Raw genomic sequence first — 57,671 nt, 5'->3', positions numbered from 1 at the left:
AAAGGATGAACAATTACCCTCAGTACGAGCTCTTGCTCAACAATTATCAATTAATCCAAATACCATTCAAAAAGCTTACAGAGAACTTGAAATGCTTGGATTTATCTATTCCTTAAAGGGAAAGGGCAGTTTTGTTAATCAGCTTAGTACACAAAATAACTCAGAGGAGTTAAAAATAATAAAAGAAAAGCTGAAAAAAACATTAACGGAAGCTTTATTTTTAGGTATTAGTCTGGAAGAAATTAATGATTTAATGGATGAAGCAAACAGAGGCATAAAAAGAGGTGAAGATAATGATTAAGGTAGAAGAAGTGACAAAAAGGTTTGAAAAAGACTTAGTTTTAAAGGAATTAAATCTCAACATAAATAAAGGATCGATATATGGTTTGCTTGGATCCAATGGGGCAGGGAAAACTACATTATTAAAAATAATTTCAGGAATAATTAAAGCAAACAGTGGAAAGGTCACCATTGAAGATAAACTCATCTTTGAGAATGCGTTACTAAAGGATAAATTGATATTTATACCTGACACACCTTATTTCTTTTCACATTATACTGTAAATCAACTGGCCGATTTCTATAAGAATACATACTCCAGTTGGAACCAGAATCGGTTTCAACAATTAGGGAAGATATTCAAACTAGATCCTAGAAAAAAAGTTCATCGCTTTTCTAAGGGAATGCAAAGACAAGTGGCATTTTGGTTGGCTTTTAGCACGATGCCAGAAGTATTAATATTAGATGAACCTTTTGATGGGTTAGATCCAGTAATTCGAAAAAAGGTAAAAGGTTTGATTATACAAGATGTTGCGGAACGAGAGATGACAGTTCTTATTTCGTCCCATAATTTACGTGAAGTAGAGGACATTTGTGACTATATAGGTATCTTACATAATGGAGGGTTTGTGCTTGAAAAGGATTTAGATGATTTAAAATCAGATGTACACAAAATTCAAATTGCCTTTAATGGAGATCCACCAGAGAAATTGATAGAATCCCTAAATATTGTTCACCAAGAGAAGCGGGGAAGTGTCAATATTTGGATCGTTAAAGGAGATTATGCTGACGTTGATCAAGAAATAAGATCTTACCAGCCAATATTAAAAGATATCTTACCTTTAACGTTAGAAGAAATATTTATTTATGAAATGGAGGGTGTAGGCTATGCGATTGAAAATGTCCTGGTTTAATAAAGAAATAGCAATCCAAAATTTCAGATCTGTGGGTTGGATTTCGATTGCATATTTTCTCCTTCTCTTATTTACATTACCATTGAGCATTTTAATGATGCTAACAGGTGAAGATGATAATTTCGCTAATTATTACGACGACTTGATCTCTTTCAATATAGAATTTCAATTTATGATGTTGATGATTGTTCCATTACTAATTGGATTATTTATTTTTCGTTATATTCAGGTCAAGCCAATGGCAGATTTTATGCATAGTCTCCCAATAAAACGTTTACGATTATTTGACCATCATTTCTGGATGGGGTACTTACTTTTATTTCTACCAGTGATACTGAATGCTTTTTTCTTAGTATTGTTATACTTTTTTTCAAATCACCAGGGTTTAATTGAATTAAAAGATATAGGGGACTGGTTACTTGTATATTTTATGTATGGTTCATTAATCTATACAGTCACTGTTTTTATTGGATTTATTACTGGAATATCAGTTGTGCAAGCTATTTTAACTATTGTAATGCTCTTATTTCCAACAGGAATTATTGTTCTGATCTATTCCAACTTAGATTTACTACTCTACGGATTTTCTCAAGCATATGCTTGGGATATAAGAACGTCAGCCTTATCGCCTATTACAGATATGTTGGATTATTATTACTATGAAGTAAGTTGGTTAAGATTGATCCCATATGTACTATTATGTGTTATTTTTTATCTGCTATCCAAATTTCTCTATCTAAAACGACCAATTGAAGCTGCTTCACAAGCCTTAGCTTTCCCACAGCTTAAACCGATTTTTAAATTCGGAGTGACTTTTTGTTTTATGCTGTTAGGTGGGATGTACTTCGCTGAAGTACAAGGTCAAGTAGGCTGGATAATTTTCGGATACATTATTTTTGCGATACTTGGATACTTTTTATCAGAAATGATTTTACAGAAAAATTGGAGAGTATGGAATGCATGGAGAGGATTCTTTACTTATGCGGGTTTAACAACCATTATTTTGCTCATAATCGTATTTGATATTTTCGGGTATGAGACAAAGATACCTACTGGGGAGGAAATTGAAGGTGTTTATGTTAGTGAAGATGGTTATTCCTATTTTGAAGAGAATCAATTCAGGGAGGATAATAAATTAACATCTAAAAGAAGTATTGAGCAAGTTAGAAAGTTACACGAAGCTTTAATCAATGATAAACAAAATCAAACCATAAATCCTAATTACCATCCTGATAGTAAAAATATTTATCTTATTTATTATCTCGAAGATGGAAGTGAAGTAGTAAGGGAGTATTTTATACAACATTCACAACAATATAATGAACTGCTAAAGCCTTTATTTGAGACACAGGAATATAAAGAAATACAGGAGCCGTGGATGTCTCTTGAAAAAGAGAAAGTGGACTCTATTTCACTCAATTCACCTTTTATTAGTATGGAACTTAGCGATCCTATAAAAATGGAAGCATTTATGCAAAAAATAAAAGAGGACTATCAAAAAAGAAGTTACGAAGAAATGCAATATAGAGAAAATAATATTTATTATGCAGAATTTCAGATAAACGATGAATATTATCACGCTAATTTTTCAGATCAAGATGAAGAAACAATTACTTGGATAAAAGAAAACTTCCCTGATTTTTCTTTGGCAGCCGAAGATTTATTACACCTAGTAATCCTTTCAGAAAATCATTCGGAAGAAATATTATGGGAGCTCGATAACTGGAAGGAAGGAACAGATTATTGGATATTAGAAGAGACGGGGCATATAGAGACTGTGTTGGAAGCCAATCAATCGATTGATTGGGAGGATAATTATACCGTTGGGGTGTATGACAAAGTAAACAATGGTTATTTATATACTTTCCAAGTAAATAAAGAGGATATGCCAGCCTTAATTTTAGAAAAAATGAAATAAGAAGGAGATTAAAATGGAGAAAACATTAATAGATACTGCGTATTTCGATGAAATTTACAACAGTTATCACGACCGATTATATAATACTGCGTTCTTTATATTAAAGGAAACACATTTAGCACATGATGCGCTTCAAGAGGCCTTTATAAAAATATTTCAAAATATTGACCAGCTTAAAAAATTAGCGAAGCCATTTGCATGGATGAAAACTATTACAACCAGAACTGCAATTGACCTTTTAAGAAAAGAAAAAAGATCGAGATTGGTGTTGCTATCTGAATCTTATTCCATGGATCATTTCTCTCTAAGTGATGCTAATGAAATTGATAAACAATTGACTTTATGCTGCCTAAAAAAAGACATGATTGATTGCTTTAAAAATGAAAGTGAAAAAATCAAAGTAGTATTTATTCTGAGATATTGTAAAGACCTTTCAGATGAAGAAATTGCAACACATCTAGATATATCTTTGTCTGCAGTAAAGACACGTTTATTTAGAGCTAGGCAAATAATCCGAAACACTATAGATAAAAAAGATTTTAGAGAAATTACTGCCCCAATAAAAACGACAGCATAGCCTTAAAGTATTTTTTCTTTTCTATTTTCCATAAACCTTCTATAATAAGGTATTATGGTCAAAAAGGATGTCGTTGATGGGGTTTTATGTGTACGTAGTGTTACCTTGGATTTTCTTAATCCTTTGTTTTATTGGTTTTATCATAAGTGTAATAAAAAGAATAAGCTTTAGTTGGGGCTTTTTATGCTGCATGATTGGAATTATTATTTATTTAATTGGAACACAAATGGTTGGTGGATTTGATGGTATGGCAATTAGTTTAATCGGTGCTCTGCCATTCACTATAGGTTTATTTGTTCTATTTATTCTCTGGATTGGAAATAAGATTAAATAAATTCTCTGCATGTTTCGTACCCTATAGGAAAAAGTATAAGTGTAAGCTTACAAAAAGCTTAACTCTTTTCTTTTGAGGTGTGTAACGATGAAAAATAATACTTCTATGATGATGCCTATCCTTGCTTCTGTTGGTATTGGTGCATTAGCGTATTACCGTATGCGAAAAGGTAATAACATGAAGAGTAATGCAAATCAGTTAGCTTCTACTTTATCTAACACGATGGGGTCTTAATAATGGAAAGACTACCTGAGGGGTCGACCGCTCAGGTAGTCTTTTTCATTTGAATGTAAAATGAACGATAAACCAATAATCTTAGAATGTTGAAGGTCATTTTGATATAATAGAGAGAAATGTTGGAAGGGAGATTGTATTATGAAATATATCGGTTACATTGGTTCTTATACTAAAGTGGAAAGCGAAGGGGTACATCGTTTTGAATTAGATACAGTGGAAAAGAAAATTAAAAATGTTTCTTTAGCTGCTAAATTAGATGGCCCTACATATCTTACATTAAGTGATGATAACAAATTTTTATATGCGGTATCGAAAGAAGATGATAAAGGTGGAGTGACGGCTTTTAAAGTTGAAAATGATACGTTGGAAAAATTGAATAGTCAAGCTCAACCTGGCTCTGCACCTTGTCACGTAAGTGTAAATAAAGATAATTCACTTCTTGTTACAGCAAATTATCACACAGAAAAAGCAGAGTCTTATCAAGTTAATGCAGACGGATCTCTCGAAGTGGCCTCAGCTGTCATTCAAACTGGAAAAGGACCACATGAAAGACAGGAAAAACCACATTTACATTATGCAGGATTTACTCCTGATGAAAATTATGTTGTTGTTGTCGATCTTGGAGGAGATACCATAACGACATATGAGGTAGAAGACAGTAAGCTTAATAAGAAGGCGCAGTTAAAGGTTAATCCAGGTACTGGACCTAGGCACCTTGTTTTCCATCCAACTCTGCCTTATGCTTATGTAATGACGGAATTAAGCAATGAAGTAATTGTTTTAGATTTTGATGAAGTTGAAGGAACTTTTGAAGAACTACAATACATTAAAACGATTCCAGAAGATTTTACGGAAAATAACCAAGGTAGTGCAATTCATGTATCATCAGATGGGAAATTTATTTATGCAGGAAATCGAGGACATGACTCCATCGCGGTATTTAAGATTAATGATGATCATAAATTAGAGCTAATTGACCTTACCTATACAGAAGGTAATTGGCCAAGAGATTTTGTGCTTGATCCTTCTGAACAGTTTATTGTTGCAGCAAATCAAGAATCGAATACACTAGCTTTATTTGAAAGAGACAGCAAAACAGGTAAATTAACTGTTCTTCAAACTGGTATATATGCTCCAGAAGCTGTATGTGTGAAATTTTTAAATTAATATCTAAAAGAGGAGGTGGATTTTTCTAGCTCCTCTTTTCTACATTTTCTAAAAACTGTTCGATTATTTATTAAAAAGGAGAACCCATTATGAATCAATATGACGTTTTTAAAAGGTATTTATATTTATTTATTTTACCTGTTATTACTTTTGCGAGCATAATGGGTCTTTTCTTTTCGGATAGTTCGAATCAGCTAAATAACTGGGTTTTAAGTATATATTCCATAGTCTTTTCATTGTCTTGGCTTTTACTATGGTTTGCTAATACATTAAAACTAGTGGAGTATATAAACTTAACCCTAGTCAGTGTTATTCATATAATCAAGTCACATGATATTATTGCCACAGATATGGTCATAAACGGATCAACGCATACGGGAAGTTCAACTTATTGGACTCCGTTAGTATTTGTATTTATTTTTATTTCTTTACCACGTAAATTCGGCTTATATTATGCATTAAGTTTATGGCTAGTTATTGTAGGAATAGGAGCTTATTATTGGAATAAAATACCAGAAGCAGGTCACGAACGTTTGTTGCAATACTTCTTATCAAATTTAATCTATATAATATTCATCTTTTTTGTTCGTCGAATAATGACTTATTATAGTGAAAAAGAAGTAACGGAAAAAATGGCCTATTATGATACATTGACTGGCATTGCCAATCGGCGCAAAATTTACATTTGGTTAGATGAAAGTTTAAAGAAAAAAGAAGATTTTTCAGTTATCCTTTTTGATATTGACTACTTTAAGGCTGTAAATGATAAATATGGCCATCCTATAGGAGACAAAGTATTAAAAAAAATCACCGAGCTCACAACAGCAAATTTAGGCTCAGAGGATTTTTTTGGGCGATGGGGTGGGGAAGAGTTTATTATAGTATCACGAAATAAAACAGAAGAAGAAGTATTTGATTTAGCTAATAAAATTCGAATATCTATCCAAGACTACCCATTTGAAATAATTTCTGGAGTTACAGCTAGTTTTGGATTTGCACAATATCATAATCAGTCGATTGAACTATTACTTGAACAAGCAGATAAATCACTTTATTATGCTAAAGATAAGGGAAGAAATCGTGTTCAAAATTATAACGATATGGAATTATAATCAATTTTGAAGGGTTTTATATGTATTTAAATCGCTATAATTTTAATTCCAGCACTACTATAAATGAAGTGGACTATAAAAAATATAGCCCACTCCACCACTTGTTTACTTATCCGTTGATAATATGGAATTTACTTCATTTTCATCTAAATAATTCTCGTAGGATTCATGTTTTTCATTTACTCCTATAAATTTCCCGTTTTTATCAGCTAATAAAAAACCTTCTATATCTTCAACACTTCCTATCTGTTCGTCTGAATTAAAAAACATATTGTCATAATCTTCATTAGTTTCATTAAAGTCAGAAGGGCTATCTGATGATCCATATTTTTCAACACTTTGCCATGCATCCTCTGCATCAAATAATGTTGCTTTTTCTTCTCCATTTTCCGTTTTCACTTCATTTAAACCAGCATGAATAATGTCTTCTTCAACAGGACGTGTGTGTGGAATATGTTTATCAGCATGTGTAATACACCTATTGGTGGTAGGTAACGCAATAAGTCTCTCAGCCGGTATATCCTTACCACACTGTTCACAAATTCCATATGTGCCGTTTTCAATAGCATTTAAAGCTTCTTCAATTTGTTTCATTTCCTGTTCAGCATGTTCATTTAAAGCAATATCTTTTTCTCGTTCGAATAGTTCCGTGCCTGTGTCACCGGGATGGTTATCGTAATTAGAAAGCTCTGAGCTAGTTTCTTTGTTTTGTTCTATTTCCAAACCGAAATGGTCACTAAGATGCTTTTTGAGTGCGTTTTTTTGAGAAAGTAGTTCTTGTTTACATTGTTCTAATTGTGATCGATGAAGCATTTTTGAATCCTCCTTATTATTTTAACTTTTGTAGTTGTTTTAAATTGAAATATAGATTCAAATTATTTACCTTCTAAAAAATTATAAAGAATCTGATTAGCGTTCAATTATGGAGAAATTGAAGGAGTAATGATGTCTATAAGAGACGCTAAACTCATTTGTAGTATGATACTTAATAATGAATTCTTTAAATCACATCAATAGTATGTCCACAGGAGATGATTTGACTTATGTGTTTTTTCAGAAATATAATACTGGTTTTCCATTGTGTTTTTTCACTAAAAAAGAACATCAAATGATTTAATCATTTGATGTTCTAAAATAGAGCGAAGTCAGTATAAAAACTGCTTGAAATTTAAATATTTCCTCTTTAAACCATTACTTTGCACATATCATTAGAAAACGCTACAGGGTCTTCGATAGGAAGTCCTTCTATTAATAATGCTTGATTGTATAAAATATTTGTATACAATGCAGCTTTGTCTGGATCTGTTTCATAAATTTTCACTAATGATTGAAAGATATCATGCTTATTATTTATTTCTAAAATTTTATTTGCTTCAATATTTTGATTATCTGGCATTGCTTTTAACACTTTTTCCATTTCAATTGATACATCACCTTCAGCAGTAAGACATACTGGATGTGACTTGAGCCGTGTAGATAATCTAACATCTTTCACTTTATTCCCTAAAAGTGTTTTCATGTGATCTAGAAGCTCTTTGTGCTCTTCTTTTTGCTTTTCCGCTTCTTTTTTAGTTTCTTCATCATCTAAATCAAGGTCGCCGCTTGCTACAGACTTAAATTCTTTTTCTTTGTAATTCATCAGCATTTTAATTGCAAACTCATCTACTTCTTCTGTGAAATATAAAATTTCATATCCTTTGTCTTTTAACATTTCTGTTTGTGGTAATTTTTCAATACGATCATGGGACTCGCCACTAGCATAATAAATATATTTTTGATCTTCAGGCATTCTGTCTACATATTCAGCTAGACTCACTAATTTCTTTTCTTGGGATGAATAGAAAAGAAGTAGATCCTGGAGTTTTTCTTTATTTGCACCAAAGTCACTATACACACCAAATTTTAGTTGACGACCAAAAGCTTCAAAGAATTTTTCGTATTTTTCACGAGCATTTTTCAGCATGCTTTGTAAGTGATTTTTCACTTTTTTCTCTATATTCTTTGCAATCAATTTAACTTGTTTATCTTGCTGTAAAATTTCTCTTGAGATGTTTAAAGAGAGATCTTCAGAATCTACAATTCCTTTCAGAAAGCTAAAATGATCTGGGACAAGGTCTGCTGATTTTTCCATAATTAAAACTCCATTGGAATACAATTCTAGTCCTTTTTCAAACTCCTTGGAATAGTAATCATACGGTAATTGTTCAGGAATATAAAGTATGGACTGAAATCTTACCATACCATCTACACTTATGTGTAGGTGTGTTAATGGATTATCAAAACCAAAGTGCTTTTCTTGATAAAAAGCATTATAATCTTCATCGGTTAGTTCTTGTTTATTTTTTCTCCAAATTGGTACCATACTATTAACAGTTTTTTCTTCTGTTACCTCGACAAGCTCATCATCGTCATCACTTTTTGGTTTTTGCTCTGTGACATCCATTTTAATTGGATAACGAATAAAATCAGAGTATTTTTTTACGATTGTTTTTAATTGATGTTCATCAAGGAAATCATCATAGTTTACATCCTCATCATTTTCCTTGATATAAATGATAATTTCTGTTCCTACATCTTCTTTATCATAAGGCTCAATTGTATAACCCTCGACACCAGTTGATTCCCATTTATACCCCTGTTCATCATTTAATGATTTCGTATAAACAACAACTTTATCGGCAACCATAAAGGAAGAATAAAATCCTACACCGAATTGTCCGATTATTTCTTGACCATCTTTCATTTCATTTTCATTCTTGAATGCTAATGAGCCACTTTTAGCAATTGTACCCAAATTAGATTCTAATTCTTCTTTTGTCATTCCGATCCCAGTATCAACAACATGAAGTGTTCTATCAGCTTTATTTGCTGAAATTTTAACGAAATAATCCTCCTGATTGAAGGAAATTTGATCATCCGTAAGTGCCTTGTAATAGATCTTGTCTATGGCATCACTTGCATTGGAAATTAATTCACGCAAGAAAATTTCTTTCTGCGAATAGATGGAATTAATCATCATTTCAAGTAATCGTTTGGATTCGGCTTGAAATTGTTTTGTTTCCATAAAAATACCCCCCAATAAAATATGTATAATGTGTGTTAGCACTCTGATGATAAGAGTGCTAACACACTATTTAATACCATATTTTTAAGGGGAGTGTCAAGTGTTAACATCTTTAGTGCTTTGGACAAGAAGTTCCTCACATTGGCCAGCCATATTAATTTAATTCATACCAAACAGCTACTTTCTAAGCGAAAACTAAAAGTATAGTAAGAGAATAGATGAATTAATAAAAATGTTTCGTTATGATGGAAATAGCAGATCTTTTGGAGGTGCGCCATGAAAAATAATGAGAATGAAAGAAATGCTCTATTTTATGAAAAATCACCATATCTTTTACAACATGCCTATAATCCAGTTGATTGGCATCCTTGGAACGAGAAGGCTCTTGAAAAAGCAAAACTCGAGGATAAGCCTATTTTTTTAAGCATTGGCTATGCAAGCTGTCATTGGTGTCATGTAATGGAGAAAGAGAGTTTTAAAGATCCTGAAATTGCAGAATTTTTAAATGAACATTTTGTATCGATTAAAGTTGATAGGGAAGAAAGACCGGATATTGATGCTATATACATGAAGGCTTGCCAAATGATGACAGGGGAAGGAGGATGGCCACTATCTATCTTTCTCAGTCCAGATCAAATTCCTTTCTTTGCTGGTACGTATTTTCCACCAAAGACATTAGGTAATCGTCCTAGCTTTAGAATGGTACTTAAACAATTAATTGAACAATATCATAATAATCGTGAAAAAATTGATCGGGTAACTAAAAATGTTAGAAACGCTTTAGAAGAATCAACTAAATTAGAAAGTTCAACCGGAATCTCTCTTGGTATGCTTATGGAGGCATATAATGGATTGAGACAGGATTTTGACGAGGCTTATGGGGGATTTGGGAAAGCTCCTAAGTTTCCGCAAGTGCACCATCATTTATTTTTGTTGCGATACTCAGTTTTTCACCAAAATAAAGATGCATTAGATATGGTGGAGCGTAGTGCTCATGCGATGTATGAAGGAGGTATTTTTGACCATATAGGATTTGGATTTAGTCGATATGCTACGGACAATTTATGGTTGATTCCTCATTTCGAAAAAATGCTATACGATAATGCACTATTAACAATTCTTTATTCAGAGCTATATAGCGCAACAGATAAGATCAGGTATAAATCGATTACAGAAAAAGTTGTGTCGTTTCTTCAAACTGACTTAATGGAAAATGACCTTTTTATGGCATCAATTGATGCTGATACGGCAGAAGGGGAAGGGGATTACTATACGTGGTCCATAGATGAAGTAGAAAAGGTTCTAACGAATAAAGAAGCAGAACTTTTTTTACATGCATACGGTTTTTCTGTAAATGGAAATTTTAAAGGTGAAAATTTGCCTAACTTGATTGAAAGAAAACAAAACGAGTATATACAGAAGTTCAAACTAACGGACCAAGAATTAGAAAATGGTTTAGCAGAGGCCCGTGAAAAATTGAAAAATGTGCGAAAAACACGAAATCAGCCTGCTATTGATGATAAATTTCTGTTAGGTTGGAATGCTTTAGCAATTGTCGGATTGGCTAAAGCAGGTAGTAAGCTTCAAAATAAAATGTTCGTGGATCAAGCGAAGAAAAGCATGAATAAGCTTGAAAGTACTTTTTACAAAAACGAAACATGGATGGCTCGTTATTGTAAAGGAGAGCTTAAATACCATGCTTATTTAGATGATTATGCTTATTTATTATGGGCTTACGTAACATTATATGAAGCCACGTTAGAAGTGAATTATATTATAAAAGCAGAGAATTTAGTAACGAAATTAATGGAACAGTTTTGGGATCAGGAAAGAGGAGGATTTTTTTATACAGCTATTGAAGGGGAAGAGCTTTTAATTCGGGAAAAGGAATTTTATGATGGCGCCCTTCCGGGTGGAAATAATGTTATAGGTGAAGTCCTTACAAGGTTAACCTATTACACAAATAATATGGAATATCTAAAAACTGCGGATAAAATTAGAGTAATAAGTAAAGCTTACATCAAAGATTATCCCTTAGCTGCGACATTCTTGTTACAAAGCTTATTTTATGTAGAGCATCCACCAAAACAAATTATTGTCGTTGGAGAGAGGGGGGAGGAAGAAGTAGAAAAGTTGGTTCAGTTATCTAAGAGAAAGTTTATGCCACATATACAGATGATCTTAATTACAGAAGGAGATGACCGTGAGGCGTTTTCTTCCTATAAAAGAATAAATAATCTCGTAACCTTCTATGTATGTGAAAATTTTACTTGTCAATCTCCAACCACTGATTTTGAACAGGTTCTGCGTCACATAAAATAAATGGAAAGACTTCCACTAATGGTTTAGTGGAAGTCTTTTGCATGTGTATGAAAAAGTATAGAAAAGCTTCGATAAAAAAATATAAACTCAAAACTCCATAACTAATCTTAAAAATGGTAATGTATAGCTGTTATGAAAGCTCTCTTTGTTGTTCAAATTGTTTAATTTTATCGTCATGGGTTAAAGTGACTGAAATATCATCCCAACCGTTTAATAACATTTCACGCTTATAGCCATCTAATTCAAAATCCGCATGAAATCCTTGATTATCATAAATTGCCTTACTTTCAAGATCTAGAGTTAATTTATAATCTGAAGCTTCAGCATTATCTATTAATTGTTGAACCTCAGATGGGCTAAGTTGTACTGGGACAATACCATTTTTCGTACAATTATTATAAAAAATATCAGCGTAGCTTGGTGCGATAATTACACGAAAACCATAGTCTTGAAGTGCCCATGGAGCGTGCTCTCGTGAGGAACCACACCCGAAGTTTTCACCTGCTACTAATATAGAGGCATGTTGATATTTTTCCTTGTTTAATGAAAAATCTTCACGCAATTCACCTTTGGAATCATATCTCCAGTTGTAAAATAAAAACTGACCAAAACCTTTTCTTGATATGCGTTTTAAAAATTGTTTAGGAATGATCTGGTCCGTGTCGACGTTGGCACGATTTAATGGATAGACAATTCCCTCATGTTTTCTAATTGGTTCCATATAAGTTACCCCCTTATATCTTTTATTTAAGCAGTAGGTACTTTCATGTGACGTACATCTACAAAGTGACCTTCTATAGCGGCGGCAGCTGCCATTTCAGGACTTACTAAGTGAGTACGAGCACCTGCACCTTGACGACCCTCAAAGTTACGATTTGAAGTAGATGCACAACGTTCACCCTCTGGTACAACGTCATCATTCATAGCAAGACACATACTACAACCAGCTTCTCTCCACTCGAAACCAGCTTCTTTAAAGATGATATCAATTCCTTCTGCTTCTGCCGCTTTCTTCACACTATGAGATCCTGGAACAACAATAGCAGTAACATTAGGATGAACCTTTTGTCCTTTTATAATAGAGGATGCTTTCTTTAAATCAGCCAAACGGGAATTCGTACAAGAACCAATAAATACATGCTCAATCTTCACTGAGGAAATAGGTTCTCCACCCTCAAGCCCCATGTATTCTAATGCTCGTTCTATTTCTTCAATTTCATTATCTGTTTTAGCAGATTCAGGTACAGGAACATTTGCACTAACAGGGATACACATACCTGGATTTGTTCCCCAAGTAACTTGAGGTTCGATTTCATCTGCATTTATTTCAACCATTTCATCGTAAATAGCACCTTCATCAGTAGCAAGTGATTTCCATTCTTTTGCAGCTTCGTCAAAAGCGTCCCCTTGTGGGACATGACGCTTACCTCTTAGAAATTCTACCGTAGTATCATCAGGACTAATTAAACCAGCTCTAGCTCCAGCTTCAATTGACATATTACAGATTGTCATTCTTCCTTCCATAGGAAGATTGCGAATAGCTTCACCTGTATATTCTAAGACATAACCTGTGCCAAAGCGAACCCCAAACTTACCTATAATCGCTAAGATTAAATCTTTTGCAGTAACACCAGTGCCGAGTTTTCCGTTAACTTTAACATTTAATGTTTTTGGTTTAGCTTGCCAGATCGATTGTGTTGCTAAAACATGTTCAACTTCACTCGTACCAATTCCAAAAGCTAACGCTCCAAATGCGCCGTGGGTAGAGGTATGACTATCTCCACAAACGATGGTCTTACCAGGTTGCGTTAAACCTAACTCTGGACCAATTACATGAACAATACCTTGGTCAGGATGATTAATATCAGCAAGGGGAATATTGAATTCAGTACAATTTTGTTTAAGTGTATCCATTTGTGTTTTCGACACTTCATCTTTTATAACATTTCGATGGATAGTAGGTACGTTGTGGTCCATTGTTGCAAACGTGCGATCCGGACGACGAACTGTACGGTTATTTATTCTTAATCCTTCAAATGCTTGAGGAGATGTCACTTCGTGAACCAAGTGAAGGTCAATATATAATAAATCTGGCTTTCCCTCTTCTTCATGAACGATATGCTTCTCCCAAATTTTCTCAACAATTGTCTTAGGCTTTCCCATGCTTTCACTCCTCACTGTTTAGAAAAACATCGCCGCAGAGCTATTATTTTAAATAGGATACGCCGAAGTTTTTTTACTATTATTTTAAAGCTTCAGATTTATTTTAACTCGTTAACAATTAATTCTGTCATCTCGTTTGTATTGACTAACTTTCCATCTTCACTTTTTAAATCAGCAGTATGATAATTTTGATTTAATACACGTTCTACTGCTGCTTCAATTGCAACTGCTTCTTCTTCAAGTTGGAAGGAGTAACGAAGCATTAATGCTGCTGATAAGATCATTGCTATTGGATTTGCTATTCCCTTACCTGCGATATCAGGAGCAGAACCATGTGCTGGCTCATATAAACCTACACCATCTTCTGCTAAACTAGCTGATGGCAGCATTCCAAGTGACCCTGTTAGTACGGAAGCTTCATCACTCAGTATGTCACCAAACATGTTTTCCGTAACAATTACATCAAAGGATGTTGGCTCAGTTATTAATTTCATAGCTGCAGCATCAACTAGAACATGATTAACTGTTACGTCTGGATAATCGCTCTTTTTTTCTTCGACAATTTCTCGCCATAATTTACTAGATTCTAGCACATTTGCCTTATCAACGGAAGTAAGTTGCTTCTTCCTTAATCTAGCACTTTGAAAGGCTTTATCTACTATACGTTCTATTTCTTTTCTAGAGTAGGTCAGTGTATCCACTACACTATTACCGTTATCTCTTCTTTCACTTGGTTGCCCAAAATACAAACCACCTGTTAATTCTCTAACAATTAATAAATCACTTCCTTGGATAATATCCTGACGGAGTGGGGAAGCGTGTAATAATTTTTCAAATCCTTTAACAGGTCTTAAATTTGCATACAAATCAAGCGCTTTACGAATGCCAAGTAAGCCACGCTCAGGACGGAGATGAGAGGGGTTATTATCCCATTTTGGTCCACCCACAGCACCTAACAATACAGCGTCAGAACTTTTACAAGCTTCAATAGTTTCATCAGGTAGTGGATTTTGGTGGTTATCTATAGCAATTCCACCAATATCACAATATTGAAAATCGAACTCATGGTTGAACTTTTTGCTGATTGCGGTTAGGACATCTTTTGCTGCATGAATTACTTCTGCTCCAATTCCGTCTCCGGGCAATAATACAATCTTTTTATTCACATCTATTCCTCCTACTTACGAGCAAGCCTTCAATTGTTTTTTGCGTCTAATGCAGCTTTGTTTATAGCGCGATTGACAGCATTTAAAAATGCTTGAACTGCTGCTTCTAATACGTCTTGAGCAGAACCTCTTCCACTTACCGTTTGGTCGTTTACAGTCATACTTACGTGAACTTCTGCTAATGCATCTCTACCTTGACCAATTGAATTAAGCTGGAAGTCAGTTAAGTGTGTTTTTTCATCTATAATATTATCTAGTGTGTTATACAGCGCTTCCACACTTCCTTGCCCAGTATTGGTATCTTCCACGTTTTCTCCATGTGGATTGATAAGCGTAACGGTTGCACTTGGAATGTGTTGGGAGCCGTATTGAATTTGGAAGTCTTTTAATTTATAACGTTTCACGTTGGAAACATCTGTTTGAATATCCGTTAAAATAGCAAAAAGATCATCATCTGTTACTTCTTTTTTACGATCTGTTAGTAACTTAAATGCAACAAAAGCTTCTTTTAACTTTTCTTCAGGTAATTGATATCCTAATTGATTGATCTTATCCTTGAAAGCATGGCGTCCAGAATGCTTACCAAGTACTAGATTATTGGAGTGTATTCCAACTAGTTCAGGAGTGATAATTTCATAAGTGGAGGCATTTTTTAATACACCATCTTGGTGGATGCCAGATTCATGCGCAAATGCATTTCTTCCAACTACTGCTTTATTACCAGGGACGACCATTCCAGTGAATTTACTAACCATGTCACTCGAGCGTTTAATTTCCTTTAGCACCATATTAGAGTAGTAAGGATAATAATCACTTCGAATATTTAATGCAACAGCGAATTCTTCTAACGAAGCATTTCCTGCGCGTTCACCAATTCCATTTATCGTTCCTTCAACTTGTGTGGCACCATTTTCAATGGCTGCAAAGGAATTTGCTAGAGCCATTCCTAAATCGTCATGGCAATGACAAGATAAATCTACTTTATCTATATTTGGTACGTTTTCTTTAATATATTTAAACATAGCCCCATATTCACGAGGCATTGTGTAACCTACAGTATCAGGCAAGTTTATAACAGTAGCGCCAGCATCGATCACTTTTTCAATTATTTTTGCTAAAAATTCTAAATCAGTTCGAGAAGCATCCTCAGCAGACCATTCTATTTGATCAAATTTTGTTTTACCATACTCGACCATTTTAACAGCTGTTTCGATTACTTCATCTGGAGTTTTCTTCAATTTATATTCCATATGAATAGGGGAGGTAGCAATAAAAACATGTAACCTCGGACTTTCGGCATTTTTTAATGCTTCATAACACGCATCAATATCTGATTTCACTGCTCTTGCTAAACCTGTTACAGAAACATTTTTTACAGTTTCTGCGATATTTTTCACAGCGTCAAAATCACCCTTGGAGGAAGCAGGAAATCCCGCTTCCATTACATCTACTCCAAGGCGTTCTAGTTGTTTAGCTAATTCAAGTTTTTCTAATTGATTAAGATTAACTCCTGGTGATTGTTCGCCATCACGCAAGGTAGTATCAAAAATCTTAATTCTCGTCATTCGAGACCACTTCCTTCTTAGCAATAGCCTTTTGCTTAACAAATGGCATTAACTCACGAAGATCTCTTCCTACAGTTTCAATTAGGTGTTCATTTTCTGCTTTTTTAATTGCTGTGTAACGTGGACGGTTCGTTTGATTTTCTAGAATCCATCCTTGAGCAAATGTACCAGTTTGGATATCTGTTAATACATCTTTCATACGAGCTTTTGTATCTTCTGTTACAATGCGAGGGCCAGAAACGAAATCTCCCCACTCAGCAGTATCAGAGATTGAATGACGCATGTTTTCTAATCCACCCTCATACATTAAATCAACGATTAATTTTAATTCATGTAAACATTCGAAGTAGGCAACTTCTGGCTGATATCCAGCTTCTACTAGTGTTTCAAAACCAGCTTTAACTAGTGCAGATGTTCCACCACAAAGTACAGCTTGCTCTCCGAAAAGATCTGTTTCAGTTTCTTCTTGGAAAGTTGTTTCAAGGATTCCGGCACGGCCTGCACCAATTCCTTTTGCATATGCAAGAGCAACATCTGCCGCCTTACCAGTATAGTCTTGGAAAATACCATAAAGAGCAGGTACTCCAGCACCTTCTTCATATGTTCTACGTACTAGGTGACCAGGACCTTTTGGTGCTACTAAGAATACATCTACATCACTTGGAGGCACGATTTGGTTAAAGTGAATGTTAAAACCATGTGCAAATACTAGTGCATTACCAGCCTCTAGGTTTGGTTTAATGCTTTCTTGATAAATAGATGGTTGATACTCATCCGGAAGTAGAATCATTACAACGTCTGCTTCTTTTGTTGCATCTGCTACAGATTTAACATCTACACCGTCTTCTACAGCTTTATCCCATGATTTCCCTTGTCTTAAACCAACTACTACATCAAATCCACTTTCTTTTAAGTTTAATGCGTGTGCATGGCCTTGAGAACCGTAGCCTATAATAGCGATTTTTTTACCTTGCAAAACCTCTTCGTTAATATTTTTGTTATAAAGTACTTTAGTCATATCTAGTTACATCCTCTCAAAATTTTAATTTTATATATATGTTTTACATAAATACCGTAATTAATTTAGTAGCGAATAAGAGCTACCGTCTTGTATAACTGGTTGTTGCCCTCTAGTAAAGGCAGTTAATCCAGTTCTAGCTAATTCTTTAATGCCATAAGGTCTTAATAACTCAATTAAAGCCTCGATTTTATCAGGTTTACCTGTTACCTGAACCGACAAGCTATCTTTACTTACATCAATAATACTAGCTCTAAAAGGCTCGATAATACCCTGAATTTCATTTCTTAACTGGCTGTTACTAACAATTTTAATTAGTGCCAGTTCTCTTGCAACAATAGCTTTATCTGTTATATCAGATACTTTAATTACATCTATTTGTTTATTTAGTTGTTTGGTAACCTGTTCAAGCTTTTGGAAATCTTCCACATCAACGACGAATGTCATTTTAGACATCCCATCCGTTTCGGTTTTTCCAACAGAGATACTTTCAATATTAAATTGCCTTTTTTGAAGTAAACCAGTTACTCGATTTAATACACCACTACGATTTCTAACAGTTGCAGTAATTATTCGTCTCATGGTTTCACCCCGATCATTTCATTTAAACCTTTACCAGGTGCAATCATTGGATATACATTTTCTTGTTGAAGCACTCTACAGTCAACTAGCACTGGACCATTATAATCAAAGATTCCTGGAAGGGCATTTAAAAATTCTTCTTGTGTAGTGAATTTCATACCTTTGATATTATAAGACTCTGCTAATTTCACAAAGTCTGGTTGAATGCTAAAAATCGATTCTGAGTATCTTTCCGAATAAAAAGCTTCTTGCCATTGACGTACCATACCTAATGCTTGGTTATTAACAATGAATATTTTTACAGGCAATCCACGTTCTTGCAAAATAGATAGCTCCTGTAGAGTCATTTGAAATCCGCCATCTCCGACAATAGCTACTACCGTATCATCAGGTTTTGCTAGCTGTGCTCCGATTGCAGCAGGGAAGCCAAAGCCCATAGTGCCAAGCCCACCAGATGAAACCCAGCGATTAGGGTGTTTAAATTTATAAAACTGTGCGGTCCACATTTGATGCTGTCCAACATCTGTTGTAACAATAGCTTCACCTTTTGTTTGGTCATGAATCTGTTTAATTACCCACTGGCCAATCATTTCACTTTCTGGATTATTAAACCAAAGTGGATAATTTTCTTTATTTTCATGAATCTTTATTAACCAATCATCATGCTGTGGTGACTGCTTTACTTGCGTTAATAAGTGAGTTAAAGCTAATTTGGCATCTCCTACTATTGGAATATGGGTGCGAACATTTTTTCCGATTTCCGCAGGATCAATATCCACATGAGCAACAGTGGCATTTGGTGCAAATGATGCTAAGTTACCTGTTAAACGATCATCAAAACGAGCACCAATATTTATTAATAAGTCACATTCGTATAACGCAGTATTTGCAGCGTATGTGCCGTGCATCCCAGCCATCCCTAAAAATAACGGGTGGTCTCCAGGAAATGCCCCTAGCCCTAAAAGAGTGGATGCTACTGGTAAGGAATGCTTTTCAGCAAAAGTTAGGACTTCCTCAGAAGCATCTGCCATCAATATCCCTGCACCAGATAGAATAATTGGCTTTTTAGAATTTCCGATAGCTTCTGCCAATTTTTTAAGTTGCAACGGATTTGGTTTTACAGTTGGTTGATATCCTGGAAGGTCTATATCCGTATTCGATTTGAAATCCGCATCAATGATCTGAGCCGAAATATCTTTTGGAATATCAACTAAAACCGGACCAGGTCGACCTGTTGTAGCAATGTGGAACGCTTCTTTTACAATTCTCGGTAGATCTTTGATATCTCTAACTTGGTAATTATGCTTTGTAATCGGTGTTGTAATTCCCATAACATCCGCTTCTTGAAAGGCATCAGTTCCAATGACACCTTGAGCTACTTGACCGGTAAAGACAACTAAAGGAAGAGAGTCAATCATTGCATCAGCGATTCCTGTAACTAAATTAGTAGCACCTGGACCTGAAGTAGCGATAACAACACCTGGTTTTTCAGATACCCTTGCATAGCCTTCTGCGGCATGAATAGAGCCTTGCTCATGGCGAGCTAATACCTGATTAAAAGAGCTGCGTGCTTTATATAATGCATCAAAAATCGGTAAAACTGCACCACCCGGGTAGCCAAATAGTGTATCAACCCCTTCATTTATTAGGGCTTCCACTAGAAGATCTGATCCCGTTTTTGGATCTTGTGTTTGTTGTTGATCCATTGATTTATTTGTTCGTTCCATTCTAATCCCTCCTAATTTGAAAAACTATAAGCTTATTTTAGTTAGTATTTTGTAACTTCAACTAATTATGAATGTGGATATAAAAAAGACCTTTTCTATCTTGATTGAGATGTAAAAAAACATCATCATTCAAGGGAGAAAAGGTCTTATCTTTTCACGGTACCACCCTGATTTACAATATTTTCGCAAATATTGCCTCTAAAAGCGTAAAGACGCTTCCTTTTGATAACGGGTGCTAAGTAACACCCGGTTAAACCTACTTTTAAAAAAGTTTTTCAGTTTAACACTCAGGGATGAGTATCAGAATAAGTAGCATTATCGAGTTTCCACCATCCTCGACTCTCTAAAAATACAGTTGCTTATTCTTTTATTCCCTTCATCGCTTTACTCGACTTTAATTCATATACTATTTACTATCATACCAAACTTTTTCGTGGTATGTCTATATAAATGAAACAAATAATGTTGGTATTGATGAAATAATAATTTATCTGATTGACGACAATAATACAACCATTTTAGGTGTAGGTCAACCGCTTTTTATAAATTTTCTGACTTTTGCAAAAAAGCGCAAAATCAGTAAGCGATTACATTGTTGTTTTTATAAGATTTTATTCAGAGATTTTAATAAGAACTATTTTTTGAATATTTTATGTCTTCATATATTTTGCTTCTTTTTTTTGCTCCAGTATAATTAGGCTATACATATTAAAAGTAGAAAGAAGGAAATACTGTGTCTGCAATTTGTATCATTCCATGTGGCAAGAAAAAAATATGGGACAAGTATCCATCAGAGGGAGCTGTTTCTGCTGAAGAAGCTTACATTGGAACCTTTCATCGTTTAGCAGAACAGTACGCAAAGAAATTTTTTAATGACTGGATAATAATATCAGCGAAACACGGCTTTTTGTTACCGCACGACATTGTTCCTGAAAACTATGACTTAACTTTTGGACAAAAAGGAAAAAAAACAATTTCTATCGAAAGGTTAAAAGAACAAATTGAAGAAAAAAATTTGACGGGATTTGATAATATCGTTGTACTTACAGGGAAAAAGTATCAACCAATTATTTCGTCTATTTTTCATCAAGCAAAAAGTATCCAATTTCCGCTTGATGGGTCAAAAGGTATTGGAGATATGCAAGCACGATTAAAAAGTGCAGTGCTTGAAAATAAGAAAATTCATGATGGAAGATGATTAGAGAAGGAGGATTATTGTGCAAGCATTTGTATTAGAAGGTAAAGAACTGAAAAATCGTATAATGGAAGAACCAGAGCTTGAAGCCCATGATGTTAAAATCAGGGTTAAAAGTTCGGGTCTAAATCATCGAGATTTAAATATCCCTACTAGGCGTAAGTTTTCAAAAGAACCACTTATACTAGGTTCAGATGGTGCTGGAGTTATTATAGAAGTGGGGGAGAAGGTAAGTGAATATAGTGTTGGGGATGAAGTTATCATAGACCCATTTACTGGGTGGAAAGAAAATACTCCTAGCCCACCAGATGAGTTTGAAATTCTCGGTATGCCATCACATGGTACATTTTCTGAAATTTTTGTTGCTAATGAAGAGAATGTAAGTAAAAAGCCATTACATTTAGACTGGAATGAAGCGGGTGTGATCGCTTTAGCTGGATTGACCGCTTATCGTGCAGTCGTTACAAAAGCTAATATTAGGAAAAATGATACCATTTTTATACCGGGAGCTGGAGGCGGTGTTAATATGCTGGCTATTAAATTCGCGTCTGCTCTTGGTGCAAAAGTTATTACTAGTTCAAGGTCTAATGAGAAAAGAGAATTGGCGAAGAAAATAGGTGCTTCACAAGCTATTTCAACACACGGAGATTGGAAGGAAGAGTTGAAGCATGAAAGAATTGACGTTGTCATAGAAGGGATAGGAGGGGACACCTTTCTTCGTTCTTTAGATGTATTAAAAAAAGGTGGAACGATTGTTACTTATGGTTCATCTACTGCAGATACGTTTCAATTTGATCTTAGAGCTTTTTTCTATGGTCAATACAAAATGTTTGGTTCAACAATGGGAAGTAAAGAAGAACTCACACAAATGCTAGCATTTATTAAAGAATACAATATTAAGCCGGAAATTGGAGCGGTTTTTCCTCTGAAAGAGGCTAGACATGCTTTTGAATATTTAAAAGAGAGTAAACAGTTTGGTAAAGTAGTATTGACAAATTCTTAAAAACGTTAAAAAAAGAAGTTCGCCTTTCTAAAGCGATCTTCTTTTTTTTGTGAGTTGGGGGGTTTCTTTAAATAATAAGTAAGGATTAAAATCCTTTAGTAAATGACTACAAAATATACTGAAGTACAATAAATCATCCTTTTGCTTTAAAGATAAGCGCGCCGATCATGCCAAATATGATAGCAGCAGAGATACCTGAGCTTGTTACCTCAAACATTCCAGTTACTACGCCAATAAGGCCATGCTGATCGGCTTCATTTAGTGCTCCATTCACTAATGCATTACCGAAGCTCGTAATAGGAACAGTTGCACCTGCACCTGCAAAGTCAATAAGTGCATCATACCAACCGATTGATCCTAGAACTGCACCTGCTACCACTAAGATACTTAATGTATGCCCTGGTGTGAATTTATAGATATCCATTAATAACTGGCCAATTACACATATGAGGCCACCAATTATAAATGCTGAAAGAAATACCATGTTAAACCTCTCCATTCTCGATAGATACAGCATGTGCAATGCAGGGAATAGATTGTTTCTGTTGAACGGTTAAAGGAGAGAGCAAAGCACCAGTAGCTACCACCAGTATTTTGTTTAATTCCTTATTTTTAATTTTATTTATAAAATGCCCGTAAGTAACTAAAGCAGAGCAAGCTGAGCCACTTCCTCCTGCCATCGTTGGCTGAGAGGAGGAATAAAGTTCAAGCCCACAATCGAGAAATTTTTCTTGTGGAATAGATATATTCATTTCTTCTAACAATGATAAACACAACTCTCTCCCGTAATACGCTAAATCTCCTGTAATGATTAAATCGTAATCAGAAGGTTTTATATTTCGTTCTTTTAAGTGTGTAGAGATGGTATCAGCTGCTGCAGGAGCCATCGCTGCTCCCATATGAAATGGATCGTGTAAGTCATAATCTATAACTTTTCCTATTGTGGCAGATGTAATTTTAGGTCCTTTTCCGTTTTTGGAAAGGATGGCTAGACCTGCTCCAGTAGCCGTCCACTGGGAAGTATTCGGTTTTTGACTACCATACTCTGTAGGATAGCGGAATTGCTTTTCCACTGCAGAATTATGACTAGCGGCACCAGTCATTACGTAGTTAGCACTTTCACTATTAATAAGCATAGCTCCAATAGCTAACCCTTCCATTGAAGTAGCACATGCGCTAAATAATCCCAAGTAAGGTATATTTAACTTCTTAGCAGCGAAACTAGAAGGCGTAATTTGATTAATAAGATCGCCATGAAGGAAAAAATTAATGTCTGAATGTGCTATAGAGGCCTTTGAAACAGCAAAGTCAGAAGCTTTTTCAATAAGTGCCGTATGTGCTTTTTCAAAGGAAGTTTCATTACACCATTGATCATCGAAGAAATAATCAAAGTCTGCCTTTATTTTTCCTGCTTTTTCAAAGGGTCCTCCAACAACACCGGTGGATATTATCGTTGGTTTGTTAGAGAAGATCCATGTTTGATTTCCATTTAACACGTTAATTCCCCCATAGATTTAAAATTGTTTTAATAAGCGCAAGTACAAAAGCAGAAAAAACACCAAATAGGATTACTGAACCTGCAAGCTTAAACATGTTTCCCCCAACACCTTGGACATAGCCTTCCGTTCTATGCTCAATAGCTGCAGAAATCACGGCATTGCCAAATCCTGTAACAGGTACTGCTGTTCCAGCACCAGCAAATTGAGCAATCCTGTCGTAAAAGCCAAAACCTGTAAGTAACATGGTGAAAAAAATTAAGGTAGCCACGGTAGGGTTTCCAACTGTTTTCTCTGTGAAATCAAAAAAATACATATAGAAGTAGGATAGTGCTTGACCAATAACACAAATAAATCCACCAACCACAAATGCCTTCATACAGTTTAATAAAATTGGAGGATTATCTGTTTTTTTTGTAACAAGGTTTTTATAGGAATTTTGGGTTTGAACCATTGTGATCTCCTTTTTTGGTTGAAGATGTAGGATAATTTAGATAGTCAAAGCTCCCTAATTTTGTGAGAGTTATGAATAATTATTAATAAACTTGATATTATGCGTTATCCTTCATCAGTTTTTTTAATTTCGTGAATTTCTTCTTTTTCTCAGTATTCGTAAATTCATTATTCTCTAATTTGGATATTTCTATATAGATTTTTTCATCAGAGCTTACCTTTATTTTTTTTGTGTGAAGCTTTTCCTTTAGCTCTTTTTCTAACTTTTTTTCAATCTTTTGTTCTGTGAATTGTTGGAAAAAATCAACTTTAATAGCGATGATTAATTCGTTTTCTGATTCCAGTATTTTGTAGGAAGAAAGAAAGTCATTTTTTTTATTTAAAATTGCTGTTGCCTGTTTCGATAGTGTCCCGTTAATATCGTCTGTACCTTTTTCAATATTTATTGGAGTCACTGTATTAGTTTGGGTTTCATTATTTTCTCCTGCATTACATGCAAAGAGAAGACTTAGAACACTTACGATTAAAATAACCATTCCTTTATTCATGTATCAACCATCCTTCTGTTATTTATTGAAACGTTTACGTAAGGCATAAAGAGGGAAACAGTTTAAGGTGCAAACGACAAATATTTACTCTTATCCTAAGTATTTGTGAAATTTTTATACCCCAAAATTTCAAAGAATAAAAAATGGATAAAATTTGAAACCTTTTAGCGTTTCTAAACGTCTATATAGTATGGAAGGATGAAGGGGTGAGAGCAGCATGAGGAAGCTTTATATTTCTGCAATATTAATTATTTTGTTAATTCTTGGTGGATTTTGGTGGATAAGCCTAAATTCAAAAGCTGAATTAGAAAACACGGTGAAAATAAGTGAAAGTTATGAGGATTTTATTATACATATTCGAGTTGAAAAACATGAAGGGGGCATGCAGGTTCTTCGATCCATTGAATATACTGGAAAAGAAGAAGTCATTATTGAGCATCGAACACCTTTAACACAGGTAACCATTGATCAGCCAAATGGCTCCTTTACGGGAAGCTTTGTCTCAAAAACGTTACGTCCGGGATTCAGTTACCATCCTCAAGAACCTATTCATTTTGATTCGTTAGATAAAGGGGAGCATAAGATATATGTTCACACTCAATTTTTCATAGAAGAGGAAAGAGTGGATATTGAAACAGAAGGTCGTTTAGTCTTTAAATAAAACCCATTGCCACGCATAAATGCGAAGCAATGGGTTTTGAATTACAGTCCTTATTTTTTTCTAAAGCCCTTACTCATTACAAATTGTGTAACATCCATTCTAGTGGGCGACATAAGCTTTCGTGTCATTTGGTTTGACCAATTGTCCTGGCGATTATTACTTGCTCTATTGGAATAATAGTCATTCAACTGCTTATCAAAAGCAATGATAGAGGGATAAATATCTTTATTATCCAAGTATGTATCAAAAAAATGAAGTGCCTTAATTGGTAATTTTGGTTTTATCTCAGGATGATGATCGGGGTAACCTAGAACTAAACCGAAAAGTGGGATAACATTTTTTGGTAATTTTAATAATCGGTCTACTTTAGAGATATTATTCCGAATACTACCGATATAACAAATGCCAATTCCTAATGATTCTGCTGCGATTACAGCGTTTTGCGCAGATATGGTTGCATCAATTGTAGCTACCAAAAGATGTTCTGTGTTTTCGAGATTATCCTTCATTTGATTAAGTTCTTCTGGTGTTGCCATAATAGAATTTCTGTTTAAATCCGCACAAAATACAAATAAGTGGCCATTTTTTTCAACATAGGGTTGAGTGGTTATTGCTGCAAGTTCTTTCTTGATACTAGGGTCAGTTACACTTATGATAGAATACGCCATCATATAACTCGAGGTCGATCCTTTAGTAGCAGCTTCTAAAATAAGGTTAAGGTCACCTTGTTTAATTGGTTCATTTTTAAACTTTCGAATGGAACGGTGATTTAAAATAGTATCTATCGTGGAATTCATATAAATTACTCCTCGTTCGTAAGATTAATTAATAATTCCTTTTCCATCTCTAATGCCTGAAGTTCTTCATCATTTGTATATTGAACGTTTAACTGAGCAGTCTCATTGTCCAACCATTTACTTGATGAGATTATAGTTGAAGGTTGTAAAAAGAAACTTTGAGTAAATGGGACGGTTGACCATGTTTGATTATTAAAAATTTTAAAGTAGGTTTCTTTTGAATTCTGGAGTGTAAATAGCGTATACACACCATCTGGAGAGACAATAAATGAATTTAATTTGGTAAGGTCATCCAACAAATAAGATTCATGATTGACTTCTTGATTTAATAATAAATAAGAGCATTTATTCTCAAAACAGGAAAATTCTAAAACGTAAATTTCATTTTGATCGTTAAGACTTATTTGATTTAACTCCATATTTTCGATAGCTATAGATGTGTTTTTTACCGTATTTAAATAGGCATTCAAGATACCTATTTTATTTGCATCAATTGAAATAACAGAATCATTAATTAGGAACTCAAGTATTTTATCTTCCTCAGTAAACGTTACTTCTGGCACTTCTTCAATAGTAGATTCTTCTGCAGGTGGTTCTTCTATTTTAGTTATTGCTGGTTCATTCTCTTCACATCCTACAAGAATAATGAACAATAAGATTAACATACTCCATTTCAAATTGGCTCACCTTACTCTCAAAATAGTATAAATGTTTAATCATCATAGTTTAATATTTTCAACTGATCATTTTCACTCGCTACTATTAATTGATAATTCCAATTCTCATTAATTTCATTGGTCGCATCATTTCTTAAAGTAACATCAACGATCACTTTAATTTCAACCTCACCATTACTGTACTCAGAACTGATATTGGATATTTCCATATCGCTAACATGAATAAAATCATCTCTAAAGTCTTGATAACGAAGGTCCTCTTGCTCACTGCTTCCAAGCAATGTATAAGCATTAATGTATTCTCTAGCAGCAATATTCTGAAAAAAAACTTCAACCAAATTAGTGGCGTCTTCTATAATTTGATCTTCATTTAACTGTTGGTCAATAGGTGTAAGGTATACTAATTCAGATTCATCTACTTCTTCGATCCACGTATCAATCTGTTTTTTTACAGAGGGCATAGGAATACTAAATCCGACATCACTGTCACTAATACCCGCAGCATTTATTGCAATTACTTTACCCGACTCTCTATCAATTAATGGGCCACCGCTATTTCCGTGTGTTATGTTTGCAGAGATTTGATAGACATCTGTGTAGCTGTAATCATTTATGGAGAAATTTCGATCGGTTCCCACAACTAGCCCGATAGATACTGCATTTTGGATTCCAGTAGGGCTTCCAATAGCAATTACCTCGTCTCCAATATCAGCAAAAATTTCATTTTCAATAGATATTGGCTGCTCTTCAGCTAATTGCGGCACTCTGATAACAGCTACATCGTGATCTTTTCCTATTCCTACAATTGCTGCAGGAAAACTACGCGAGTTATGTAACGTGACAAAAATCTGCTCCGCGTCCTCTAAAACATGAGCATTTGTTACAATATCGCCTTTATTATTATATAAGAAACCTGCGCCAGTTTTTTCTGTCATACTATTAGATGTTTCTATTTGAACGACACTATTTTGAGAGCGGTCAATAATTGATTTTAAATCTAACGGACTATTTTCATCAGATGCGACCGATGCTAATGAATTCGTTTGATGTAAGGCTTCTGATGTCCAGTTGTTATATAATAGAACCGTCAATATTATGCCGGATATGAAAAGCAATATAGATAGACCAATGGGTATATGTGTATGTTTTTTTAGCATCAGTTGTTCCCCCAAATTAATCAATAAACCAAGTGATCTTAGTCACTTCAGCTGTTAAATCATTATTCTTTATCTCTTTATTAAAATGTGTAAACTCAAATTTTCCTTTTTCATCTGGATACAAGGTCTCAGGGAATACATACACGTCATTTTCTAATATTTGTGTATCGTTATTCTTTAATTGATAGCTTACTAAAATGGAATTAATAGGTACTGTTGCCACACTTTTTATTTCCCCTGTGACTGTTATTTCATTGGTCGATACAGAAGCATTTACGTTTAATACTTCTACTGCTTGATTTCGATTAATTTCATCTTCTTGCTCGTATATTGTCAATGCTTGTTCTATTCGTTCTTCTTGAGCTGTTTCAAAAGCTATCTTTTCTTTTTCCACTGTTGTTTTTAAGCTTTGTAGTTGTTCCGACTCTTCCGCATAAATAAGTCCATCTTCCACAACTAACATAGCTTGATTAAATTGATTTTCTTTTAATAGTTCTGTTGCATGATTAGAAGTATGCGCAACAATTTTTTCTTGAATTGCTTCTTTTATTACTTCGGCTTTTTCATCTGTTATTTCTTCAACTTCCCACAACAATTCTTTCAGCTCATCCTTGGAAAGGTCATTGGTTAATTTATGTTCTGCTTGTTGATAAAGAATATTATTTCTATAATCAGACACCGTAGTATTTAGTTTATTAATTAGATCACCTTTAAAACCAGAAATATTATTTTCTATCGCAGTTAGTTTATCTAATGCTTCTTCATAATTTTGATTTTTAGCTAATGCGTCAATATCATTAATCGTATTTTTACTTTCAATGGCAATTTTTAAAAAATCCAATACTGCTTTTGCTGTAGGAAAATTATTTTTATGATCGAGTGCTTGTTCTATATATTCTTTTGATGTTTGATAATCTCCAATTAGGGCCATTTCTTCAGCTTGTTGATATAGTTCTTGGGCATCATTTTCTTGCTGCTGTGTTCTGACAAATAAGACGGTTATAAATAAGGCAATAACTAGCGAAATAATAATAGGATACTTCCACCATTTCCATTTTGATTTGCTTGATGTAACTCTCTCATCAAAATCACTAGGTAACTCCTTGCCACATTTCATACAATATTTTTCTTCTTCTATTACTAAACTTCCACAATAAGGGCAGTAGTGCAAAGGAAACACTCACTTTCATCATCTTTATGATATTAGTATATCATGATTTGCAATCCTATGAGAGTGTTGTTAAATTGAAATAATAAGGTATAATAATAATTAACATTAAGATGAAGAGGTGCTTATGCATGTTTGATGTAATTTTTGGTTTAATTAGTTTTCTTGTTTTAATAACTTTCATTGGTTTTAGCATTTTTGATCGTGCTAAATAGAAAAAACGCCTTCTTTTTGATGAGAAGGCGTTTTTTAGTGTTTATATAAGAAGTGAATCGCAGTACCAATACATTCGTTATCTTGTGCAATTTGATAAGCATACTAAAAAAGTAGATACAACCACTAAGGGTATCTAGTTTAAGTTAGTTTCTAATTCAATAGGGTTTGGTTATGGTGTTAAATTTTCATGGGAACTTCAAAGATTTGGCTATTATTTCATCTCGACTAATAAACCCCAAACCATTACGACTATCTTTACTGTATATTCGATTATCTCCCATAACAAAGTAACTGTCTTTTGGAATAACGATAGGACCAAAATCAGTGGTTGAATTTTGCACGTCAATTGGTAGAAAATGCTGTGCATATGGCTCACCATTTATATAAAGCGTATGATTTCTAACTTCTACTGTTTCGTTAGGTAAAGCTATTATTCGTTTAATATATTGTTTAGTTGGTTTCTCAATTATAACAACGTCTCCACGTTTGGGATCATCAAACATATATACCCATTTGTTAGCTAAAATTAATTCTCCCTGTTCGTAGGTAGGGTCCATGCTTTTTCCTTCAATTACAGAAGTTTGAAAAAGAGCTTGGTATAAAAAGTAAAATAAAAGGAAGGTAACTAGAAAAAATTTGATAAGGGTTAGTAAGTTTAACTTTTTTTGTTTTACCAACTGAAACACTCCCTATCTTTCCTTTTGTTTTTTTGCCATTTCTTTTAATGTATCAACTAATTGCTGTTGATAATCTCCATCTTCTTCAAATTGTACACCACATTGAACGTAACTCCCATAGTCATTCATCCAAACAATTTTACCTTCACGAGAAAATGAATTATTTAAAATTGAATAGGAAAGTGTGACCGAGGCAAATCTATTAACTTTTTCTGTCATTTCAATTTTCATTCCATTTAAGCTAATGTCATGAATAGATATTTGCTTCTTTTCATTCTGGAAGATTAATTCTCCGGATAAAGGTTGATTAAAAACAAAACGAAAAGGTTCATTTCTTTTATAGTACATAGACCTTGCCTCACTTTATTAATATAAATGGTAAATAAAATTATTACTATAATTATAGCATGAATTCTGCTTCTTTTGTCGAAATTTCACGTAAATTATAGGTAAATATAATTAAATTCAAATACATTTTGTCTAATATTGCGTTTCACTTTACAATATATAGTATTTTTTGAGATAATCAATATCGCTTATAACGGTTAGAATCTTAAGAGCTATAGCCGTTGTTTAAGGGGGTACTATCATAATGGGTTTATATAATAAACAGCTAGTTGATCGAATAGAAGAGCTTCGTGAGAAAATGACATATGTTGCAAAACATAATGGTTTAACTAGCTATGAATCTGTTATGTTAAGTCAAGAATTAGATCAACTGCTAAATAAATATGAATCATGTAAAAAAAATGAAGATATAGATGTTTAAAATACGAGAACAGTTTAATTAGTAACTATCATCAATAATGGAGTGAGCCTTCTTTTTATTTAAAAAAGAGTTGGCTCATTTTTTATTAAGTATTTTTCTAAACGATCCATTCCTTCTTGTAGTGTTGTCATACTGTACGCATAAGAGAGTCTTAAATAACCTTCACCATATTGGGAAAACGCATCCCCTGGAACAAGGGCTAACTTTTGAGTCTTAACTAACTCTAGCGCAATCTCAAAGGAATTGAGTCCTTCTTTTTTTATAGGGATGAAAAAGTAAAAGGCACCATCAGGTAAAATGGTTTTTATCCCCATTTTTTGCAGGCGGTCATATACATAATCTCTTCTTCGTACATATTCTTCCTTCATCGATAAACTATCATTTTCTCCAATAGTAAGGGCTTCAAGTGCAGCGTATTGGCTTACAGAACTTGCACAGGAAACATTATATTGATGTACTTTTAATATATGTGAACATAGCCAATTTGTAGTAAGTAAGTATCCTATTCTAAAACCAGTCATGGAATGCGATTTTGATAACCCATTGATGATAATCGTTTGTTCACGTATTTCTGTGAAAATTCCAATAGAGACATGTTTTTTATGATAAGTTAACTCACTGTAGATCTCATCAGCAATTAAAAATAAATTATTTTCTTTTATTAAAGCAGCTATCTCTTTAAGTTCATCCTTTGTTAATGACACTCCAGTTGGATTAGAAGGATAAGGCATAATAATACATTTGGTTTTATTTGTTATTGCTTTTTCGATTAAACTTTTGGTTAATTTGAAATTATTATCTCGGGTATCCACATGAACAGGGATGCCTCCAGCTAACTTAATTAATGGCTCGTAACCAGGATAAACAGGTCCTGGTAGTATAACCTCATCAGCCTCATTTAATATACTTCTTAAACTAATATCAATTGCTTGAGAGGCCCCTACTGTAACGATGATTTCTGAAGCAGGATCGTAATTAATATCATAGTGCTTTTTTTGAAATGAATGAATAGCCTCTCTTAATGGTAGAATACCAGCGTTGTGTGTGTAAGTGGTCTGATTATTATTTATAGCGGCAATGGTTGCTTCTTTAATGTGAGTCGGTGTGTGAAAATCTGGTTGACCGATTGTAAGTGAGAGCACATCATCATAATCAGCGACCATATTAAAGAACTTTCTTATTCCCGATATTTCAATTTTTTCCACACGATTGTTTATTAAATCTTTCAAATTATTATCCTCCTTAAAAACATTCCTATGTATAAAGATCTTATCTCTTGATTAAAATTATAAATGTTAAAGTAATTTTATCATAGTAAATTTACTTGACCCAAGTAATTGGAGAAAGGAGTATTTTATGAAACTTGAAATATTAAATAGATTGTTAAGTGAAGGTGTCAACTTTATTCCTTTTTTAACAAAAGAAATGTTGATTTTTATGTTAGGTCTTACTTTAATTACTGTTTTCTATAAATTATTATTTCCAGTCATACAACTATTAATAGCACTCAGATGGACACATTTATTAAGTTTCCTTTTTGTATCAAGTTGGACCATTTTTCTTGCAAGAATTTTATTGTTCAAGGATAACTTAGCTGTATTTTTATTTGCTATCTTTTTCTTTGGACTTTGTTTAACAACTTATAGAGCATGGAATCTAATCTTAAGCGGAAATGCGCACGCAAAAAAAAGATATTCATAGCTTTTGGCCGAATATCTTTTTACTTTTTCCTTTTATGATAGAAGGGGGACAGAGAAGAGGTAGGTACCGCATATTTACTGTTTTCTTGTGGTCGTTTTCTCTTAGCTTCATTAAAATAGGTATCATATGACCATCCTAAATAATTGCAAAGGATTTGAGTGGATTTAGAAAGGGACATATGAACCTTAGGGTTTCTATAATTTTTATCTAAGGAACCTAGGTGTTTTAATTCTTTAAAATCTTCTTTTGTAGGGGGAACATGAAAATAATAGTGATCAATTTCGACCAAAAGTGTAGAGTGTTGCACACTATGCTTTGGATTATCTGTAAAATGCAATCCTATTTTTTTCGCTTTCTTTTCACGAATTAACTTCTCTATGGCGGTTTTCTTTAATTGATATAATTTTTTAGGATTAGTTGCTGTTTTAGCATGACGGTTGACAATGAAAAGTGCTTGTCCTAACGTACTGTTTTTCATGCTATCACCTTCTTTGTTAATTAGTTTACTGCATCGCTTTTATGTCTTTTACTATCTCATCCATTGCCTCTGCCTTCGTTCCTTCATATCTTTTTATAGCATTTCCCTCAGGTGAAACCAAATAGAAATAAACCGTGTGTAGCATTTGATCAGAATCAGCTATTTTGTCAACAGGGGCTTTAAAAGATTTTAAGGCAAATGTTTTTATCTCATCAAATGAATAATCGGTTAGTAAATTCCAATTATCGAAATTTGCACCGCGTTCTTCTGCGAACGTTTTTAATGCTTCCGGTGTATCATTATCAGGATCTATTGAAAACGATACTAATTGAACGTTTTCTAAGCCTTCTTCATCTATACTTTTTTGTAATCGAGCCATATTAACTGTCATTGGAGGACATACTGTATCACAATTAGTAAAAATCATGTCCGCTACCCAGAAATCTCCTTCTAAATCAGAATTGCTAAAAGACTCACCATCTTGATTCGTGTATTCAAAATCTTGAACCTCAAAAGAAAAATCACCTTCGTATTTTGGTCCGCAGGCCGCTAATAAAAGAGTAGCGATTAAAACTACCCACTTTAAATGTTTCATTATTTTCACTCCAACACTATTAATATCGTACTAATGTTAAATCATAGCAAAGATAATGATCTGATACTATAATTTTGATTGAAAGAAATGTAATTACCTTATGAACGTCTTAAATTATAAACATTAATTTCAGGTTGACATAGGAATCTATAAGGTAATCTTGTCGTTCCTAGCCCCCGACTAACGTATACACTTAGAGGATGCTCACCAATTTGGTAATGACCCTCTACATATTTTTGTGCCATAACTGGTGTATAGATATGTCCAAAAAAGGGAACCTGAATTTGTCCGCCATGGCTGTGTCCAGATAATTGAACATCAATAGGAAAATGCTTTGCTTCATCCGCAAAATCAGGCTCATGTGCCAAAAGAATCGTAAAAAGATCGGCATTTTGATCTGATAAGGCATTTTCAAGTGAGGGGCTTCCTAGTAGTGCGTCGTCAATTCCAACTAATCTAATACTATCTTGATCATTTTCTAAAAGAATTTCTTCGTTTTTTAGTAAGGTAAAGTTTGCTTGTTCAAAAGTCTCTTTCACAATGTCGGTTCCGTATCCACCGTGATCGTGATTTCCATAAATCCAATACTTTCCCTTTGGAGCCTCTATTTGACTTAATAAGGCAACCAGTTCATCACTCCAATTATAAAGGGCGGGATCATCTACTAGATCACCTGTAAACACAATACAATCTGGTTCAATATCAATTATTTTATTTACTAACTCTTGTAGGTTATCTAAGGAATAGTGAAAACCTAAATGTGTATCTGTGAATTGTAGTAATTTAAAAGCATCAAACGAATTCGGGATTTTATTTGAGTGTATGTTTGTTTCTTTAATTGCTAGCATGGACGGTTCAATTTCTCGAGCGTAGTAATAGGTTCCGCCACTAAGCCCAAATAAACCAATTATACTGAGAGATAATTTCTTTAAAAAAGTTCGTCTATTCATTATATTATTACCTTTCTAATGCAATATCTTTTTAGTATAACACGATTCTTAATAAGATAACTAGAACGGAATTAATACACATTAACTCATGGTTTATGTTAAAATAAAGGTGTTATGTTTTGCTCCTTTATCCTACTTATTGAGAGGAGTGTTAGGATGACGAGTGCAAGTATTGAAAACATGGATATAAAGAATATCAAAGTTTCAGAATTAATGATACCAGCTGAAAAAGTAGCACACGTCCAATTAGGTAATCCTATTGAACACGCATTGTTAGTGCTTGTTCAGTCTGGATATTCCTCGGTTCCGGTTTTAGATCCGAGCTATCGTTTTTGTGGCACCATTGGTAAAACGGCTATTTTAAAAAGTGTATTAGGAATTGAAAGGTTTGAAATGGAGCTGCTTTCACAAAGAAAAGTGGAGGAAGTCATGAGAACCGATATCCCTTCCTTACATAAGGACACTGATTTTCTTACCTGCATGAAGACAGTTATTAATTTTGCTTTTGCATGCGTCGTAGATGAAAATGGTTCCTTCGAAGGTATCTTAACAAGACGTGCAATATTAAAGCAGGTTAATAAGCACATGTATTTGGATAAGGATGCATAACGATCATTTTGGTTTATAATAATACTTGTTTTTACTATTCAATTTTTGATACATTATAAGACGAACTAACATACTTGGAGGAATGACAAATGAAAATGATGGATGCGAATGAGATTATCTCATTTATTTCTAACAGTAAAAAATCAACACCTGTAAAAGTTTATGTGAAGGCAAAAAATTTAAAAAATCTTAAAGCTGACGATTCAATCCAAACTTTTTTTAATGATGATAACGGCGTTTTGTTTGGAGAATGGAAAGAAGTAAATAATTGGTTAAATACATATAAGGGAGATATTGAAGATTATGTGATTGAAAATGATCGTCGCAATTCTGCTATCCCTACATTGGATTTAAAGGAAGTTAATGCACGCATTGAGCCTGGAGCGGTAATTAGAGATCAAGTAGAGATTGGTGATGGTGCAGTAATTATGATGGGCGCCATGATAAACATTGGTTCTGTAATAGGTGAAGGAACAATGATTGATATGAATGCTACTCTAGGTGGAAGAGCTACGGTAGGTAAAAATTGTCATGTTGGAGCTGGAGCTGTACTTGCTGGCGTAATTGAGCCACCATCTGCAAGTCCTGTTGTAATCGAAGACGGGGTTGTAATTGGTGCAAATGCTGTTATTTTAGAAGGGGTTCGTGTTGGAGAAGGAGCAGTTGTTGCAGCTGGAGCAATTGTTACGAAAGATGTCCCTGCTAATACAGTTGTGGCTGGAACACCAGCGAAGGTTATTAAAGAAATTGATGACCAAACTAAATCAAAAACTGAAATTATGCAAGCCTTAAGAAAACTAGATGAAGAGTAAGAGACAAAAGACAGGTTAATGACCTGTCTTTGTTTTACGCTTAAACATTTACAGACTTAAAAATGTAATTACTAGATAGAAAAGATCATAAGTCATTTAAAATTTTTTTATTAAAGTAGGTGAAAAAGTTGCAGAGTGAAGAACTTATTCATATTCGTCGAGCTTTACATCAAATCCCAGAACTAGGATTTGAAGAATTTGAAACACAGAAATACCTTTTAGCTGAAATTGAAAAATTAGATCAGACTAATTTAATAGTAGAAACATGGAAAACAGGAATATTGGTTTTTCTAAAAGGGAAATCTCCTCAGAAAACAATCGGATATAGAGCTGACATTGATGGTCTACCTATTAAGGAAGAAACTAATTTACCCTTTAGTTCTAATCATCCTGGAAAGATGCATGCTTGTGGACATGATTTTCACATGACCATTGCATTCGGACTGCTAGCTAAAATGGTAGAGAATCGTCCTCAAAATAATTTATTGTTTATTTTTCAACCAGCTGAAGAGGGGCCAGGTGGTGCAAAACCATTATTGGAATCTGACGTCTTCAAGTTATATGAGCCCGATATTATTTTGGCATTACATGTAGCACCAGAACTACCGACTGGTAGTATATCTTGTAAACCGGGTATTCTTTTCGCCAATACAAGTGAGTTGTTTATTGATTTCAAGGGTAAAGGGGGACATGCAGCATATCCTCATTTGACAAAGGATATGATTGTAGCGGCAAGTGCTTTTGTTACGCAGCTACAACAAATTGTTTCGAGAAAAGTTAACCCTTTAGATAGTGCGGTTGTAACGATTGGTAAAATCACTGGTGGAACGGTGCAAAATGTAATTGCTGAAGAAGCTAGAATAGAAGGTACGATAAGGACGTTGCAACCTGAGACTATGATTCAAGTAAAAAAAGAGCTTCAGAATATGGTGCAAGGGTTTGAAAGTATTTACGATTGTTCTATTCAAGTTGACTATGGAGCAAATTATTATCAGGTTAGCAATGATAAGAAGTATGTAGATATCTTTAGAGATGCGCTAAATAGTAGTGACTTGAATTGGGTCGAGGCAAGAGAAGCGATGACTGGAGAAGATTTTGGTTACTTTCTAAAGGAAATTCCTGGACTGATGTTTTGGTTAGGAATTAATTCAGAATTCGGTCTCCATCACAGTAAACTAAATCCTGATGAAAAAGCAATTAACGTTGGTATATCAGCAGGTGAGAAAATGATAGCTGCACTTGAAGAATAGAATTAAATAATTTTAATATAAGAAAGAGCACTCCCAAAAAACGAGTGCTCTTTTTTAATTTAGTTATTTTTTGTAATGTTAACTTGATGTGGGAAAGGTATCTCAATACCGTTTGCATCGAATGCTTCTTTTATTCGTTTTCTCATATCACGCTCTGCGCCCCACTGTTCCATATTTTCTGTTTTACCTAAAACACGTAGTACTATTTCACTTGAACCGAAGGCTTGTACACCTAAGACATCTGGACCATCGATAAAACGAGCATCTGTCTGAAATTCCTCGCAAATTGTTTGTAACACCTGCATGGCTTGATCAATATTATCATCATAGCTGATTCCAATATCAACTAATGCACGCATATTTCCTCTAGAGTGATTGCTTACACCCATAACATCTCGATTAGGAACGAAATTTAGAGTTCCATCAAATCCTCTGATTTGAGTGGTTCTTAAACCAACCTCTTCGACAATACCACTGTATCCTCCTGTTGTAACATAATCACCGACTTCAATTTGCTTTTCTAACAAAATAAAGAAGCCAGTAACAATATCACTTACCAATCCTTGTGCACCAAAACCAATTGCTAAGCCAACCACACCAGCACTAGCAAGTAACGGTCCGAAGGGCACATCAAATATGCCAAATAACATGACAATGAAAAGAAAAATCAGTGTATAAGAAAAAATATTAAGTAGTAATTTTTCTAGGGTTGTAACTCTTGATTCAGATATTTTTTGTTTCGAGGTAGCTTTATGTAAAGTAGATACAATGATCTTTCTACCTATTGGTGCTAATATAGCAAACGCTAAAATTAAGAACAAAATCTTTAGCCCAACACCAACTACAAGGTCTAATAAATTTCCTATATTAATAGAAAATCCGTCTTCAAAAATATTCATTCGTCAAATTCCTCCTTTTTTTGTGTAAATATAGAATAATTGATCGAGAATGAATATAGCAAGTAATACAAATTAATACAAGCAATTCATGCATGGCTGAAAATATAAAACATGGTGCCTGTGATTCTTTTAATGAAGTTAAAAATAGAAAAGCAAGATTAAATATACAGTTAAGATGAAATGTAATTGATGCATTAGATGTATTTTGCACCTTCAAATGAGTTTGTTTTTCAATTATCTTGATCCTCGCTGAAAAATGGTATGAATATAATAGAGGATATACCTAGAATTTATCTGATAATATGATAAAAATAAATAGAAAAACCTTTGTTTCTGAAAGGTTTTTTTAATCACATTTAAAAAAAAAAAATTTTTAACAAAAATGAAGGCTTTTAACTGGAAATTTATTTCGGAACCCGATATATTTATACTTACGTAAAAACAACAGGGGGTGGCTATAAGTGGAAACTTTTAAAAAATTAAAAGAGTTTTATTGGCCTTTTAGGAAGTATTTTTTTGGTTCGATCTTATTTGTATTGTTAGTAACTGGGATTACAGTACTTTATCCAATTATTCTACAAATCACCATAGATGATGTAGTTTTAGATGAACAATATGAACTTATTCCATTACTATCTATTGGATTTATTTTGATCATGATTGTAAAAGGATTCGCTAACTTTTTCCAACAATACTTTGGTGATGTTTTTGGGGTTAAGTCGGTATATACCTTGAGAGATAGCTTATACAAAAAATTGCAAAGGCTTTCTTTCACTTACTATGACAATGCTCGAACAGGAGATTTGATGTCTCGTCTAACAATGGATGTAGAAGGTTTCAAATTTTTCCTTGCAGCTGGATTTAAGGAGTTAATTCGTGTAACACTTTTGATGTTCATTAGTTTAAGTGTAATGTTTTTCTACTCCGTGCCACTAGCATTAGTAACCATGGCTGTTATGCCATTTCTAGCAGTAGTGGTCTATCGTTTTGATAAAAAGGTACACCCTGCATTTCGGGATATCAGAAAATCATTGGGTAGATTAAACACACGAATACAAGAAAATGTAAGTGGAATGAACACTGTAAAATCATTATCGAAGGAAGATTTTGAGATTGATCGATTTTCAACAAATAATGTTAACTATCGGGAAGTAAATATTCGTACATCTAATATATGGGCGAGGTATTTCCCTTTCATGGAATTTATCGGAAATGTAAGTATGGTTGCGTTATTAATATATGGTGGTTATTTGGTTATTTCAGGCGATATGCAGCTTGGTGAGTTGGTAGCCTTTTTTAGTCTTGTGACATATATTCTCGGACCACTTATGCATTTAGGTTTCATTGTAAATATGTTTTCACAAGCAAAAGCTTCAGGTGAAAGACTCTTAGAAATCTTGGAAGCTCCGGATGAAATTAATCAGGATGATGATCCAATTGATACGGAAAGAATTGAAGGTCATATCACCTTTAGAGATGTTACGCTGACTTATACAGAAGATGATGATACAGCACTTAAGAATATTTCATTTGATGCTCCTCCGGGTAAGGTAATCGGTTTGATTGGACCAACAGGTTCCGGGAAAACGAGTATCACTCAGCTAATCACTCGTTTTTATGAACCAGAAAAAGGGGACGTTTTAATTGATGGTAAGCCAAGTAGTGTATACAACTTGAAGAAGTTGAGAAAGCACATCGGCTTTGTTTTACAAGAATCTTTCTTGTTTTCAACAACCATTAAAGAAAATATTGCTTATGGTAATCCTGATGCAAGTATGGAAGAGATCATTGCAGCAGCTAAACGAGCACAAGCCCATGATTTTATATTAGAACTTCCAAAGGGCTATGATACGATGCTTGGTGAAAGAGGAATGGGGTTATCGGGTGGTCAGAAACAACGAATTGCCATTGCTCGAGCTATTTTAATTGATCCAAGTATATTGGTGTTAGATGATGCAACCTCAGCTGTTGATATGGAAACAGAATTTCAAATTCAGAAAGCTTTAAAAGAAGTAATGAAAAATAGAACTACTTTTATTATTGCCCATCGAATATCTTCTTTAAAACATGCTGATGAAATCCTTGTCTTAAAGGATGGTGAGATTGTGGAAAGAGGGAACCACGATCAATTAATAAATCAAAAAGGGCAGTATAGACGAATTTATGATATTCAATATCAGGATAAAGAAGCAATATTTAATGCCAGCAAGTAAGGGAGGGAAAAAAGTTGTCAAAACAAAGAAATAATGCGCAAGCACAAAAGAAAAGTCCGCATTTAAAAAGGTTCTATTATCCATTAGATACAGCAATTGAGAAGCCTTTTAATTGGAAGCAAATGTTACGGCTACTCTATTATATTAAACCATATGCAAAAACTTTGTTACCAGGTGCGATTATTGCCATGTTTGTTTCAACAATGGTTCGATTACTAGTGCCGATCTTAATTGGTAAGGTAGTAATCGATCAAGCAATTGCAAATAAGGACTTTACTTTATTAACTTATCTAGTTATTGGGATTTCTTTATTGTATATTTTGAACTTTATTGGAAATACCCTACGTATAAAATGGGTTAATATCCTAGGTCAAAAAGTTATTTATGATTTAAGAAAATCACTTTTTTCACATATTCAACGCCTATCACATAATTTCTTTGATAAAAGGTCAGCTGGATCTATTCTTGTAAGAATTCTTAACGATGTTAACTCATTGCAAGAGCTTTTCACGAATGGAATAATAAATCTGTTAATGGATATTGTCATGTTAGTAGGTATCGTAGTCATTTTATTTGCTGTTAGTCCGCAATTAGCGCTTGCAGTGTTAGTTATTTTACCTATTATGTTCTTTATTTCTATAAAACTTAGAAGAAATATAAGAAGGTCATGGCAAGATGTACGAATCCAAAAATCACGACTGAATTCTCATTTAAACGAAAGCATGCAGGGCATTCGAATTACGCAATCTTTTTCCCAAGAAAAAGAGAACACTGAATTCTTTAATGGTGTAAATACAGATAATTATGAAACAGAAAGACTAGCAATGAAAAAGAGTGCATACTTTGGACCATTTGTTGAAATGAGTAATGCGATCGGTACGGTTATTCTGATTTCGTATGGTGCACACTTAATTTTAATTGGAAACATTGAAATTGGAACATTTGTATTGTTCGCTTTCTATTTAGGAATGTTTTGGGAGCCAATTTCACGTCTAGGCCAGATCTATAATCAGCTTCTAGTTGCGATGGCATCATCAGAAAGAATATTTGAATTTTTGGATGAACAGCCTAATGTAGAAGAAAAGAAAGATGCTAAAGAGTTTCAAGACATGCAAGGGCACATTGAATTTGATCGAGTGCAATTTTCATATGATAATAATCGTGTAGCACTTCATGAAATTTCTTTAGAAATGAAGAAAGGTCAAACCGTTGCATTAGTCGGTCATACTGGTTCAGGAAAGTCTACAATTGCTAACCTTATCAGTAGATTCTATGATCCAACAAGCGGTGAGGTTAAAGTGGATGGTCATAATCTAAGAGATATGAGATTAGATAGTTTAAGACACAACATTTCCGTTGTCCTGCAGGATACCTTTATCTTCTCTGGAACCATAATGGAGAACATTAGATTTGGAAGGCCTGATGCCACGGATGAAGAGGTCAAAGATGCTGCGAAAGTAGTTGGAGCTGATGATTTTATTCGCCGTTTAAATAATGGTTATGAAACAGAGGTGGAAGAGAGAGGGAATATTCTTTCAGCTGGAGAACGTCAATTACTGTCATTTGCTAGAGCTCTGTTAGCTAATCCACGTATTTTAATTTTGGACGAAGCAACTGCAAGTATTGATACAGAAACAGAAATGAAAATTCAAAAAGCATTGAAAAAGCTATTAGCAGGTAGAACTGCAATTATGATTGCTCACCGCCTTTCTACGATACGTGAAGCGGATAATATTATCGTTTTAGAACACGGACGTATTTTAGAGCAAGGTAACCATGATGAACTCATGGATAAAAAAGGTGAATATTTCGAGTTAGTTAAATCACAATTTCAAATGTTAGATGCCTTATAAATACAAAAAACTGATCATTTTGATCAGTTTTTTTGTTAGTAAATATTAATTTAGCTAATATTACTGCCAAATCCTGTTTTAGTAATATTAAATATTCAAAGAAAGTAGAAGAATATTTAATAATACAATAGGAGGCTTAGATTAATTGTGGTAAAATATGTAGAGTATTCTGAAGTACGGAGGAGTAGCAATGAAAAGAGAATTTGCTGTAATTGGATTAGGAAGATTTGGCGGTAGTATCTGTCGAGAGTTAAGCGCAGAAGGAATGGATGTACTTGCAATAGATATACATGAAGACAAAGTAAACGAATTTAAAAATATTGCAGCGCATGCAGTGATCGCAGATACAACGGATGAAAATGTCCTAAAAGAACTTGGGATAAGAAATATTGACCATGTAATTGTTGCAATTGGTGATAATATTCAAGCAAGTATTTTGACTACATTAATGCTTAAAGAGCTTGGAATAAACAAAATCACTGTAAAAGCTCAGAATGATTATCATGAGAAAGTTTTAAATAAAATAGGTGCTGATCAAGTCGTTCATCCAGAGCGAGATATGGGAAAAAGAATCGCCCATAGTATCATTTCAACGAATATATTGGATCATTTAGAATTATCAGATGATCACAGTATTGTGGAGGTAAAAGCTGGTGAAAAAATGCATGGTAGGACGCTTCTAAAACTAGATATTCGTGCACAATTCGGTTGTAACGTGGTAGCTATTAAAGAAGCGAATGAGAATGGCATTAATGTTTCGCCTATGGCAGATCAAATTCTTCATCGAGAAGATATTCTTATAGTTATTGGGGCAGATAAAGATATATCCAGATTTGAAAAGCAATTAGTAGTAGAGGATTAATGGAATTAAAAAAAGAAGCTCCATATCACTTTAAAAGTGATATGGAGCTTCTTTTAATTTTTGATTATACTTCCATAATAATAGGTAAAACCATTGGTTTACGTTTCGTTTTTTCAAACAAAAACGGTGCAATAGTATCGGTTATTTCATTTTTTATTTCAGACCATTGGGTGGTTCTTCTTTCCATCACTTTATTTAGATGAGTTGACACCAATTTTTGAGCCTCATTAATAAGGTCTTCAGATTCTCTCATATAAACAAAACCACGTGATATGATGTCTGGTCCAGATGCTATTCTAAATTCTTTCATATTAATACTTACAACAACAATAACTAGACCTTCCTCGGACAAGATACGTCGATCTCTAAGAACGATATTACCAATATCTCCAATACCACTACCATCTACATATATAGCGCCAGATGGTATTTTCCCAGCAATCTGAGCATTGTCTTTTCCTAAGGCTAAAACTTCACCATTGTCCATGATAAAGCTGTCTTTTGGATCTAACCCACATGATTCAGCAAGCTTCACATGTTCTTTAAGCATTCTAAATTCTCCATGAATAGGCATGAAGTATTTAGGCTTCATCAATCGTAACATTAGCTTTTGTTCTTCTTGTCCACCATGACCAGATGTATGAATATCATTTAACGGACCATGTATAACGTCAGCTCCTGCACGATAAAGCATATTGATAATTCTACTAACACTAATTGTATTTCCAGGGATTGGTGAAGAAGAAAATACAACAGTGTCGCCAGGAATTATTGAAATTTGACGGTGTGTGCCATTTGCAATACGGGACAAGGCTGCCATTGGCTCACCTTGAGAACCTGTACAAATAATTGTTACTTTATTCGCTGGTAACTGATTGATCTGGTGTGTATCAATGAAAGTACCTTTAGGTGCGTTAATATAACCTAGTTCTTGGCCAATTTTCATTGCTGATTCCATACTTCTGCCGAAAATAGCAACTTTACGACCGTGGGTCACTGCAGCTTCTACTACTTGCTGAAGTCGGTAGATATTTGATGCAAAAGTAGCGAAGATTAGTCGACCGTCAACTCTTGTGAAGATATCCTGAATACTATCTCCAACTATTCTTTCAGACATCGTAAAGCCTGGAACCTCACTATTTGTACTATCAGACAAAAGACACAAAACGCCTTCTTTACCAATTTCAGCCATTTTAGCGATGTTTGCTGGTTCTCCAACCGGTGTAAAATCAAATTTAAAATCACCTGTTTGAACAACATTTCCTGGAGGCGTTTTAACTACTACACCATAGGAATCAGGGATACTATGCGTTGTTCTGAAAAAGGAAACAGATGTTTTTCTGAATTTAATAATGTCATCTTCCTGATACGTATGCAGTTTCGCAGTTCTCAATAAGCCGTGCTCGTCCAATTTATTCTTAATGAGTCCAATCGCAAGTTTACCTGCATATATTGGTATATTTACTTCTCTTAATAGGTAAGGAATTCCACCAATATGATCTTCGTGACCATGTGTGATGAATAAACCTTTAATTTTATCTTGGTTTTGAACAATATACGTGTAATCAGGAATAACATAATCAATTCCCAATAACTCGTCTTCCGGGAATTTTATCCCCGCATCGATCAAAATAATTTCATCTTGGAATTGCACACCATAAGTGTTCTTTCCTATTTCATCTAATCCACCTAGAGCAAAAACTGCTGTTTGATCATTCTTTACAAACTTCATATATTATCGTTTCTCCACTTTAAAAGTATCTGATGCTTTTTCGTAATTTAGGTGCTCATCACTCACTGCGTGGACATACTCAATGTTGAAATTTCGCTCTGCTAGGTGTTTTCTTACTTCACGTTCTGAATTTGCTTCCACAAACACACTTTTAGTATGTTCACGAACGGGAACTTCTCCCGCTTTTTCTTGATATAATACTTTGTAAATCATTCAATCTCTCCTTAGACTTATACAATTTTAGTGTTGGACGAACACAATTTTTGACAATAATTTGTTACGAACGATTGTCATTTTTAAAGGTTGTTGGAATACGACGTTTTCTTAATACCTCACGCCACCGTCTTTTTAATTTTTCTCTTAATTTTTTTAACATGGTATTTCGTCTCCTTTCCTTTCTATAAAAAAGAAAAGTAAGTAATTACGTATAACCGAACCAATCCCTATTACTTTATAGTATAGTATGATTTGGCAAAGATTGAAACAAAAATGAATAATTATCTTGGTTTTTTATATTTTAATTCGCTCAATTCCCCTTTTTATATAGCTTTAGAAAACCTAATAATATTTATACAAAAGAAATAATGGTAAAATAAATTGGCAACTTTAAATTAAGGAGAGAATTGTATGGAACAGTCAGTCGTGTTTTTAGATATTGATGGCACTATATTAGATCATGAAAAGAAAATTCCTGATTCGACTAAAGAAGGAATAAAAGCTTTACAAGATAATGGAATCATTGTAGCAATTGCAACCGGGCGAGCCCCTTTCATGTTTCGCGATATACTAAAAGAGCTTAATATTAATTCATTTATAAGCTTCAATGGACAATATGTGGTGTACGAAGGAGAGGTCATTCATAATCAAGCTTTAACTGCCTCTCAATTAGAAAATTTAACTAAGTATGGTGCTGAATACAATCATTCGCTTGTTTATCAAGCAGAGCATGCAATGAAAGCTTCACATCCATCGAATTTTCATATTACTTCAGGGATGCAAAGCCTACAAATGAATTATCCAGAAGTAGATGCTAACTTTTTTAAAAAACATTCTATTTATCAAGTGTTGTTGTTTAATGAAGAGAAAGAGCAAGAAGTTTATGAAGAAAAATTTGCAGACCTTCGATTTATCCGTTGGCATCAATTCTCTTGTGATGTTATGCCAGAAAACGGATCTAAAGCGTATGGTGTTAGAAAGTTTATTGAGAAAACAGAAATTCCATGGGAAAATACTTACGCCTTTGGAGATGGATTAAACGATTTAGAAATGATTCAACTAGTTAACACAGGTGTAGTCATGGGTAATGGTCTAGAGATATTAAAAGAAGCTGGAGATGTTGTAACAGACAGTGTTAGTAATAACGGTGTATATAACGGCCTATTAAAATTGGGATTAATAAAATAAAAAAAGAAGCTTAAAAGTCGGTATCCACTTTTAAGCTTCTATTGCTTTACTATTTTCAGGAACAAAAAAAGGATCTTCTTTATTGATGTGATCATAAAACATAATGCCGTTTAAGTGATCTATTTCGTGTTGGAAGACAATAGCGGCATAATCTCTTAGTTTCATCTTGATTTTATTTCCTTCTAGATCTGTGGCTTGAACTGTAATTTTAGCATATCTAGGAACATATCCTGGAACTTCGCGATCAACAGACAAGCAACCTTCTCCGCCAGGTAAATATGCTTTTCTAACAGAATGACTGATAATTTTCGGGTTAAAAAGTGCAAAATCATATAATTCATCGTTTAGATCGATAAAGTGAACCGCAATCATTCTTTTAGATATACCTATTTGAGGTGCAGCTAATCCAACACCCGGCCGTAAGTCGTATTTTTCTGCTAAATCTTCATCTTGACTATTTTTAACAAAGGTTAACATATTATTTAATATTTCTTTTTCTTTCTCGGTAGCAGGGAGGGATACTTCTTTGGCTACTTCCCTTAATTTCGGATGACCTTCTCTTACTACATCTTTCATTGTGATCACATACTTCACACCTTTCCTATCATATCTGCAAAATAGTTTATCACATAAATATTTAAATACCTAGTATGAATACCATAAAAAAACATATGTATTAGAAGGAACATATTTCTTATTTTGTGTTATACTTACAAGGATAATAATGAACAATTAATAGGGGGAAGCATTGTGTACAAGAGGATCATAGAGATTGGCATCATGATAAGTTTCGTTTTAGTTTTAGCTGCCTGTAGCGGGGAATCTGCAGCTGATAATATGTATGAGCATTTAGAAAAATCAGTAGAACTAGAACAGACTTTTGCTGAACAACAAGCACCATTAGTGGAGTTAGAAACAAGTGAAAAAGAAATTTATGAGCAAGTGATTGAACTAGATGTAGATGAAATGGATCAAGTAGAAGGATTAGTGAACGAAGCTATAGAAATGATTGATGAAAGAGCATCTTTACTTAAGACCGAGAAAGAAAGTATAGAAGAGGCTAAAAGTGAATTTGATAATATTGAATCATACATAGATGAACTAGAGGATGAAGAAAAAGCTGCTGCAGAAAAAATGGTAACCGCTATGAACGAAAGGTATGAAGCTTATCAAGCATTACATTCTGCATATGAAAAGTCCATAAAAGCTGATAGAACATTATATGAACTATTTTTAAAAGAAGACTTAACTGAAGAAGAGTTGACAGAGCAAGTTGATAAAGTAAATGCGCAGTATCAAGAAGTTACTCAACACAATCAAGCTTTTAATGAGCACACGGATACTTATAATGAAGCTAAGCGAAGCTTTTACGAAACAGCAGATATAAAAGTTAGTTATGAATAAATAATGTAAAGAGCTTTCATTTTTGAAAGCTCTTTTTTGATACGCGGAATTTGTAAATCTATAAATGATACAGATACAAAAAGTAATTGTAACAGTTTATTAAAAATTTTTTTTAAATGTTTAGATAATATTGTAATTAATACGTTGGAATACTATTAAAATAACTTCTGTAATAAAAGCACTTGTAACGAACGCATATTAAATTTAATATGCTATAAAGGGTTGTTACATAAAAAAACAAAAAATGTTTCAAACTGTTTGACCTTGTTCTAACAATAAGCTAAACTATACTAGTAGATAGCTTGTATCAATCCATTTGTTTATTTCTATGTAACAGTTAAGCACTATGCATTTATTTTTGGTTAGTATGCCAAAATAAAGGGTAGAGAAATAATATTGAGAATGGTACAGATTTTTTATTTTTTTGGGAAAGTTATAATGGATAAAATTAATTTGGGATAGGAAAGGAAGAGGTGAGTTTTTTGAAACGTACATTAGAAAATATTGAAGAGCAGTTTGAAACGTTTCAAATTCTGAATGAAGAAGGTAAAATTGTTAATAAAGACGCAATGCCTGAGCTTTCAGATGAAGAATTAAAAGAAATTATGTATAGAATGGTCTATACACGTATCTTGGATCAACGTTCGATTGCATTAAATAGACAAGGACGCTTAGGTTTCTATGCTCCGACAGCAGGACAAGAGGCTTCTCAGTTAGGGACGCAATTTGCGTTAGAAAAAGAAGATTTTATTTTGCCTGGATATAGAGATGTTCCTCAGCTTATTTGGCATGGCTTACCACTTTATCAGGCATTCTTATTTTCTCGCGGTCATTTTCATGGGAACCAGTTCCCTGAAGGTGTAAATGCACTAAGCCCACAAATTATCATTGGTGCTCAATATACGCAAGCTGCCGGTGTTGCAATGGGAATGAAAAAGAGAGGTAAGAAATCAGTAGCGATTACTTACACAGGTGATGGTGGTACTTCTCAAGGTGATTTCTATGAGGGTATAAACTTTGCTGGCGCCTACAAAGCTCCTGCGATTTTTGTTGTGCAAAACAATCACTTTGCAATTTCTGTTCCTGTTGAAAAGCAAACAAATGCAAAAACACTAGCTCAAAAAGCAGTAGCCGCAGGGATAGAAGGTATACAAGTTGATGGTATGGACGTCTTAGCTGTTTATGCTGTAACCAAAGAGGCGAGAGATCGCGCAGTTAATGGAGAAGGTCCAACTCTAATTGAAGCACTAACTTATCGTTATGGTCCACATACTATGGCTGGGGACGACCCAACTAGATACCGTACGGAAGATCTTGATACTGAATGGGAAAAGAAGGATCCTATTGTACGTTTCCGTAAATTCCTTGAAGAAAAAGGTTTGTGGTCTGAAGATGAAGAAAATGAAGTAATAGATAAAGCAAAAGAAGAGATTAAAGCTGCAATTAAAAAGACCGATGAACAACCAAAACAAAAAGTTTCTGAGTTAATCGGTAATATGTATGAAGAACTTCCACAAAATTTACAAGAGCAGTTGGAAGAATTTAAAGCAAAGGAGTCGAAGTAAACCATGGCTCAAATGACTATGATTCAAGCAATAACTGATGCATTAAGAGTAGAATTAAAAAATGACGAAAACGTACTAGTATTTGGAGAAGATGTTGGTCAAAATGGTGGGGTATTCCGTGCCACAGAAGGTCTACAAGACGAATTTGGTGAAGAAAGAGTATTTGATACACCATTAGCAGAATCTGCAATTGCAGGTATTTCTATTGGTTTAGCCACGCAAGGGTATCGACCAGTACCTGAACTTCAGTTCTTTGGATTCGTATATGAAGCGATGGATGCGATAAATGGTCAAATGGCAAGACTTCGCTATCGTTCTGGAAATACAATGAATGCACCAATCACTATTAGATCTCCATTTGGAGGAGGCGTACACACACCGGAATTGCACGCTGATTCTTTAGAAGGTTTAATCGCACAACAGCCTGGAATGAAAGTAGTTATTCCATCCAATCCATATGATGCTAAAGGTTTATTAATTTCATCTATTCGAGATAATGACCCAGTAGTATTCTTAGAGCATATGAAGCTTTATCGTTCTTTCCGTGAAGAAGTACCTGAAGAGGATTACTCAGTTGAACTTGGTAAAGCAAATGTTAAAAGAGAAGGAACAGATGTTACCTTAATTGCATATGGAGCAATGGTTCATTCCTCTTTAAAAGCAGCTGAAGAATTAGATAAAGAAGGTATAAGTGCAGAGGTAATTGACCTTCGTACGGTAATGCCTGTTGATTTTGAAACAATTCTAAAATCTGTTGAAAAAACAAATCGTGTTGTAATGGTACAAGAAGCCCAACGTCAAGCTGGAATGGCCTCTTACATTGTATCTAATATTCAAGAGCGAGCTATTTTACATTTAGAAGCACCAATTTTAACTGTTGCCGCACCTGATACTGTTTATGCATTCACGCAAGCAGAAGAGGTATGGCTACCAAATTACAACGACATAATAGAAAAAGTAAATGCAGTAATCAATTTTTAATAAAAAAAAGATGGGAGGTCATTTTACATGGCATTTGAATTTAAATTACCAGACATCGGTGAAGGTATCCATGAAGGTGAAATAGTTAAGTGGTTCGTGAAAGCCGGAGAAGAAATTAAAGAAGACGATGTGCTTTGCGAAGTACAAAACGACAAAGCTGTTGTTGAAATTCCTTCTCCTGTTGATGGAACAGTAAAAGAAGTTCATTTTGATGAGGGTACTGTTGCCACTGTAGGTGAAACGATTATTACAATTGACGCAGAGGGCTACGAAGATAGTGGTAGTACTGAGGAAGCGCCAAAAGAAGAAGAGAAAAAAGAAGAAAAACAAGAAGAGGCTAAAGATGAGCCTGCTGAGGAATCTAAAGATTCTAAAAAAGATCAGGAAGTAGCAAAAGATCCTAATAACCGTGTTATCGCGATGCCATCAGTTCGTAAATATGCTCGTGATAAAGGTGTTAATATTTCTGAAGTTAATGGTTCGGGTAAAAACAACCGTGTTATTAAAGAAGATATCAATGCATTCTTAAATGGTGATCAAGCTGATGCATCAGCTGAGAGCACAGATCAAAAATCAGAGGAAAGCAAATCTTCTGACAACCAAGCGGTTGCTGCAACAGAAGGAGAATTCCCTGAAACTAGAGAGAAAATGAGTGGTATCCGTAAAGCTATTGCTAATGCAATGGTTAATTCTAAACACAAAGCTCCACACGTTACATTGCATGACGAGATTGATGTAACTGAATTAGTGGCACACCGCAAGAAATTCAAGCCTGTAGCACAGGAACAAGACATTAAATTAACTTACTTGCCATATGTTGTAAAAGCACTTGTTTCAGCATTGAAACAATATCCAATTTTAAATTCTGCAGTGGATGATGAGACAGACGAAATTATTCAAAAGCATTATTACAACATTGGAATTGCTGCTGATACAGAAAAAGGTTTACTTGTACCAGTCGTTAAAAAAGCAGATACAAAATCAATTTTTGGTATCTCAAAAGAAATTAATGAATTAGCAGTTAAAGCACGTGATGGAAAATTAGGGCCAAATGAAATGAAAGGCGCTTCTTGTACAATTACGAATATCGGATCTGCAGGTGGCCAATGGTTTACACCAGTAATTAACTACCCAGAAGCTGCAATTTTAGGTATAGGGAGAATTGCTGAAAAACCTGTAGTAAGAGATGGAGAGATAGTTATTGCTCCAGTATTAGCTCTTTCCTTGAGCTTTGATCATCGAATCGTTGATGGAGCGACTGCACAATTTGCATTGAACCAAATTAAGCGTTTATTGAACGATCCACAATTAATAATGATGGAGGCGTAAAAACATGGTAGTAGGAGATTTTCCAATTGAGTTAGATACACTTATAGTCGGAGCTGGACCTGGTGGTTATGTTGCTGCAATACGTGCAGCGCAAACCGGTCAGAAAGTAACAGTGGTTGAAAAAGGTACAATTGGAGGGGTATGTTTAAATGTTGGTTGTATCCCTTCAAAAGCATTAATTCAAGCAGGTCACCGTGTTGAGTATGCTCACGGTGAAGACTCGATGGGGATAAAATCTGAGAAGGTTTCCATTGACTTTGGAAAAATGCAGGAATGGAAAAATTCAGTAGTCAAAAAATTAACTGGTGGAGTAGAAGGATTATTAAAAGGTAATAAAGTTGATATCGTTAGTGGAGAAGTATATTTTGTCGATAAAAATACGGCAAAGGTTATGGACGAGAAAAATTCTCAAACGTATACATTTAAAAATTGTGTCATAGCAACAGGGTCTACTCCTATTGAGTTACCAACTTTTAAGTATACAGATAGAGTTATTGATTCAACAGGCGCTTTAAATTTAGAAGAAATTCCTAATAAATTAGTGGTTATAGGTGGCGGTTATGTAGGTACAGAACTAGGAACTGCATATGCAAACCTTGGCACTGAAGTAACAATTTTAGAAGGTCTTGATGATATTCTAAATGGTTTTGAATCACAAATGAGTGCACTTGTTAAGAAAAAACTTAAGAAAAAAGGTGCCACTATTGTTACCAAAGCAATGGCAAAAGGCGTAGAAGAAACAAAAGATGGCGTAACAGTTAAATATGAAGTGGATGGCAAGGAAGAAACTGTAGAAGCTGATTATGTACTTGTTACAGTTGGTAGAAGACCAAATACATCTGAAATTGGTTTAGAGCAAGTTGGAATTGAATTGGATGACAAAGGTTTAGTTAAAATCGATGAACAGTGTCGTACAACCGTTGATAACATTTATGCAATTGGTGACATCGTAGCGGGACCTCCATTAGCGCATAAAGCTTCTTATGAAGGTAAAATTGCTGCAGAAGCTATTGCAGGAGAAACATCTGTTATTGATTACAATGCAATTCCAGCAGTAGTATTCTCTGATCCTGAGTTAGCTTCAGTAGGTTTTACGGAACAACAAGCTAAGGATGCTGGATATGATGTAAAAGCATCAAAATTCCCATTTGCAGCGAATGGCCGTGCTCTATCACTAAATGATAGTGAAGGTTTTATTAAACTTATCACTAGAAAAGAAGATGGATTACTAATTGGTGGACAAATCGCTGGTCCGAACGCTAGTGATATGGTAGCTGAGATTGGTCTTGCAATTGAAGCAGGAATGACTGCTGAAGATCTTGCATTGACTATTCATGCGCATCCAACATTAGGTGAGATTACAATGGAAGCAGCTGAAGTTGCAATGGGTACTCCAATTCATATTACAAAATAAAGATGTTATAAAAAAAAGAGCCTGTTTTTTACTAAAACAGGCTCTTTTCTTCCATAATAATATAGGAAAAATGAGGGATATTTTTTGAAAAAGATAATTAGTATATTATTTACTATTTTTTTACTTAGCCTTTTAATGGCTTGCAATTCTTCAAATCAAGCAGAAGAAGCTAATCAAAATGATAATGAAGTAGAAGAAGAACCGCAAATCGACGAAGAATCACAAGAACATGAAGAGAATACTGAAGAACCAATGGAAGAAGAAAATGATGCTGATAATGAAGTCGAGGAAGAAAATATTCCAGTTGAAAATCAAGAAAAAGAAAAACTATATGAAGTAGCAGGTAATTGGGATATTGTTCCTCTAAATGAAAGTGCCAATGAAGATATTGTATTACTAACCATCGATGATGCTCCAGATGGACATGCAGTTGAAATGGCAAAAACATTAAAAGAATTAAATGCTTCCGCTATATTTTTTGTGAATGGACATTTTCTTCAATCTGATGAACAAAAAGAAGCATTAAAAACCATCCATGAGATGGGTTTTGCAATAGGGAACCATACTTTTAATCATCAACGACTTTCTGAAGTAGATGAAGCAACACAAAGGGAAGAAATTGATAAATTAAGTGATTTAATTGAGGAAATTGTTGGAGAAAGACCAGTATTTTTCCGTGCACCAAATGGGGTAAACACAGATTTTGCAACAAAACATGTAGAAGAACAAGGTATGCTTCTTATGAACTGGACTTATGGCTATGATTGGGAAGCAGATTATAGAAGTAAAGAAGCTATAGCTGATATTATGGTAAACACAGATTTATTGCATGCAGGTGCAAATTTGCTCATGCATGACCGCGAATGGACTGCTGAAGGATTAGAAGATATCGTGATAGGATTAAGAGAAAAAGGCTATGAAATGGTAGATCCAGAATTAATAAAAACCCCATAAAAGAAAGCAGTAGACTTTACATCTACTGCTTTCTTTTTTGACTATCTAAACGGTTTAAGTTCCTTAATAACTTTTATCTGCTGTAAAGTATCATCTTCTAATCCTTGTACTGGTAAACCTGAATTTAAATTATCATCAATATAAATTAAGTTTTCTGCTGTGATAATTTCACCTGGAATAAAAATAGGTATCCCTGGTGGGTAAATCATAATAGACTCTGCACTAATTCTTCCTGCTGCTTCTTTTAATGGAATCGATTCTGTTTCTGAATAAAAAGCATCTCTCGGAGTGAGAGCCAAGATAGGAATATCAGGAACCTTTACATCAATTTTTACATCATCTTTATCTTTTCCAAATTGGTCTGATAGATTTTTTAATGCTTCGATCAAAATATTTGTTTCTTTTTTCGAATCTGCAGGGGTGATAATGCATAAAATATTATACATATCTGATAATTCTACTTCCAGGTTATAGTTTCTTCTTAACCATAACTCAACTTCATGGCCAGTCATCCCTAATTTCTTAACTGAAATGATTAGCTTTGTTGGATCAAATGTATAGATTGCTTCATTGTTTAATATTTCTTCTCCTACACAATATAAATGTGCAATTTTATTAATTGCCTCACGTGTTTCATTGGCTAAGAAAATAGTTTCCTCCAGAAGATCTTTTCCTTTTGTAGCTAGATGCTTCCTTGCTGCATCTAAAGAGCTCAGTAGTATATAGGAAGTGGAAGTTGTTGTAAGCATGGATAGTATTTGTTGCACACGTTCATAATTAATCAAACCATCTTTTAAATTAAGCACAGAGCTTTGTGTGAGTGAGCCGCCTAATTTATGTACGCTGGTTGCCGCCATATCTGCACCAGCTTGCATCGCTGATAATGGAAGTTTTTCGTGAAAATGAATGTGCACACCATGCGCTTCGTCTACCAATACTGGTATGTTACTTCTGTGGGAAATTTCTACAATCTTCTTGAGATCAGCAGAAACACCAAAATAAGTAGGGTTTATTACTAATACAGCCTTCGCATCCGGGTTAGCTTCAATAGCATTCTCAACAGCATTAGGAGTAATTCCATGAGAGATACCCAAGGTGCGGTCTACTTCAGGATGAATGAAAATGGGTATGGCACCTGCGAAAATAATAGCAGCTGTAACAGATTTATGAATGTTTCTAGGTACAATTATTTTATCTCCTGGGTTACACACGCTTAAAACCATCGTCATGATAGCACCACTAGTTCCTTGAACAGAGAAAAAAGTATGGTCTGCTTCAAATGCTTCTGCAGCAAGGTCTTGGGCTTCCTTAATAATGGTTTTAGGATGATGGAGATCATCTAATGGTTCAATATTGATTAAGTCAATAGAAAGTGCATTCTGTCCGATGAAATTTGTAAATGTGTCCTCCATACCTTTTCCCTTTTTGTGACCGGGGATATGAAACTGTATTGGTTTTTTTTCTACATGTTTAAGTAAGCCATTAAATAGTGGCATGTTGTATTGATTTTTCATATAAAAATCTCCTCAAATTAAAATGAAAACAAATCGTATTATAACAGAGCTAACAGCTGATAGCTAGTTTTTTTCTATCATTTGTTAGGTGAAAGATTATTATGAATTTGATATACTAATTAGGGATTTTAAGAATGGAGGAGTACTTAATGGCCTACAGTTACCCAATAGATGATTATTGGACTACAGAAGAAATTGTTGATGTCGTCAATTTTTTTTCAGCAATAGAAAAAGCATATGAAGAAGGGATAAAAAAAGATAAACTGATGAAAAGTTTTCATTCCTTTAAAAAAGTGGTGCCATCAAAGAGTGAAGAAAAGCAATTATTCAAGAAGTTTGAAAAGCAATCGGGTTATGCCCCTTTCCCAGTTATGAAATATGCTAACTCGTGTAGTGATAAGGATGTTATTAAATTGAAAAATGCGTAACCATTACAAGCAACGAATGGTTACGCTTCTTTCAATTTTGAGTCAAATCTAAGATCTATGTTTTGAAATTTTGTAAAATGGGATTAATTCTTCGTACGTATTCTCGATAAAAGATAATAAATCATGGCCATTAGATAATAACTCATTATCGATTGGAAGGTGTTTTCCTATTAAAAATTCAGCTTTTTTTACATCTCTAAATCTTTTCAAATCCTTTTCTTCTAATTCCTTAATTGGAAAAGCATCTTTTTTCATGTGATCTAATGAAATCACAAAATCCTCGGATAGACTTTTAAATGTATCAAAATGTGATAATAATTCTTTAGCAATTTCTTGTTTATTCGGTAATTCATATATAAATGCTAGCCAAATAAATAAATGATCGTCAAAAAGGCCAACTTGGAAATGCGGATGTTTTTTGTAACCTCTTTTGTTCTCAGAAATTGCCAACCATGTGTCCTTAGGTGGATTTACAGATCTTCTTGCATGTCTAGCAATGTGTAAATACATTTCGTCACCTAGTTTTGAGGATAGGTAAGGGACAAGTTCTGAACCAAGGGCCTGAAATTTTGGTTGAATATTTGATCTAATTCCTTCCATTCTTTCGTCAAGACCATCGATATGAAAGGTTTCAAAATCTTTTCTACTAAATCCATTAAAAGTCATTATACTGACGCCTACCTTTTTGATTAATATAGTAATTATTTTATCATAATTATTAAATTATATAAATTATTAATACTTGAAATTATCTATGTAAAGAGAATTCTTTTCTAGTTATGGCTTTTCTGCTAGAATTAAACTATCTAAATTACTGATGGGGGCTATTTTATGGAAAACAAGACAGTCGATAATTATCTAGTTGATGCACAGAAATGGATATATGAGGCTGCAGCTAATATTAAAAGTAAAATGAATGAGCCATTAGAAATAGACACAAAATCAAATTCTAATGATCTTGTGACCGAATTAGATAAAGAAACAGAAAGATTCTTTGCAAGTAAAATTAGAGAGAAATATCCGAATGATTTTTTGTATTCTGAAGAGGGTTATGGAGATAAACTGTCTAATTTTAATGGAACGGTATGGGTGATTGATCCTATAGACGGTACCATGAATTTTGTTCATCAAAAGAGAAACTTTGCCATCTCTGTTGGTATATATCAAGAAGGAATTGGTGAAATAGGTTTTATTTATAATGTTATGGATGACGTATTATACTCTGCTGTTCGAGGAAAAGGAGCATATAGAAATAATTCTAAGCTTCCCATGCTTAAAGATGACGTAAAAGTTGAAACAAGTATTATCGCTTTAAATAGCCTTTGGGCTTGTCCGAATAATAAAATCAATGAAAAAAAAGTACAACAAATGATTAAGGATACAAGAGGTACGAGGTCATATGGTTCAGCAGCTTTAGAATTCGCTTTTTTGGCAGAGGGCATGGTAGATGGATATCTTACAATGACCTTATCACCTTGGGATTTTGCAGCTGGGAAAATCATCTATGAAGAAGTAGGTGGTATCACTACTCAAGCAGACGGGGAACCAGTAGATATGTTGAACGCTAATACAATATTTGCAAGTAACAGAAATATTTATGACGATATTTTAAGAAATTATGTTGATTTAAAATAAAAACCCACTTAAAAACTCTGAACTGCCCCCTGTCAAGTAGACAGTGGAAATAATAAAAATGATTTAAGCGGCTTTAGCTCTATATTCCATAGGGCTAAGGCCGTTTAATCGTTTTTGATATCTATCG

At 34.1% G+C, this 57,671-nt stretch carries 58 protein-coding genes and 1 other annotated feature (1 of these 59 running past the window's edge); of the genes, 29 read left to right on the top strand and 29 right to left on the bottom strand.

Translation table 11 applies throughout. The features are described 5' to 3' along the window. The 8 genes from DFR57_RS07065 to DFR57_RS07035 all read left to right on the top strand — a co-directional run. A protein-coding gene (locus DFR57_RS07065; RefSeq protein WP_114352442.1) for a GntR family transcriptional regulator crosses the window boundary here: on the top strand, nucleotides 1–301 show its 3' portion. The gene continues 89 nt to the left of window position 1, outside the view; the window shows 301 of its 390 coding nt (coding positions 90–390); its start codon lies beyond the left edge, outside the window; its stop codon occupies nucleotides 299–301. Continuing rightward, nucleotides 294–1,193, top strand: a complete 900-nt coding sequence (locus DFR57_RS07060; RefSeq protein WP_114352441.1) for an ABC transporter ATP-binding protein — start codon at nucleotides 294–296, stop codon at nucleotides 1,191–1,193. Before DFR57_RS07065 ends, DFR57_RS07060 begins: the two co-directional genes overlap by 8 nt. Further along, on the top strand, nucleotides 1,168–3,111 hold the full coding sequence (locus tag DFR57_RS07055) for a hypothetical protein (protein WP_114352440.1): 1,944 nt from the start codon (nucleotides 1,168–1,170) through the stop codon (nucleotides 3,109–3,111). Before DFR57_RS07060 ends, DFR57_RS07055 begins: the two co-directional genes overlap by 26 nt. A 13-nt stretch (nucleotides 3,112–3,124) precedes the next feature. Further along, nucleotides 3,125–3,688: an RNA polymerase sigma factor gene (locus DFR57_RS07050; protein WP_114352439.1), complete on the top strand. Its 564-nt coding sequence runs from the start codon at nucleotides 3,125–3,127 to the stop codon at nucleotides 3,686–3,688. A gap of 76 nt (nucleotides 3,689–3,764) precedes the next feature. Next, the gene (locus DFR57_RS07045) at nucleotides 3,765–4,022 is read left to right on the top strand and encodes a hypothetical protein (RefSeq protein WP_114352438.1); all 258 of its coding nucleotides are present in this window, start codon (nucleotides 3,765–3,767) and stop codon (nucleotides 4,020–4,022) included. 87 nt (nucleotides 4,023–4,109) lie between these two features. After that, nucleotides 4,110–4,256, top strand: a complete 147-nt coding sequence (locus DFR57_RS18235; RefSeq protein WP_170132931.1) for a hypothetical protein — start codon at nucleotides 4,110–4,112, stop codon at nucleotides 4,254–4,256. 141 nt (nucleotides 4,257–4,397) lie between these two features. After that, nucleotides 4,398–5,426 (top strand): lactonase family protein, encoded by a 1,029-nt coding sequence (locus DFR57_RS07040; RefSeq protein WP_114352437.1) that lies wholly within the window; start codon nucleotides 4,398–4,400, stop codon nucleotides 5,424–5,426. 89 nt (nucleotides 5,427–5,515) lie between these two features. Continuing rightward, complete coding sequence (locus DFR57_RS07035) at nucleotides 5,516–6,538, top strand: GGDEF domain-containing protein (RefSeq protein ID WP_114352436.1); 1,023 nt, start codon at nucleotides 5,516–5,518, stop codon at nucleotides 6,536–6,538. Nucleotides 6,539–6,643: 105 nt separating this feature from the next. Here the strand turns inward: DFR57_RS07035 and DFR57_RS07030 are convergent, their stop codons facing one another. After that, the gene (locus DFR57_RS07030) at nucleotides 6,644–7,351 is read right to left on the bottom strand and encodes a TraR/DksA C4-type zinc finger protein (protein ID WP_114352435.1); all 708 of its coding nucleotides are present in this window, start codon (nucleotides 7,349–7,351) and stop codon (nucleotides 6,644–6,646) included. Nucleotides 7,352–7,721: 370 nt separating this feature from the next. After that, nucleotides 7,722–9,602, bottom strand: coding sequence for a molecular chaperone HtpG (gene htpG / locus DFR57_RS07025; protein ID WP_114352434.1), 1,881 nt, complete (start codon nucleotides 9,600–9,602; stop codon nucleotides 7,722–7,724). Between the two features lie 276 nt (nucleotides 9,603–9,878). Here htpG and DFR57_RS07020 point away from each other — a divergent pair, with 276 nt between their 5' ends. Next, complete coding sequence (locus DFR57_RS07020; protein ID WP_114352433.1) at nucleotides 9,879–11,924, top strand: thioredoxin domain-containing protein; 2,046 nt, start codon at nucleotides 9,879–9,881, stop codon at nucleotides 11,922–11,924. A 130-nt stretch (nucleotides 11,925–12,054) separates the two neighbouring features. Here the strand turns inward: DFR57_RS07020 and leuD are convergent, their stop codons facing one another. From leuD to ilvB, 7 genes are all read right to left on the bottom strand, one after another. Next, complete coding sequence (gene leuD / locus DFR57_RS07015) at nucleotides 12,055–12,645, bottom strand: 3-isopropylmalate dehydratase small subunit (RefSeq protein ID WP_114352432.1); 591 nt, start codon at nucleotides 12,643–12,645, stop codon at nucleotides 12,055–12,057. A gap of 26 nt (nucleotides 12,646–12,671) precedes the next feature. Beyond that, the gene (gene leuC / locus DFR57_RS07010; protein WP_114352431.1) at nucleotides 12,672–14,087 is read right to left on the bottom strand and encodes a 3-isopropylmalate dehydratase large subunit; all 1,416 of its coding nucleotides are present in this window, start codon (nucleotides 14,085–14,087) and stop codon (nucleotides 12,672–12,674) included. Between the two features lie 98 nt (nucleotides 14,088–14,185). Then, nucleotides 14,186–15,253 (bottom strand): 3-isopropylmalate dehydrogenase, encoded by a 1,068-nt coding sequence (leuB, locus tag DFR57_RS07005; RefSeq protein WP_114352430.1) that lies wholly within the window; start codon nucleotides 15,251–15,253, stop codon nucleotides 14,186–14,188. Between the two features lie 29 nt (nucleotides 15,254–15,282). Further along, entirely contained in the window at nucleotides 15,283–16,818 is a 1,536-nt protein-coding gene (locus DFR57_RS07000) for a 2-isopropylmalate synthase (protein ID WP_114352429.1), read from the bottom strand. Next, complete coding sequence (gene ilvC, locus DFR57_RS06995) at nucleotides 16,805–17,836, bottom strand: ketol-acid reductoisomerase (protein WP_114352428.1); 1,032 nt, start codon at nucleotides 17,834–17,836, stop codon at nucleotides 16,805–16,807. Before ilvC ends, DFR57_RS07000 begins: the two co-directional genes overlap by 14 nt. A 60-nt stretch (nucleotides 17,837–17,896) precedes the next feature. Beyond that, the gene (gene ilvN, locus DFR57_RS06990; protein WP_114352427.1) at nucleotides 17,897–18,418 is read right to left on the bottom strand and encodes an acetolactate synthase small subunit; all 522 of its coding nucleotides are present in this window, start codon (nucleotides 18,416–18,418) and stop codon (nucleotides 17,897–17,899) included. Then, nucleotides 18,415–20,145, bottom strand: a complete 1,731-nt coding sequence (gene ilvB / locus DFR57_RS06985) for a biosynthetic-type acetolactate synthase large subunit (protein WP_114352426.1) — start codon at nucleotides 20,143–20,145, stop codon at nucleotides 18,415–18,417. The genes ilvN and ilvB overlap by 4 nt, the downstream gene beginning before the upstream one ends. A 129-nt stretch (nucleotides 20,146–20,274) precedes the next feature. Continuing rightward, nucleotides 20,275–20,534, bottom strand: a binding site (T-box leader). Between the two features lie 344 nt (nucleotides 20,535–20,878). Between ilvB and DFR57_RS06980 the strand changes: the two genes are divergently transcribed. Both DFR57_RS06980 and DFR57_RS06975 read left to right on the top strand, forming a co-directional pair. Then, nucleotides 20,879–21,343, top strand: coding sequence for a DUF6884 domain-containing protein (locus DFR57_RS06980; RefSeq protein ID WP_114352425.1), 465 nt, complete (start codon nucleotides 20,879–20,881; stop codon nucleotides 21,341–21,343). A gap of 19 nt (nucleotides 21,344–21,362) precedes the next feature. Then, on the top strand, nucleotides 21,363–22,343 hold the full coding sequence (locus DFR57_RS06975) for a quinone oxidoreductase family protein (protein ID WP_114352424.1): 981 nt from the start codon (nucleotides 21,363–21,365) through the stop codon (nucleotides 22,341–22,343). Nucleotides 22,344–22,476: 133 nt separating this feature from the next. On the opposite strand, the gene spoVAE is transcribed toward DFR57_RS06975, so the two are convergent. The 4 genes from spoVAE to DFR57_RS06955 all read right to left on the bottom strand — a co-directional run bounded on the left by spoVAE (nucleotide 22,477) and on the right by DFR57_RS06955 (nucleotide 24,840). After that, nucleotides 22,477–22,827: a stage V sporulation protein AE gene (gene spoVAE, locus DFR57_RS06970; RefSeq protein WP_114352423.1), complete on the bottom strand. Its 351-nt coding sequence runs from the start codon at nucleotides 22,825–22,827 to the stop codon at nucleotides 22,477–22,479. 1 nt (nucleotide 22,828) lies between these two features. Continuing rightward, on the bottom strand, nucleotides 22,829–23,839 hold the full coding sequence (spoVAD, locus tag DFR57_RS06965; protein ID WP_114352422.1) for a stage V sporulation protein AD: 1,011 nt from the start codon (nucleotides 23,837–23,839) through the stop codon (nucleotides 22,829–22,831). Nucleotide 23,840: 1 nt separating this feature from the next. Next, nucleotides 23,841–24,293: a stage V sporulation protein AC gene (gene spoVAC / locus DFR57_RS06960; RefSeq protein WP_114352421.1), complete on the bottom strand. Its 453-nt coding sequence runs from the start codon at nucleotides 24,291–24,293 to the stop codon at nucleotides 23,841–23,843. 97 nt (nucleotides 24,294–24,390) lie between these two features. Then, nucleotides 24,391–24,840 (bottom strand): hypothetical protein, encoded by a 450-nt coding sequence (locus tag DFR57_RS06955; protein ID WP_114352420.1) that lies wholly within the window; start codon nucleotides 24,838–24,840, stop codon nucleotides 24,391–24,393. Between the two features lie 217 nt (nucleotides 24,841–25,057). Between DFR57_RS06955 and DFR57_RS06950 the strand changes: the two genes are divergently transcribed. Next, complete coding sequence (locus DFR57_RS06950) at nucleotides 25,058–25,501, top strand: hypothetical protein (protein WP_114352419.1); 444 nt, start codon at nucleotides 25,058–25,060, stop codon at nucleotides 25,499–25,501. A gap of 50 nt (nucleotides 25,502–25,551) precedes the next feature. Here DFR57_RS06950 and nfsA read toward each other — a convergent pair whose 3' ends face one another. The 6 genes from nfsA to DFR57_RS06920 all read right to left on the bottom strand — a co-directional run bounded on the left by nfsA (nucleotide 25,552) and on the right by DFR57_RS06920 (nucleotide 30,541). Continuing rightward, nucleotides 25,552–26,298, bottom strand: coding sequence for an oxygen-insensitive NADPH nitroreductase (gene nfsA / locus DFR57_RS06945; protein WP_114352418.1), 747 nt, complete (start codon nucleotides 26,296–26,298; stop codon nucleotides 25,552–25,554). Between the two features lie 5 nt (nucleotides 26,299–26,303). Beyond that, nucleotides 26,304–26,975: a hypothetical protein gene (locus DFR57_RS06940; protein ID WP_114352417.1), complete on the bottom strand. Its 672-nt coding sequence runs from the start codon at nucleotides 26,973–26,975 to the stop codon at nucleotides 26,304–26,306. A 35-nt stretch (nucleotides 26,976–27,010) separates the two neighbouring features. After that, nucleotides 27,011–28,132, bottom strand: a complete 1,122-nt coding sequence (locus DFR57_RS06935) for a S1C family serine protease (protein WP_114352416.1) — start codon at nucleotides 28,130–28,132, stop codon at nucleotides 27,011–27,013. A 16-nt stretch (nucleotides 28,133–28,148) separates the two neighbouring features. Continuing rightward, nucleotides 28,149–29,312 (bottom strand): zinc ribbon domain-containing protein, encoded by a 1,164-nt coding sequence (locus DFR57_RS06930; protein WP_342768831.1) that lies wholly within the window; start codon nucleotides 29,310–29,312, stop codon nucleotides 28,149–28,151. 389 nt (nucleotides 29,313–29,701) lie between these two features. After that, the gene (lepB, locus tag DFR57_RS06925; protein ID WP_114352414.1) at nucleotides 29,702–30,193 is read right to left on the bottom strand and encodes a signal peptidase I; all 492 of its coding nucleotides are present in this window, start codon (nucleotides 30,191–30,193) and stop codon (nucleotides 29,702–29,704) included. A gap of 12 nt (nucleotides 30,194–30,205) precedes the next feature. Continuing rightward, on the bottom strand, nucleotides 30,206–30,541 hold the full coding sequence (locus tag DFR57_RS06920) for a PilZ domain-containing protein (RefSeq protein ID WP_114352413.1): 336 nt from the start codon (nucleotides 30,539–30,541) through the stop codon (nucleotides 30,206–30,208). Between the two features lie 244 nt (nucleotides 30,542–30,785). On the opposite strand from DFR57_RS06920, the gene DFR57_RS06915 reads away from it, so the two are divergent. Further along, entirely contained in the window at nucleotides 30,786–30,962 is a 177-nt protein-coding gene (locus tag DFR57_RS06915; protein WP_114352412.1) for an aspartyl-phosphate phosphatase Spo0E family protein, read from the top strand. Between the two features lie 59 nt (nucleotides 30,963–31,021). On the opposite strand, the gene DFR57_RS06910 is transcribed toward DFR57_RS06915, so the two are convergent. Beyond that, nucleotides 31,022–32,191: an aminotransferase A gene (locus DFR57_RS06910; protein WP_114352411.1), complete on the bottom strand. Its 1,170-nt coding sequence runs from the start codon at nucleotides 32,189–32,191 to the stop codon at nucleotides 31,022–31,024. Nucleotides 32,192–32,318: 127 nt separating this feature from the next. Here DFR57_RS06910 and DFR57_RS06905 point away from each other — a divergent pair, with 127 nt between their 5' ends. Next, nucleotides 32,319–32,663 (top strand): hypothetical protein, encoded by a 345-nt coding sequence (locus DFR57_RS06905; RefSeq protein ID WP_114352410.1) that lies wholly within the window; start codon nucleotides 32,319–32,321, stop codon nucleotides 32,661–32,663. A 19-nt stretch (nucleotides 32,664–32,682) separates the two neighbouring features. Here the strand turns inward: DFR57_RS06905 and DFR57_RS06900 are convergent, their stop codons facing one another. From DFR57_RS06900 to DFR57_RS06890, 3 genes are all read right to left on the bottom strand, one after another. Further along, entirely contained in the window at nucleotides 32,683–33,141 is a 459-nt protein-coding gene (locus DFR57_RS06900; RefSeq protein WP_114352409.1) for a YkyB family protein, read from the bottom strand. Nucleotides 33,142–33,166: 25 nt separating this feature from the next. Beyond that, entirely contained in the window at nucleotides 33,167–33,736 is a 570-nt protein-coding gene (locus DFR57_RS06895; RefSeq protein ID WP_114352408.1) for an SCO family protein, read from the bottom strand. Nucleotides 33,737–33,834: 98 nt separating this feature from the next. Then, on the bottom strand, nucleotides 33,835–34,686 hold the full coding sequence (locus DFR57_RS06890; protein ID WP_114352407.1) for a metallophosphoesterase: 852 nt from the start codon (nucleotides 34,684–34,686) through the stop codon (nucleotides 33,835–33,837). 156 nt (nucleotides 34,687–34,842) lie between these two features. On the opposite strand from DFR57_RS06890, the gene cbpB reads away from it, so the two are divergent. The 3 genes from cbpB to DFR57_RS06875 all read left to right on the top strand — a co-directional run bounded on the left by cbpB (nucleotide 34,843) and on the right by DFR57_RS06875 (nucleotide 37,357). Continuing rightward, nucleotides 34,843–35,295: a cyclic-di-AMP-binding protein CbpB gene (gene cbpB, locus DFR57_RS06885; RefSeq protein ID WP_114352406.1), complete on the top strand. Its 453-nt coding sequence runs from the start codon at nucleotides 34,843–34,845 to the stop codon at nucleotides 35,293–35,295. 89 nt (nucleotides 35,296–35,384) lie between these two features. Beyond that, nucleotides 35,385–36,107, top strand: coding sequence for a 2,3,4,5-tetrahydropyridine-2,6-dicarboxylate N-acetyltransferase (gene dapD, locus DFR57_RS06880; protein ID WP_114352405.1), 723 nt, complete (start codon nucleotides 35,385–35,387; stop codon nucleotides 36,105–36,107). 128 nt (nucleotides 36,108–36,235) lie between these two features. Beyond that, nucleotides 36,236–37,357, top strand: a complete 1,122-nt coding sequence (locus DFR57_RS06875) for an N-acetyldiaminopimelate deacetylase (protein ID WP_114352404.1) — start codon at nucleotides 36,236–36,238, stop codon at nucleotides 37,355–37,357. A 59-nt stretch (nucleotides 37,358–37,416) separates the two neighbouring features. Here DFR57_RS06875 and DFR57_RS06870 read toward each other — a convergent pair whose 3' ends face one another. Then, nucleotides 37,417–38,256 (bottom strand): mechanosensitive ion channel family protein, encoded by an 840-nt coding sequence (locus DFR57_RS06870; protein WP_114352403.1) that lies wholly within the window; start codon nucleotides 38,254–38,256, stop codon nucleotides 37,417–37,419. A gap of 461 nt (nucleotides 38,257–38,717) precedes the next feature. Between DFR57_RS06870 and DFR57_RS06865 the strand changes: the two genes are divergently transcribed. The 3 genes from DFR57_RS06865 to DFR57_RS06855 all read left to right on the top strand — a co-directional run bounded on the left by DFR57_RS06865 (nucleotide 38,718) and on the right by DFR57_RS06855 (nucleotide 43,184). Then, nucleotides 38,718–40,469 carry an ABC transporter ATP-binding protein gene (locus DFR57_RS06865; RefSeq protein WP_114352402.1) on the top strand — a complete coding sequence of 584 codons (1,752 nt, stop codon included), beginning with the start codon at nucleotides 38,718–38,720 and terminating at the stop codon, nucleotides 40,467–40,469. A 122-nt stretch (nucleotides 40,470–40,591) separates the two neighbouring features. Beyond that, nucleotides 40,592–42,322, top strand: coding sequence for an ABC transporter ATP-binding protein (locus DFR57_RS06860; protein WP_245937419.1), 1,731 nt, complete (start codon nucleotides 40,592–40,594; stop codon nucleotides 42,320–42,322). A 190-nt stretch (nucleotides 42,323–42,512) separates the two neighbouring features. Further along, a complete protein-coding gene (locus DFR57_RS06855) occupies nucleotides 42,513–43,184 on the top strand; it encodes a potassium channel family protein (protein WP_114352400.1) in 672 nt (223 codons plus the stop codon). Between the two features lie 64 nt (nucleotides 43,185–43,248). Here the strand turns inward: DFR57_RS06855 and rnjA are convergent, their stop codons facing one another. Next, on the bottom strand, nucleotides 43,249–44,916 hold the full coding sequence (gene rnjA, locus DFR57_RS06850; protein WP_114352399.1) for a ribonuclease J1: 1,668 nt from the start codon (nucleotides 44,914–44,916) through the stop codon (nucleotides 43,249–43,251). 3 nt (nucleotides 44,917–44,919) lie between these two features. After that, entirely contained in the window at nucleotides 44,920–45,129 is a 210-nt protein-coding gene (locus DFR57_RS06845) for a DNA-dependent RNA polymerase subunit epsilon (protein WP_114352398.1), read from the bottom strand. A gap of 414 nt (nucleotides 45,130–45,543) precedes the next feature. On the opposite strand from DFR57_RS06845, the gene DFR57_RS06840 reads away from it, so the two are divergent. Next, on the top strand, nucleotides 45,544–46,320 hold the full coding sequence (locus DFR57_RS06840) for a Cof-type HAD-IIB family hydrolase (RefSeq protein WP_114352397.1): 777 nt from the start codon (nucleotides 45,544–45,546) through the stop codon (nucleotides 46,318–46,320). Nucleotides 46,321–46,350: 30 nt separating this feature from the next. On the opposite strand, the gene def is transcribed toward DFR57_RS06840, so the two are convergent. Further along, the gene (gene def, locus DFR57_RS06835) at nucleotides 46,351–46,905 is read right to left on the bottom strand and encodes a peptide deformylase (protein ID WP_114352396.1); all 555 of its coding nucleotides are present in this window, start codon (nucleotides 46,903–46,905) and stop codon (nucleotides 46,351–46,353) included. 165 nt (nucleotides 46,906–47,070) lie between these two features. On the opposite strand from def, the gene DFR57_RS06830 reads away from it, so the two are divergent. From DFR57_RS06830 to DFR57_RS06805, 6 genes are all read left to right on the top strand, one after another. Beyond that, nucleotides 47,071–47,724 (top strand): YkyA family protein, encoded by a 654-nt coding sequence (locus DFR57_RS06830; RefSeq protein WP_245937411.1) that lies wholly within the window; start codon nucleotides 47,071–47,073, stop codon nucleotides 47,722–47,724. A 482-nt stretch (nucleotides 47,725–48,206) separates the two neighbouring features. After that, entirely contained in the window at nucleotides 48,207–49,289 is a 1,083-nt protein-coding gene (pdhA, locus tag DFR57_RS06825; RefSeq protein WP_114352395.1) for a pyruvate dehydrogenase (acetyl-transferring) E1 component subunit alpha, read from the top strand. A gap of 3 nt (nucleotides 49,290–49,292) precedes the next feature. After that, on the top strand, nucleotides 49,293–50,270 hold the full coding sequence (locus DFR57_RS06820; protein WP_114352394.1) for an alpha-ketoacid dehydrogenase subunit beta: 978 nt from the start codon (nucleotides 49,293–49,295) through the stop codon (nucleotides 50,268–50,270). Between the two features lie 27 nt (nucleotides 50,271–50,297). Then, a complete protein-coding gene (locus DFR57_RS06815; RefSeq protein ID WP_114352393.1) occupies nucleotides 50,298–51,599 on the top strand; it encodes a dihydrolipoamide acetyltransferase family protein in 1,302 nt (433 codons plus the stop codon). Nucleotides 51,600–51,603: 4 nt separating this feature from the next. After that, complete coding sequence (gene lpdA, locus DFR57_RS06810) at nucleotides 51,604–53,013, top strand: dihydrolipoyl dehydrogenase (protein ID WP_114352392.1); 1,410 nt, start codon at nucleotides 51,604–51,606, stop codon at nucleotides 53,011–53,013. An 84-nt stretch (nucleotides 53,014–53,097) separates the two neighbouring features. Beyond that, nucleotides 53,098–53,967: a polysaccharide deacetylase family protein gene (locus tag DFR57_RS06805; RefSeq protein WP_245937410.1), complete on the top strand. Its 870-nt coding sequence runs from the start codon at nucleotides 53,098–53,100 to the stop codon at nucleotides 53,965–53,967. 41 nt (nucleotides 53,968–54,008) lie between these two features. On the opposite strand, the gene DFR57_RS06800 is transcribed toward DFR57_RS06805, so the two are convergent. Further along, nucleotides 54,009–55,481 (bottom strand): aminotransferase class I/II-fold pyridoxal phosphate-dependent enzyme, encoded by a 1,473-nt coding sequence (locus DFR57_RS06800; RefSeq protein WP_114352391.1) that lies wholly within the window; start codon nucleotides 55,479–55,481, stop codon nucleotides 54,009–54,011. Nucleotides 55,482–55,630: 149 nt separating this feature from the next. Between DFR57_RS06800 and DFR57_RS06795 the strand changes: the two genes are divergently transcribed. Beyond that, nucleotides 55,631–55,909, top strand: coding sequence for a UPF0223 family protein (locus tag DFR57_RS06795; RefSeq protein WP_114352390.1), 279 nt, complete (start codon nucleotides 55,631–55,633; stop codon nucleotides 55,907–55,909). Between the two features lie 48 nt (nucleotides 55,910–55,957). On the opposite strand, the gene DFR57_RS06790 is transcribed toward DFR57_RS06795, so the two are convergent. Next, entirely contained in the window at nucleotides 55,958–56,575 is a 618-nt protein-coding gene (locus tag DFR57_RS06790; RefSeq protein WP_114352389.1) for a YktB family protein, read from the bottom strand. A gap of 165 nt (nucleotides 56,576–56,740) precedes the next feature. On the opposite strand from DFR57_RS06790, the gene DFR57_RS06785 reads away from it, so the two are divergent. Next, nucleotides 56,741–57,544 carry an inositol monophosphatase family protein gene (locus DFR57_RS06785; RefSeq protein ID WP_114352388.1) on the top strand — a complete coding sequence of 268 codons (804 nt, stop codon included), beginning with the start codon at nucleotides 56,741–56,743 and terminating at the stop codon, nucleotides 57,542–57,544. The last annotated feature ends 127 nt before the right edge of the window (nucleotides 57,545–57,671 follow it).

The organism is Saliterribacillus persicus (assembly GCF_003337485.1).
In the GTDB taxonomy this organism is placed as follows: Bacteria; Bacillota; Bacilli; order Bacillales; family Amphibacillaceae; genus Saliterribacillus; species Saliterribacillus persicus.
Note: the sequence above shows the minus strand (reverse complement) of the source record. Positions and strands in the feature narration are given on the sequence as shown.

Bases quoted from the DNA above. Each gene is read 5' to 3' on its own strand.
- DFR57_RS07060 (WP_114352441.1), top strand. From the start codon at position 294: ATGATTAAGGTAGAAGAAGTGACAAAAAGGTTTGAAAAAGACTTAGTT.
- DFR57_RS07055 (WP_114352440.1), top strand. From the start codon at position 1,168: ATGCGATTGAAAATGTCCTGGTTTAATAAAGAAATAGCAATCCAAAAT.
- DFR57_RS07050 (WP_114352439.1), top strand. From the start codon at position 3,125: ATGGAGAAAACATTAATAGATACTGCGTATTTCGATGAAATTTACAAC.
- DFR57_RS07045 (WP_114352438.1), top strand. From the start codon at position 3,765: ATGGGGTTTTATGTGTACGTAGTGTTACCTTGGATTTTCTTAATCCTT.
- DFR57_RS18235 (WP_170132931.1), top strand. From the start codon at position 4,110: ATGAAAAATAATACTTCTATGATGATGCCTATCCTTGCTTCTGTTGGT.
- DFR57_RS07040 (WP_114352437.1), top strand. From the start codon at position 4,398: ATGAAATATATCGGTTACATTGGTTCTTATACTAAAGTGGAAAGCGAA.
- DFR57_RS07035 (WP_114352436.1), top strand. From the start codon at position 5,516: ATGAATCAATATGACGTTTTTAAAAGGTATTTATATTTATTTATTTTA.
- DFR57_RS07030 (WP_114352435.1), bottom strand. From the start codon at position 7,351: ATGCTTCATCGATCACAATTAGAACAATGTAAACAAGAACTACTTTCT.
- htpG (WP_114352434.1), bottom strand. From the start codon at position 9,602: ATGGAAACAAAACAATTTCAAGCCGAATCCAAACGATTACTTGAAATG.
- DFR57_RS07020 (WP_114352433.1), top strand. From the start codon at position 9,879: ATGAAAAATAATGAGAATGAAAGAAATGCTCTATTTTATGAAAAATCA.
- leuD (WP_114352432.1), bottom strand. From the start codon at position 12,645: ATGGAACCAATTAGAAAACATGAGGGAATTGTCTATCCATTAAATCGT.
- leuC (WP_114352431.1), bottom strand. From the start codon at position 14,087: ATGGGAAAGCCTAAGACAATTGTTGAGAAAATTTGGGAGAAGCATATC.
- DFR57_RS07000 (WP_114352429.1), bottom strand. From the start codon at position 16,818: ATGACGAGAATTAAGATTTTTGATACTACCTTGCGTGATGGCGAACAA.
- ilvC (WP_114352428.1), bottom strand. From the start codon at position 17,836: ATGACTAAAGTACTTTATAACAAAAATATTAACGAAGAGGTTTTGCAA.
- ilvN (WP_114352427.1), bottom strand. From the start codon at position 18,418: ATGAGACGAATAATTACTGCAACTGTTAGAAATCGTAGTGGTGTATTA.
- ilvB (WP_114352426.1), bottom strand. From the start codon at position 20,145: ATGGAACGAACAAATAAATCAATGGATCAACAACAAACACAAGATCCA.
- spoVAE (WP_114352423.1), bottom strand. From the start codon at position 22,827: ATGGTATTTCTTTCAGCATTTATAATTGGTGGCCTCATATGTGTAATT.
- spoVAC (WP_114352421.1), bottom strand. From the start codon at position 24,293: ATGGTTCAAACCCAAAATTCCTATAAAAACCTTGTTACAAAAAAAACA.
- DFR57_RS06955 (WP_114352420.1), bottom strand. From the start codon at position 24,840: ATGAATAAAGGAATGGTTATTTTAATCGTAAGTGTTCTAAGTCTTCTC.
- DFR57_RS06950 (WP_114352419.1), top strand. From the start codon at position 25,058: ATGAGGAAGCTTTATATTTCTGCAATATTAATTATTTTGTTAATTCTT.
- nfsA (WP_114352418.1), bottom strand. From the start codon at position 26,298: ATGAATTCCACGATAGATACTATTTTAAATCACCGTTCCATTCGAAAG.
- DFR57_RS06935 (WP_114352416.1), bottom strand. From the start codon at position 28,132: ATGCTAAAAAAACATACACATATACCCATTGGTCTATCTATATTGCTT.
- DFR57_RS06920 (WP_114352413.1), bottom strand. From the start codon at position 30,541: ATGTACTATAAAAGAAATGAACCTTTTCGTTTTGTTTTTAATCAACCT.
- DFR57_RS06915 (WP_114352412.1), top strand. From the start codon at position 30,786: ATGGGTTTATATAATAAACAGCTAGTTGATCGAATAGAAGAGCTTCGT.
- DFR57_RS06905 (WP_114352410.1), top strand. From the start codon at position 32,319: ATGAAACTTGAAATATTAAATAGATTGTTAAGTGAAGGTGTCAACTTT.
- DFR57_RS06900 (WP_114352409.1), bottom strand. From the start codon at position 33,141: ATGAAAAACAGTACGTTAGGACAAGCACTTTTCATTGTCAACCGTCAT.
- DFR57_RS06895 (WP_114352408.1), bottom strand. From the start codon at position 33,736: ATGAAACATTTAAAGTGGGTAGTTTTAATCGCTACTCTTTTATTAGCG.
- DFR57_RS06890 (WP_114352407.1), bottom strand. From the start codon at position 34,686: ATGAATAGACGAACTTTTTTAAAGAAATTATCTCTCAGTATAATTGGT.
- cbpB (WP_114352406.1), top strand. From the start codon at position 34,843: ATGACGAGTGCAAGTATTGAAAACATGGATATAAAGAATATCAAAGTT.
- dapD (WP_114352405.1), top strand. From the start codon at position 35,385: ATGAAAATGATGGATGCGAATGAGATTATCTCATTTATTTCTAACAGT.
- DFR57_RS06870 (WP_114352403.1), bottom strand. From the start codon at position 38,256: ATGAATATTTTTGAAGACGGATTTTCTATTAATATAGGAAATTTATTA.
- DFR57_RS06860 (WP_245937419.1), top strand. From the start codon at position 40,592: ATGTTACGGCTACTCTATTATATTAAACCATATGCAAAAACTTTGTTA.
- DFR57_RS06855 (WP_114352400.1), top strand. From the start codon at position 42,513: ATGAAAAGAGAATTTGCTGTAATTGGATTAGGAAGATTTGGCGGTAGT.
- rnjA (WP_114352399.1), bottom strand. From the start codon at position 44,916: ATGAAGTTTGTAAAGAATGATCAAACAGCAGTTTTTGCTCTAGGTGGA.
- DFR57_RS06845 (WP_114352398.1), bottom strand. From the start codon at position 45,129: ATGATTTACAAAGTATTATATCAAGAAAAAGCGGGAGAAGTTCCCGTT.
- DFR57_RS06840 (WP_114352397.1), top strand. From the start codon at position 45,544: ATGGAACAGTCAGTCGTGTTTTTAGATATTGATGGCACTATATTAGAT.
- DFR57_RS06820 (WP_114352394.1), top strand. From the start codon at position 49,293: ATGGCTCAAATGACTATGATTCAAGCAATAACTGATGCATTAAGAGTA.
- DFR57_RS06815 (WP_114352393.1), top strand. From the start codon at position 50,298: ATGGCATTTGAATTTAAATTACCAGACATCGGTGAAGGTATCCATGAA.
- lpdA (WP_114352392.1), top strand. From the start codon at position 51,604: ATGGTAGTAGGAGATTTTCCAATTGAGTTAGATACACTTATAGTCGGA.
- DFR57_RS06800 (WP_114352391.1), bottom strand. From the start codon at position 55,481: ATGAAAAATCAATACAACATGCCACTATTTAATGGCTTACTTAAACAT.
- DFR57_RS06795 (WP_114352390.1), top strand. From the start codon at position 55,631: ATGGCCTACAGTTACCCAATAGATGATTATTGGACTACAGAAGAAATT.
- DFR57_RS06790 (WP_114352389.1), bottom strand. From the start codon at position 56,575: ATGACTTTTAATGGATTTAGTAGAAAAGATTTTGAAACCTTTCATATC.
- DFR57_RS06785 (WP_114352388.1), top strand. From the start codon at position 56,741: ATGGAAAACAAGACAGTCGATAATTATCTAGTTGATGCACAGAAATGG.